This window comes from Lonepinella sp. BR2357 (assembly GCF_051851525.1).
Taxonomy (GTDB): domain Bacteria; phylum Pseudomonadota; class Gammaproteobacteria; order Enterobacterales; family Pasteurellaceae; genus Lonepinella.
The window spans coordinates 113629-169816 of sequence record NZ_JBPDVG010000005.1 but is presented as its reverse complement, the minus strand read 5'-3'; the positions used below and the strand labels follow the sequence as shown (position 1 = coordinate 169816).

Annotated in this window: 61 protein-coding genes and 2 tRNA genes (2 of these 63 running past the window's edge); 41 read left to right on the top strand and 22 right to left on the bottom strand. The window is 42.0% G+C overall.

Annotation, left to right across the window (positions count from 1 at the left end; all coding sequences use genetic code 11):
- A protein-coding gene (gene modA / locus ACTG7L_RS04905) for a molybdate ABC transporter substrate-binding protein (protein ID WP_439257595.1) crosses the window boundary here: on the top strand, positions 1-388 show its 3' portion. 377 nt of this gene lie to the left of the window's left edge; only the last 388 of its 765 coding nucleotides appear in the window; its start codon lies off the left edge, out of view; the stop codon is at positions 386-388.
- Between the two features lie 269 nt (positions 389-657).
- On the opposite strand, the gene ACTG7L_RS04900 is transcribed toward modA, so the two are convergent.
- The 3 genes from ACTG7L_RS04900 to purE all read right to left on the bottom strand — a co-directional run bounded on the left by ACTG7L_RS04900 (position 658) and on the right by purE (position 3631).
- On the bottom strand, positions 658-1848 hold the full coding sequence (locus tag ACTG7L_RS04900; protein ID WP_439327645.1) for an amino acid aminotransferase: 1191 nt from the start codon (positions 1846-1848) through the stop codon (positions 658-660).
- A 137-nt stretch (positions 1849-1985) separates the two neighbouring features.
- On the bottom strand, positions 1986-3077 hold the full coding sequence (purK, locus tag ACTG7L_RS04895) for a 5-(carboxyamino)imidazole ribonucleotide synthase (RefSeq protein ID WP_439327644.1): 1092 nt from the start codon (positions 3075-3077) through the stop codon (positions 1986-1988).
- Between the two features lie 56 nt (positions 3078-3133).
- A complete protein-coding gene (gene purE / locus ACTG7L_RS04890) occupies positions 3134-3631 on the bottom strand; it encodes a 5-(carboxyamino)imidazole ribonucleotide mutase (protein ID WP_439327643.1) in 498 nt (165 codons plus the stop codon).
- A gap of 499 nt (positions 3632-4130) precedes the next feature.
- On the opposite strand from purE, the gene uvrC reads away from it, so the two are divergent.
- The 3 genes from uvrC to ACTG7L_RS04875 are packed head-to-tail and all read left to right on the top strand — an operon-like array spanning position 4131 to position 6722.
- Positions 4131-5957: an excinuclease ABC subunit UvrC gene (gene uvrC, locus ACTG7L_RS04885; RefSeq protein ID WP_439327642.1), complete on the top strand. Its 1827-nt coding sequence runs from the start codon at positions 4131-4133 to the stop codon at positions 5955-5957.
- Positions 5958-5968: 11 nt separating this feature from the next.
- On the top strand, positions 5969-6556 hold the full coding sequence (locus ACTG7L_RS04880) for a DNA glycosylase (protein ID WP_439327641.1): 588 nt from the start codon (positions 5969-5971) through the stop codon (positions 6554-6556).
- Positions 6557-6566: 10 nt separating this feature from the next.
- A complete protein-coding gene (locus tag ACTG7L_RS04875; protein WP_439327640.1) occupies positions 6567-6722 on the top strand; it encodes a YoaH family protein in 156 nt (51 codons plus the stop codon).
- A 47-nt stretch (positions 6723-6769) separates the two neighbouring features.
- On the opposite strand, the gene ACTG7L_RS04870 is transcribed toward ACTG7L_RS04875, so the two are convergent.
- Positions 6770-8119: a GntP family permease gene (locus ACTG7L_RS04870; protein WP_439327639.1), complete on the bottom strand. Its 1350-nt coding sequence runs from the start codon at positions 8117-8119 to the stop codon at positions 6770-6772.
- Positions 8120-8353: 234 nt separating this feature from the next.
- Between ACTG7L_RS04870 and ACTG7L_RS04865 the strand changes: the two genes are divergently transcribed.
- Positions 8354-8890: a gluconokinase gene (locus ACTG7L_RS04865; RefSeq protein ID WP_439327638.1), complete on the top strand. Its 537-nt coding sequence runs from the start codon at positions 8354-8356 to the stop codon at positions 8888-8890.
- Positions 8891-9014: 124 nt separating this feature from the next.
- Here ACTG7L_RS04865 and ACTG7L_RS04860 read toward each other — a convergent pair whose 3' ends face one another.
- From ACTG7L_RS04860 to dksA, 4 genes are all read right to left on the bottom strand, one after another.
- Entirely contained in the window at positions 9015-10946 is a 1932-nt protein-coding gene (locus ACTG7L_RS04860) for an ABC transporter ATP-binding protein (protein WP_439327637.1), read from the bottom strand.
- A gap of 242 nt (positions 10947-11188) precedes the next feature.
- Positions 11189-11677, bottom strand: a complete 489-nt coding sequence (gene folK, locus ACTG7L_RS04855; RefSeq protein WP_439327636.1) for a 2-amino-4-hydroxy-6-hydroxymethyldihydropteridine diphosphokinase — start codon at positions 11675-11677, stop codon at positions 11189-11191.
- 3 nt (positions 11678-11680) lie between these two features.
- Complete coding sequence (gene pcnB, locus ACTG7L_RS04850; RefSeq protein ID WP_439327655.1) at positions 11681-12973, bottom strand: polynucleotide adenylyltransferase PcnB; 1293 nt, start codon at positions 12971-12973, stop codon at positions 11681-11683.
- A gap of 237 nt (positions 12974-13210) precedes the next feature.
- Complete coding sequence (gene dksA, locus ACTG7L_RS04845) at positions 13211-13657, bottom strand: RNA polymerase-binding protein DksA (protein ID WP_439327635.1); 447 nt, start codon at positions 13655-13657, stop codon at positions 13211-13213.
- 315 nt (positions 13658-13972) lie between these two features.
- Here dksA and ACTG7L_RS04840 point away from each other — a divergent pair, with 315 nt between their 5' ends.
- The 9 genes from ACTG7L_RS04840 to ACTG7L_RS04800 all read left to right on the top strand — a co-directional run bounded on the left by ACTG7L_RS04840 (position 13973) and on the right by ACTG7L_RS04800 (position 24849).
- Positions 13973-16402 (top strand): DNA internalization-related competence protein ComEC/Rec2, encoded by a 2430-nt coding sequence (locus ACTG7L_RS04840; RefSeq protein ID WP_439327634.1) that lies wholly within the window; start codon positions 13973-13975, stop codon positions 16400-16402.
- Positions 16403-16462: 60 nt separating this feature from the next.
- Positions 16463-18211 (top strand): lipid A ABC transporter ATP-binding protein/permease MsbA, encoded by a 1749-nt coding sequence (gene msbA / locus ACTG7L_RS04835; protein WP_439327633.1) that lies wholly within the window; start codon positions 16463-16465, stop codon positions 18209-18211.
- 15 nt (positions 18212-18226) lie between these two features.
- The gene (lpxK, locus tag ACTG7L_RS04830) at positions 18227-19219 is read left to right on the top strand and encodes a tetraacyldisaccharide 4'-kinase (protein WP_439327632.1); all 993 of its coding nucleotides are present in this window, start codon (positions 18227-18229) and stop codon (positions 19217-19219) included.
- Complete coding sequence (gene kdsB, locus ACTG7L_RS04825; protein ID WP_439327631.1) at positions 19216-19995, top strand: 3-deoxy-manno-octulosonate cytidylyltransferase; 780 nt, start codon at positions 19216-19218, stop codon at positions 19993-19995. The genes lpxK and kdsB overlap by 4 nt, the downstream gene beginning before the upstream one ends.
- Before the next feature lie 107 nt (positions 19996-20102).
- Positions 20103-20906, top strand: coding sequence for a DUF4198 domain-containing protein (locus ACTG7L_RS04820; protein WP_439327630.1), 804 nt, complete (start codon positions 20103-20105; stop codon positions 20904-20906).
- Positions 20907-21112: 206 nt separating this feature from the next.
- A complete protein-coding gene (gene udk / locus ACTG7L_RS04815) occupies positions 21113-21754 on the top strand; it encodes a uridine kinase (RefSeq protein WP_439327629.1) in 642 nt (213 codons plus the stop codon).
- Positions 21755-21765: 11 nt separating this feature from the next.
- The gene (gene dcd / locus ACTG7L_RS04810) at positions 21766-22347 is read left to right on the top strand and encodes a dCTP deaminase (protein ID WP_439327628.1); all 582 of its coding nucleotides are present in this window, start codon (positions 21766-21768) and stop codon (positions 22345-22347) included.
- Positions 22348-22351: 4 nt separating this feature from the next.
- On the top strand, positions 22352-23674 hold the full coding sequence (locus tag ACTG7L_RS04805) for a hypothetical protein (RefSeq protein ID WP_439327627.1): 1323 nt from the start codon (positions 22352-22354) through the stop codon (positions 23672-23674).
- On the top strand, positions 23674-24849 hold the full coding sequence (locus tag ACTG7L_RS04800; protein ID WP_439327626.1) for a sugar transporter: 1176 nt from the start codon (positions 23674-23676) through the stop codon (positions 24847-24849). The genes ACTG7L_RS04805 and ACTG7L_RS04800 overlap by 1 nt, the downstream gene beginning before the upstream one ends.
- A 60-nt stretch (positions 24850-24909) precedes the next feature.
- On the opposite strand, the gene ACTG7L_RS04795 is transcribed toward ACTG7L_RS04800, so the two are convergent.
- From ACTG7L_RS04795 to ACTG7L_RS04780, 4 genes are read right to left on the bottom strand one after another with little or no spacing between them, the layout of a single operon-like run.
- On the bottom strand, positions 24910-26127 hold the full coding sequence (locus ACTG7L_RS04795; RefSeq protein ID WP_439327625.1) for an MFS transporter: 1218 nt from the start codon (positions 26125-26127) through the stop codon (positions 24910-24912).
- 11 nt (positions 26128-26138) lie between these two features.
- Positions 26139-27911, bottom strand: a complete 1773-nt coding sequence (locus ACTG7L_RS04790; RefSeq protein WP_439327624.1) for an ABC transporter ATP-binding protein — start codon at positions 27909-27911, stop codon at positions 26139-26141.
- Positions 27908-29668 carry an ABC transporter ATP-binding protein gene (locus ACTG7L_RS04785; protein WP_439327623.1) on the bottom strand — a complete coding sequence of 587 codons (1761 nt, stop codon included), beginning with the start codon at positions 29666-29668 and terminating at the stop codon, positions 27908-27910. Before ACTG7L_RS04785 ends, ACTG7L_RS04790 begins: the two co-directional genes overlap by 4 nt.
- A 13-nt stretch (positions 29669-29681) precedes the next feature.
- Positions 29682-31691, bottom strand: a complete 2010-nt coding sequence (locus tag ACTG7L_RS04780) for a TonB-dependent receptor (protein WP_439327622.1) — start codon at positions 31689-31691, stop codon at positions 29682-29684.
- Between the two features lie 167 nt (positions 31692-31858).
- Here ACTG7L_RS04780 and ACTG7L_RS04775 point away from each other — a divergent pair, with 167 nt between their 5' ends.
- Positions 31859-32440, top strand: a complete 582-nt coding sequence (locus ACTG7L_RS04775; protein ID WP_439241870.1) for a TetR/AcrR family transcriptional regulator — start codon at positions 31859-31861, stop codon at positions 32438-32440.
- A gap of 69 nt (positions 32441-32509) precedes the next feature.
- Here the strand turns inward: ACTG7L_RS04775 and der are convergent, their stop codons facing one another.
- From der to dnaQ, 4 genes are all read right to left on the bottom strand, one after another.
- Positions 32510-34057, bottom strand: a complete 1548-nt coding sequence (der, locus tag ACTG7L_RS04770; protein ID WP_439327621.1) for a ribosome biogenesis GTPase Der — start codon at positions 34055-34057, stop codon at positions 32510-32512.
- 152 nt (positions 34058-34209) lie between these two features.
- Positions 34210-34286, bottom strand: a tRNA-Asp gene (locus ACTG7L_RS04765).
- A gap of 34 nt (positions 34287-34320) precedes the next feature.
- A tRNA-Asp gene (locus ACTG7L_RS04760) sits at positions 34321-34397 on the bottom strand.
- A gap of 77 nt (positions 34398-34474) precedes the next feature.
- Positions 34475-35257, bottom strand: coding sequence for a DNA polymerase III subunit epsilon (dnaQ, locus tag ACTG7L_RS04755; RefSeq protein WP_439327620.1), 783 nt, complete (start codon positions 35255-35257; stop codon positions 34475-34477).
- Between the two features lie 55 nt (positions 35258-35312).
- Here dnaQ and rnhA point away from each other — a divergent pair, with 55 nt between their 5' ends.
- Positions 35313-35774, top strand: a complete 462-nt coding sequence (rnhA, locus tag ACTG7L_RS04750; RefSeq protein WP_439327619.1) for a ribonuclease HI — start codon at positions 35313-35315, stop codon at positions 35772-35774.
- A gap of 141 nt (positions 35775-35915) precedes the next feature.
- On the top strand, positions 35916-36395 hold the full coding sequence (locus tag ACTG7L_RS04745) for a Dps family protein (protein ID WP_439258331.1): 480 nt from the start codon (positions 35916-35918) through the stop codon (positions 36393-36395).
- 54 nt (positions 36396-36449) lie between these two features.
- On the opposite strand, the gene mtgA is transcribed toward ACTG7L_RS04745, so the two are convergent.
- The 5 genes from mtgA to ACTG7L_RS04720 form a co-directional block, all read right to left on the bottom strand.
- On the bottom strand, positions 36450-37193 hold the full coding sequence (mtgA, locus tag ACTG7L_RS04740; protein WP_439327618.1) for a monofunctional biosynthetic peptidoglycan transglycosylase: 744 nt from the start codon (positions 37191-37193) through the stop codon (positions 36450-36452).
- Positions 37177-37479: a trp operon repressor gene (trpR, locus tag ACTG7L_RS04735; protein ID WP_439258333.1), complete on the bottom strand. Its 303-nt coding sequence runs from the start codon at positions 37477-37479 to the stop codon at positions 37177-37179. Before trpR ends, mtgA begins: the two co-directional genes overlap by 17 nt.
- Before the next feature lie 126 nt (positions 37480-37605).
- Positions 37606-39777 carry a YccS family putative transporter gene (gene yccS, locus ACTG7L_RS04730; protein WP_439327617.1) on the bottom strand — a complete coding sequence of 724 codons (2172 nt, stop codon included), beginning with the start codon at positions 39775-39777 and terminating at the stop codon, positions 37606-37608.
- Positions 39778-39803: 26 nt separating this feature from the next.
- Positions 39804-40259 (bottom strand): YccF domain-containing protein, encoded by a 456-nt coding sequence (locus ACTG7L_RS04725; protein ID WP_439327616.1) that lies wholly within the window; start codon positions 40257-40259, stop codon positions 39804-39806.
- A gap of 72 nt (positions 40260-40331) precedes the next feature.
- Positions 40332-40997, bottom strand: coding sequence for a curli polymerization inhibitor CsgI-related protein (locus ACTG7L_RS04720; RefSeq protein ID WP_439327615.1), 666 nt, complete (start codon positions 40995-40997; stop codon positions 40332-40334).
- Positions 40998-41120: 123 nt separating this feature from the next.
- On the opposite strand from ACTG7L_RS04720, the gene ACTG7L_RS04715 reads away from it, so the two are divergent.
- The 24 genes from ACTG7L_RS04715 to ACTG7L_RS04600 all read left to right on the top strand — a co-directional run bounded on the left by ACTG7L_RS04715 (position 41121) and on the right by ACTG7L_RS04600 (position 56151).
- A complete protein-coding gene (locus ACTG7L_RS04715; RefSeq protein ID WP_439327614.1) occupies positions 41121-41393 on the top strand; it encodes an acylphosphatase in 273 nt (90 codons plus the stop codon).
- Positions 41394-41582: 189 nt separating this feature from the next.
- Positions 41583-42011: a TOBE domain-containing protein gene (locus ACTG7L_RS04710; protein ID WP_439327613.1), complete on the top strand. Its 429-nt coding sequence runs from the start codon at positions 41583-41585 to the stop codon at positions 42009-42011.
- A 138-nt stretch (positions 42012-42149) separates the two neighbouring features.
- Positions 42150-42683 carry a hypothetical protein gene (locus ACTG7L_RS04705; RefSeq protein ID WP_439327612.1) on the top strand — a complete coding sequence of 178 codons (534 nt, stop codon included), beginning with the start codon at positions 42150-42152 and terminating at the stop codon, positions 42681-42683.
- A gap of 26 nt (positions 42684-42709) precedes the next feature.
- On the top strand, positions 42710-44662 hold the full coding sequence (locus ACTG7L_RS04700) for a hypothetical protein (RefSeq protein WP_439327611.1): 1953 nt from the start codon (positions 42710-42712) through the stop codon (positions 44660-44662).
- Complete coding sequence (locus ACTG7L_RS04695; protein ID WP_439327610.1) at positions 44659-44934, top strand: hypothetical protein; 276 nt, start codon at positions 44659-44661, stop codon at positions 44932-44934. The genes ACTG7L_RS04700 and ACTG7L_RS04695 overlap by 4 nt, the downstream gene beginning before the upstream one ends.
- Complete coding sequence (locus tag ACTG7L_RS04690) at positions 44934-45713, top strand: hypothetical protein (protein ID WP_439327609.1); 780 nt, start codon at positions 44934-44936, stop codon at positions 45711-45713. Before ACTG7L_RS04695 ends, ACTG7L_RS04690 begins: the two co-directional genes overlap by 1 nt.
- Positions 45714-45715: 2 nt before the next feature.
- Complete coding sequence (locus ACTG7L_RS04685; protein ID WP_439327608.1) at positions 45716-46144, top strand: hypothetical protein; 429 nt, start codon at positions 45716-45718, stop codon at positions 46142-46144.
- Positions 46145-46148: 4 nt separating this feature from the next.
- A complete protein-coding gene (locus ACTG7L_RS04680; protein ID WP_439327607.1) occupies positions 46149-46553 on the top strand; it encodes a hypothetical protein in 405 nt (134 codons plus the stop codon).
- Positions 46554-46566: 13 nt separating this feature from the next.
- On the top strand, positions 46567-46950 hold the full coding sequence (locus ACTG7L_RS04675) for a hypothetical protein (protein WP_439327606.1): 384 nt from the start codon (positions 46567-46569) through the stop codon (positions 46948-46950).
- A 6-nt stretch (positions 46951-46956) separates the two neighbouring features.
- Positions 46957-48453 carry a hypothetical protein gene (locus tag ACTG7L_RS04670; RefSeq protein WP_439327605.1) on the top strand — a complete coding sequence of 499 codons (1497 nt, stop codon included), beginning with the start codon at positions 46957-46959 and terminating at the stop codon, positions 48451-48453.
- A 45-nt stretch (positions 48454-48498) separates the two neighbouring features.
- Positions 48499-48981 (top strand): hypothetical protein, encoded by a 483-nt coding sequence (locus tag ACTG7L_RS04665; RefSeq protein ID WP_439327604.1) that lies wholly within the window; start codon positions 48499-48501, stop codon positions 48979-48981.
- Positions 48982-48990: 9 nt separating this feature from the next.
- On the top strand, positions 48991-49992 hold the full coding sequence (locus ACTG7L_RS04660; RefSeq protein ID WP_439327603.1) for a hypothetical protein: 1002 nt from the start codon (positions 48991-48993) through the stop codon (positions 49990-49992).
- Between the two features lie 5 nt (positions 49993-49997).
- Entirely contained in the window at positions 49998-50438 is a 441-nt protein-coding gene (locus ACTG7L_RS04655) for a hypothetical protein (protein WP_439327602.1), read from the top strand.
- A gap of 42 nt (positions 50439-50480) precedes the next feature.
- On the top strand, positions 50481-50651 hold the full coding sequence (locus ACTG7L_RS04650; RefSeq protein ID WP_439327601.1) for a hypothetical protein: 171 nt from the start codon (positions 50481-50483) through the stop codon (positions 50649-50651).
- Positions 50652-50942, top strand: a complete 291-nt coding sequence (locus tag ACTG7L_RS04645; protein ID WP_439242451.1) for a hypothetical protein — start codon at positions 50652-50654, stop codon at positions 50940-50942.
- Positions 50943-51025: 83 nt separating this feature from the next.
- A complete protein-coding gene (locus ACTG7L_RS04640; protein ID WP_439327600.1) occupies positions 51026-52012 on the top strand; it encodes a hypothetical protein in 987 nt (328 codons plus the stop codon).
- Positions 52013-52023: 11 nt separating this feature from the next.
- Positions 52024-52989: a hypothetical protein gene (locus ACTG7L_RS04635; protein WP_439242455.1), complete on the top strand. Its 966-nt coding sequence runs from the start codon at positions 52024-52026 to the stop codon at positions 52987-52989.
- A 2-nt stretch (positions 52990-52991) separates the two neighbouring features.
- Complete coding sequence (locus ACTG7L_RS04630) at positions 52992-53588, top strand: hypothetical protein (RefSeq protein WP_439327599.1); 597 nt, start codon at positions 52992-52994, stop codon at positions 53586-53588.
- 48 nt (positions 53589-53636) lie between these two features.
- A complete protein-coding gene (locus ACTG7L_RS04625) occupies positions 53637-53840 on the top strand; it encodes a hypothetical protein (protein ID WP_439242459.1) in 204 nt (67 codons plus the stop codon).
- A complete protein-coding gene (locus tag ACTG7L_RS04620; RefSeq protein ID WP_439327598.1) occupies positions 53840-54508 on the top strand; it encodes a phage adaptor protein in 669 nt (222 codons plus the stop codon). The genes ACTG7L_RS04625 and ACTG7L_RS04620 overlap by 1 nt, the downstream gene beginning before the upstream one ends.
- Entirely contained in the window at positions 54505-55248 is a 744-nt protein-coding gene (locus ACTG7L_RS04615) for a hypothetical protein (protein ID WP_439327597.1), read from the top strand. The genes ACTG7L_RS04620 and ACTG7L_RS04615 overlap by 4 nt, the downstream gene beginning before the upstream one ends.
- A 1-nt stretch (position 55249) precedes the next feature.
- Positions 55250-55459 carry a hypothetical protein gene (locus ACTG7L_RS04610; RefSeq protein WP_439327596.1) on the top strand — a complete coding sequence of 70 codons (210 nt, stop codon included), beginning with the start codon at positions 55250-55252 and terminating at the stop codon, positions 55457-55459.
- On the top strand, positions 55443-55784 hold the full coding sequence (locus tag ACTG7L_RS04605) for a phage holin, lambda family (protein WP_439327595.1): 342 nt from the start codon (positions 55443-55445) through the stop codon (positions 55782-55784). The genes ACTG7L_RS04610 and ACTG7L_RS04605 overlap by 17 nt, the downstream gene beginning before the upstream one ends.
- Positions 55771-56151 carry a M15 family metallopeptidase gene (locus ACTG7L_RS04600; protein ID WP_439327594.1) on the top strand — a complete coding sequence of 127 codons (381 nt, stop codon included), beginning with the start codon at positions 55771-55773 and terminating at the stop codon, positions 56149-56151. Before ACTG7L_RS04605 ends, ACTG7L_RS04600 begins: the two co-directional genes overlap by 14 nt.
- A gap of 21 nt (positions 56152-56172) precedes the next feature.
- Here ACTG7L_RS04600 and ACTG7L_RS04595 read toward each other — a convergent pair whose 3' ends face one another.
- A protein-coding gene (locus ACTG7L_RS04595; protein ID WP_439327593.1) for a DUF805 domain-containing protein crosses the window boundary here: on the bottom strand, positions 56173-56188 show its 3' portion. Its footprint extends 455 nt past the window's final position; 16 of the gene's 471 nt are visible here — the last part of the coding sequence; its start codon lies beyond the right edge, outside the window; it ends in the stop codon at positions 56173-56175.

Below are 56188 nucleotides of genomic sequence, written 5' to 3'. Positions count from 1 at the left end.
ATGGCAAAAAGCCTTAGACGGTCATTTCTTAGCGGTGGGCGATCCTGATCATGTGCCGGCGGGTAAATATGCTAAAACCGCATTAACCCATTTAGGTCAATGGAGCAGTGTAGAGAGCAAATTAGCTCGTGCTAATAATGTACGTGCGGCATTGGCATTAGTGGAACAAGCGGAAAGCCCATTAGGTGTGGTTTACGGTACTGATGCCGCCGCAAGTCAAAAAGTGAAAGTGGTTGCCACTTTCCCAGAAGATAGCCATCCACCAGTGGAATATCCGGTGGCATTAATCAAAGATCACGACAGTGCAGATGCTAAAGCCTTTTTGGATTATTTAAAATCTGATGAGGCGAAAAAAGTATTGATTAGCTTTGGTTTCACAGGAAAATAACTAAAAAATAAGCAATTATATGTTATTCATGTGACCTACGTCACAAAAATGAACATTGCTATTTGCAATCATAAAAATATTTCATTATTATGACCGCACTTAAAACAAGTGCTATGATAAATAGCCAGACATATTTTGCTTTCCGAGTAGTGCCTTGAAATATAGGCACTTTTTTTATGTCTTATTTTTACCAACCATGTTGTCCATTATGCTAGGTAAAAAATAACCCTGTACTTTATACAGGGTTAAAATCATAGCCTATTTTATCATTAAAGCACTTTCACAATGCTTTCACATAAGTGACGAATATTGTCTTCCGTGATGCCCGCAACATTAATTCGGCCAGAACGTACGGCGTAAATGGCAAATTCATCTTTTAAGCGATCCACTTGATCAGCGTTTAAGCCACTGAAAGAGAACATGCCATTTTGTTGTGTGATAAAGCCAAAGTCTTGGTTGGCACCAAATTCTTTTAGCAATTCAACAAATTTAGTTCGCATGGTTTTAATGCGGTTACGCATTTCTGTCAATTCTTGCTCCCACTGTTGGCGTAAGACAGGATCAGCTAATACCACGGCGACGGTTGCAGCGCCATGTGAGGCAGGGTTGGAGTAAAGCGTGCGTACAATGGCTTTGACTTGGGTTAACGCCGTGGCGGCCACTTGTTCGGTTTCTGCCACTAAGGTAAAGGCGCCAACACGTTCACTGTATAAGCCAAAGTTTTTAGAATAGGAGCTCGCAACTAATAGCTCTTTGTGGTTGGCGGCAAAGGTGCGTAAGCCAATGGCATCTTCCTCTAAGCCGTTGCCTAGGCCTTGATAGGCAAAGTCAAATAACGGTAACCAACCATTTTTGGCTGACATGTCGGCTAAGGTTTTCCATTGTTCAGGTGTTGGATCAATACCTGTTGGGTTATGACAGCAACCGTGTAATAACACCACATCGCCCTCACTTGCATTGCTTAAATCCGCAATTAAATTATCCCAATCTAAGGCTTTGCGTTCAGCATCATAATAACGATATTCACGAATGGTGATGCCAACGGCATTGAAAATCGCATTGTGGTTTGGCCACGTTGGTGAGCTGATCCACACGTTTTGTGCTTTGGTTTGGCGTTTAATAAATTCTGCTGCGATACGTAATGCACCAGTTCCACCAAGGCTTTGGACGGTTTTGGCGCGACGGTTTTTGATGATATCAGAATCTTCGCCGAACAATAACCCTTTGGTGCGTTCGTTAAAATCTGCCACGCCATCAATAGCGAGATAGTTTTTGGTGGTTTCAATATCAAAGATGCGTTTTTCAGCCTCTTTCACCGCTTTCATAATTGGCGTGTTGCCGTGGGCATCTTTATATACGCCGATGCCTAAATTGATTTTATTGGCACGATTTTCAGATTTAAATGCCTCGCCTAAACCCAAAATAGGATCCGCCGGTGCGGGCGTGATATGTTCAAACATAATGCTAGTCCTTTTAAAATGTAAATAGTTTGTTAACGATGTAAAATTTATACTCTTAATGACTTGAAATTGCAAGTAGTTCTTCTCGGTGGTTAAACCATTTAACGCCAGATTGCGTTAAGTGTAAAAAAGTGCGGTTAAAAATCGCTAAATTTTAATTTATCCATCGCCCATGCAAGTCCTGATTGATAATCTTCAGGCAATTCATGGCTTAATTTTTGTAATTGTTGGATCAGTTGCGTTTTGTCAACATGGGTCAAATTAATATGCCCCACTTTTCGCCCCGCACGGACTTCTTTACCATACCAATGTAACTGGCTGAATGGCGTATTGAGCCAGTTCGGGTTGTGTGAGGTGCCGATAAGATTAATCATGACACTTGGTGCAAACACTTGCAATGTTGGGGTCGGTAAATCTAATAATGCCCGTAAATGCAGTTCAAATTGACTAATGGAACAGCCCAGTTGCGTCCAGTGTCCGCTGTTATGCACCCGTGGCGCTAATTCGTTGATTAGCAACTGATTATTCACCACAAAGCATTCCATCGCCATCACGCCGACATAATCCAGTTTTGCCATCACTTTGCCAAGCATCTGTTCTGCTTGCGCTTGTAAATGGGCATTGGAACCGTCGGCTACGCTATAACGCAAGATGCCGTTTTGTTGTAAATTGTGGGTGACGGGGTAAAAACGGGTTTCACCGTTGCGGAATCTGGCACCCACAAGAGAAACTTCACCATCAAAGGGAATAAATTTTTCTGCAATCACTGCGCCGAATAAGTCATCTGTTATCACGTCTTGATTTTCTGCAGTAACAATCCATTGTCCTCGGCCATCATAACCACCTGTACGGCGTTTCACCACAACCTTTTCACCTATGTCTGAAAAAATTCGCTCAAAATCCACCGCACTTTTTAGCAATGCCCAAGGGGAAGTGGGAAGATTGAGTTCATCTAATAGGGATTTTTGGCTAAACCGATCGGCTGTCGTGGCAAAGACTTTTTGATTGACAAAATTGGCATGGTTGCCCAACATCTCTGTTAAGGGCGTGGATTCCCAACGTTCAATTTCTGCTGTAATAATGGCGTCTTCGGGTAAATCAAAAAGGGGAGCGTTAAAGGCCAACGGCTCAACCTTAATATCTAACGGGGCGCCCGCATAACGCAACATTCGCCCAAGTTGACCATTGCCTAATACGTAAACGGTTGGATATAAAGTACTTTGTTGCATAGTAAAAATCTCAAAAAACGTACCGCACTTTTATGGCAAAGTGCGGTTAAAATGGATTAACTTCTTGGATCGGGATTATCCAACACGACATTGGTTTGATTTTCACGGAATGCTTGTAAACGACCGAATAATGCGGTATCCCAAGCGGCTAAAATTTGTGCTGCTAACAACCCCGCATTGGCTGCACCCGCAGGCCCAATGGCCAAGGTGCCTACGGGAATCCCTTTAGGCATTTGCACAATCGAATAAAGACTATCTACACCGCTTAACATTGAGCTTTTTACAGGAACGCCTAATACAGGCACCAAGGTTTTTGCGGCGATCATTCCAGGCAAATGCGCCGCACCGCCTGCACCCGCAATAATCACTTTATACCCCTTTTGCGCCGCATTTTCTGCAAAGTGAAACAATTTATCAGGCGTGCGATGGGCAGACACGACTTCAACATGATAAGGCAGTTGCAATTCATCTAAAATTTGCGTCGCCTCGCACATGGTCGCCCAGTCGCTTTTGGAGCCCATGACAATGGCAATTTGTGGATTTTGAGTAGACATGTTTGATTTCCATGAGAAAAATAAATGATAAAAAACAGGCGTTAGAATAACACAATCTTGTAGTCCTAGGCAAACGATTGCGAGCGGTGGCGTAGTTTTTCATGGCTTTTAGTTAACATGGAAAAGGGGTTGTGAGATAGTTGCAATCCGTTGGGTGTTTTGGCATAATAAAAGGGAACAATTTCGTGGTGGAAATTGTTCCCTTTGAGTTAAGTTAAATGGATTCTACATTAGGCCAGCGGTATCACCCTTGAGTGATACGCATAGTAGAATAATAATCAACCACTTAACTATCATTAATATAGTTTTTAGTTTCATATTTTTATCCTCATTGGTAAAAATTAAAACAACAAGGATCTACTTGCAACCCATCAGGGGCTAACTGGCGGATTGCAATGCAGATCCACCTACTTTTGAGCTTTCTCAAAAGCAGATATATTATATAAAACCTTGTATATAAGTACAAGGTTTTTATTTTTTAATCACAAGATAATTGATAATGTTCGATCACAAAACTTTTCTTAAAAACCTCACGCACGATTCGGGTGTTTATCGCATGTTTGATAAAACCGATACGGTGATTTATGTGGGAAAAGCTAAGGATCTGAAAAAACGCCTGTCGAGCTATTTTCGTGCCAATTTATCCAGTAAAAAGACCGAGGCATTAGTCGCAGCCATTTATCGTATTGAAACCACGATTACAAGTAGCGAAACCGAGGCACTGTTGCTCGAACATAATTACATCAAAACCTATCAACCACGCTATAACGTATTACTGCGTGATGATAAATCCTATCCTTATATTTTGTTGACCAAAGAACGCCATCCGAGATTGACCGCCTATCGTGGTTCAAAGAAAATTGCAGGGGAATATTTTGGACCTTACCCTCACGCAGGAGCGGTGCGTGAAACCCTGTCACTTTTGCAAAAATTATTTCCCGTGCGGCAATGTGAAAATGCGGTGTACAATAACCGTTCTCGTCCTTGTTTGCAGTATCAAATCGGGCGTTGTGCTGCGCCTTGTGTGACCGGTTTTGTGACGGATGAAGACTACAATACACAAGTGAATTACGCTCGTTTATTTTTGCAAGGTAAAGATAGTCAGGTGTTGGAGCATTTAATCGGTAAAATGGAAAAGGCAAGTGCTACGTTGGATTTTGAAAATGCCGCTCGTTATCGGGATCAAATTCAAGCGGTGCGATCCATTATTGAAAAACAATTTGTCAGCCAAGACAGGCTAGATGATATGGATATTATTGCCATCGCTTACCAGTTGGGCGTAGCCTGCGTACAGGTGCTGTTTATTCGGCAAGGAAAGGTATTAGGCAATCGTAGTTATTTCCCCAAAGTACCAGCCAATACAGATTTGAGCGAGTTGACCGCAACTTTTGTAGGACAATTTTATTTGCAAGTTCACCAAGGGCGAACCGTGCCGAATAGCATTGTAGTAGATCATAAATTAGACGAAAAATCTGAATTGGAAACCTTGCTTAGTGAGCAAGCGGGTCGCAAAGTCGTTATTCAAGATGCGGTAAAAGGCAACAAAAGCAAATATTTACAGCTCGCCCAAATGAACGCCAAAGCAGCGTTGAGCCTGAAATTAAAAGAAACCAGTTTAATGAGCGAACGTTATCAAGCCTTACAACATCTGCTCGGTATTGAAAAAATTAAGCGGATGGAATGTTTTGACATCAGCCATACCCAAGGCAGTCAAACCGTGGCATCTTGCGTGGTGTTCAATGAAAACGGGGCGTTAAAATCCGATTATCGCCGTTTTAATATTGAGGGTATTACAGGCGGCGATGACTATGCAGCCATGGAACAAGCCCTGAAAAAACGCTATGATCGGGAACTAGAAACCGACAAAATCCCTGATGTGATTTTTATTGACGGCGGCAAAGGGCAATTAAATCGGGCTTTGCAAGTGTTTGAACAGTTAAATGTAAAATGGGATAAAAAAAGACCGCACTTAATCGGTGTGGCAAAAGGCGTGGATCGCCGAGCAGGGCAAGAAACCCTGATTTTAAGCAAGTTCGGTAAAGAAATTCATCTTGATCCCGATGATTTAGCGTTGCATTTAATTCAACAAATCCGCGATGAAAGCCACCACCACGCCATCACAGGACACCGCAAAAAACGTCAAAAAGCCTTTACCCAAAGTGGCTTAGAAACCATTGCAGGCGTAGGAGCAAAACGCCGCCAAGCCTTGTTAAAATATCTCGGCGGTATGCAAGGGGTGAAAAAAGCAACCTTAGATGAAATTGCCAGCGTCCCAGGGATTTCCAAAGCGTTGGCGGAAGTGATTTTTGAAACCTTAAAAAGCTAGAGTAACCATTTATGCAACCGATCATTGAAATCCACCCATTTTCCCCCGTGTTATCGCCACAAGCGAAGGTAATGATGATGGGGACATTCCCTCCAACCGCTGAAAAGCGTTGTATGGAATTTCATTACCCGAATTTTCAAAATGATATGTGGCGAATTTATGGTTTAGTGTTTTTTAACGATAAAAACTATTTTCAAGTAGAAAATGAAAAACGTTTTGATCCTGAACGCATTAAATCATTTTTAATTGAACGAAATATTGCCGCTTGTCCAACGGTACGAAAAGCAATTCGTGAACAGGGTAACGCCTCTGATAAATTTCTGAAAATTATTGAACCCGTCAATTTATCTGATGTACTTAAACAGTTACCAAACTGCCAATGGATTTTTACCACGGGTGGAAAAGCGACAGAAATATTATGTAATTTACTGCCAGATAAATTAAAAGAACCAAAAACCAATGAATTTATTGATTTCCTATTTGAGGGTAGAGAACTTAAATTATATCGCTTACCATCAACTTCAAGGGCTTATCCATTAAGCCTTGAGAAGAAAGCAGAATCATACCGAAATTTTTTCAAATTAGCGGGTGTTTTATAAGGAAAACAAAATGTTAGATAACGCATTATTAGGCTTAACCCATGAACAGCAACAACAAGCCGTAGAACAAATCCAACAATTAATGGCTCAAGGGATCCCAGCAGGGCAGGCGATTAAAATGGTGGCAGAGCAGTTGAGAAAGGAATTTACTCAGGATGAGAAGTAAAAAACTGCGGTACAAAATACCGCAGTTTTCCCTATTAAATCAAAGGATTAAAAAATAATACTACCAATCAAAGCAAATCCAAATCCAACTAAACCAATCAATGTTTCGAGTACTGTCCACGTTTTAAATGCCGTTTTGGTATCCAGTTCAAGGAAACGGCTAATTAGCCAGAATCCACTGTCATTGACGTGAGAAAGTACGGTTGCACCCGATGCAATGGAAATCACGATGAAACAGAGATCGAGTTCGCTGAGCCCAGTGGTTGCAGCAACGGTTGGGGCAATTAATGCTGATGTAGTGGTAATGGCGACGGTGGCAGAACCTTGAGCTACACGCAAAGCGGTGGAAATTAAAAATGCCGCAATAATGACAGGTACACCCATATCTGACAGCATATTGGCAACGACATCGCCAATGCCACTTGCACGTAAAACACCGCCAAACATACCGCCAGCTCCGGTCACTAACACGATTGCACAAATTGGTCCAAGAGCATTGTCACAAATTTTTTCAATTTGTTCTACGCTGCGTTGTTGTTTTAATAAAATGATGGTCACTAACAACGTGATTAATAATGCAACAGGTGTTTTACCCAATAAACGTAGGCTTTCAACCCAAAGTGCAGAACCGTCGATTAATTTCATTACGGAAAAGGTATTTAACACGGTATCCAACATAATCAAGCAAAGTGGCAGTAATAAAATAAACATCACTTTGCCGAATTTAGGCGGATTTTGCACCGCAGTTTCATTAATCGGTGCGGCATTTAAAAAGGATTTTGGAAGCGGTAAATGATATTTATGACCTAAAAACTTGCTGTATAAATAAGCACCAAAATACCAAGTCGGTAGGGCGATGACAATACCAACTAGGGTAAGTAAACCAATATTTGCCCCCAATAAATCCCCTGATGCCACAGGGCCTGGATGCGGTGGTAAGAAAGCGTGGGTAACGGCAAAGGCTCCCGCAGCAGGAAACGCATAACGGAATAATGATCCGCCAAATTGTTTGGCTACGCTAAAGATAATCGGCAACATCACCACAAGACCTGCATCAAAGAAAATCGGGAAACCGAATAATAATGATGCCACACCTAATGCAAATGGGGCTTTTTCTTCCCCGAATTTATTGATTAGGGTGTCCGCTAGCACTTTGGCACCGCCTGTAATTTCAAGCAGTCGACCGATCATAGCCCCCAATCCGACTAACAATGCTACACTAGCAAGCGTTCCGCCAAAGCCATTTAACATTGTCGAAATAATTTTATTGACGGGAATACCTGTCACCAAAGCCGTTAATAGACTGACTAAAACCAATGCCACAAAGGCGTGAACTCTGAACTTGATGATTAACACCAGTAACAGAATGATGGATGCAATAAGTGTTAAAATTAACATAGTATTTTCCTTCTGATTGAATTGTTACTGGTAACATTATCATTTTTTGGATTTAGGTAAAGTTTCTTTTGTTAGAATTGTGACATACATCACATTTTTTTTAGAAATAGTGAAAATTTACGCAATGGAAAATAAAAATAAGTGATCCAGATCACAAAAATAAATGTTACCAGTAACCATTATGGCGTTTTTTTGGTTAGAATAGAGAAAAGACAGAATTTAAGGGGAAAATGGATGACGGAGAAAACATATCAAGGCTCAAGTTTTATTTTAATGGGCGTTTCTAGCACAGGCAAAACTTCCGTTGGCACAGCGGTTGCCAATAAATTGGGGTTAAAACTGATTGACGGGGACGATTTGCACCCGAGAGCCAATATTATCAAAATGCGACAAGGGCATCCGCTTAATGATGAAGATCGTTTGCCTTGGCTAGAACGTATTCGAGATGCCGCTTTTAGTTTGGAGCAAAAAAGCGAAAAAGGCATTATTGTGTGTTCAGCCTTAAAGAAAAAATACCGTGATTTGATCCGAGATGGCAATGAAAATGTCAAATTTCTGTTTTTACACGGCAGTTTTGAGCTGATCCTAGAGCGAATGAAACAACGTAAAGGGCATTTTATGAAAGAAGAAATGCTAAAAAGCCAATTTGATACCTTGGAAATTCCACAAGCCGATGAGCCAGATGTGATTGCCATTGATATTGAGGGTAGTTTTGATGATGTGGTGGAGCGGTGTGTTAGGGCGTTACAACCTTTCTTGAATAAGGAATAGCGGATGTTCAGTTTTTGTGTTAATTGTATTTGAGTAATGGTTGTATACAAGGGGCGGATCGATGTATCCGCCCATTTAATACGGAGCATGATTTTCGGATGAAAACATCGGTTCGCCCCTACAATTATTGTAAATTCTTCTTCTCTTCCAACTCTTCCCAGCGCTCAAACGCTTGTTCAAACTCTGTTTCCAAATCCGCTAACAGTTGCAATTTTTCACTAGTATAACCGTGCTCCTGTTGGAAAAATTCAGGGCTACCCACTTCCCCTTGAAGTGCGGTGATTTTTTGTTCTAATTTTTCTAATTGTTGCGGTAATTGTTCTAGCTCACGTTGTTCTTTGTAAGACAGCTTGGTGGCTTGTTTTTTCGGTTTTTCAGAAACTTTTGGATTTTGCACCGCAGTTTTTTCCGCTTTTTCAGCGGTTTTCACCGAGCCATTTAACGCTTTTTGAGCCAACACATTCGCTTGTTGCTGTTTGGCGTCAAAATAGCCGCCCACATATTTATTCAACACGCCCTCGCCCTCAAACATATAACATTCGGTAGCAACGTTATCAATAAATTGACGGTCATGGCTGACGATAAGGAGTGTGCCTTGATAATCAGCGAGAATTTCTTCCAATAATTCAAGGGTTTCCACATCTAAATCGTTAGTGGGTTCGTCCAGAATTAATAAATTATTCGGCTTTAATAATAATTTTGCCAACAATAAGCGATTACGTTCACCGCCCGATAGGGCTTTGACAGGGGTCATGGCACGTTTGGGTGGAAATAAGAAATCTTGTAAATAGCCTAACACGTGGCGTTTAATACCGTTGACTTCAATATCCTGTTTGCCGTCTGCCACGTTGTCCATAACAGATTTTTCGGGATCAAGATCCACACGATATTGGTCGAAATAGGCAATGTCTAATTTGGTACCACAACGGATTTTTCCTGAAGTGGGTTTAAGTTGTTCGAGTAATAGTTTAATAAACGTCGTTTTGCCACAACCATTGGCTCCCACTAAAGCAATTTTATCGCCCCGCATAATATTGGTGCTGAAATTGGAGAGCAATTTTTTACCGTCAATCTCAAAATTGGCGTTTTCGAGTTCAAACACAATTTTGCCGGAACGGCTAGATTGGTCGAGTTGTAATTTTGCTGTACCAAGCTGATCTCGGCGTTGACGGCGTTCTTCTCGCAAGGCTTTTAAGGCACGCACACGCCCCTCGTTACGAGTTCGCCGAGCTTTAATGCCTTGCCGAATCCAGACTTCTTCTTGTGCCAACTTTTTGTCAAATAGGGCATTTTGCAATTCTTCCACTCGCAGATTTTCTTCTTTGGTGGCGAGATAATTGTCGTAGTTGCCCGAATAGGAAACAAGCTGTCCACGGTCAAGATCCACAATGCGTGTCGCCATTTTACGAATAAAAGAACGGTCGTGAGAAATAAACACAATACTGCCTTTAAATTCCAGTAAAAATTCTTCTAACCATTCAATCGCATCTACATCCAAATGGTTAGTAGGTTCGTCTAATAACAATACATCAGGATTGCATACTAAGGCCCGAGCCAAGGCCGCTTTACGCAACCAACCGCCCGATAAATCCGACAATTTGGTGTTAGGATTTAGGTTCAGTTTAAGCAGCACCTCCTTGATTTTATTATCAAATTGCCAACCGTTAGCGTGTTCTAATTTAGCTTGCACGTTGGCGAGTTGATTGAGTAGGCTTTCGCTATAATCCTGTTCTAATTGCGTGGATAAATGATGATATTCTTTCAATAAATCGGCTAAATGCCCAATCCCCTCTGCCACATAATCAAATACGTTACCGCTTGCTGTGCGTGGCGGATCTTGTTCTAAACGAGAAACTACTAGATCTTGGCTTAATAGCAATTTGCCATCATCCATGACAGTATCGCCAGCCAGAATTTTGAGTAGGGTAGATTTACCTGCGCCATTTCTCCCCACTAAACAAACACGCTCGTTGGGTTCAATATGTAGATCGCAGTGATCAAGCAAAGGGTGATCGCTAAAAGAAAGGTAGCCGTTGGTTAAACTGATTAATGCCATAATATATAAAAATCTAAGAAAATATATTTTATTCTAGCAGTTTTATGTGTTTTTTTATAGGAAAAATCTAAAGGCAACAGAGGATTTTTCAGGAATTTTAACGAAAAAAATGCAACTTCTCAGTTGCATTTTCATTAGGGATGTTTAGGATTTATGAACAAAATTTTCACTTGTTTTGGAATCACAACTAAGTGAAGTTACCTTAAGCACTAGGGATTACTTAAGATGGAAACCATTATAGCTTATTTATTTTGAATAACAAGTGACATTTGATGATTTTTGACATTTTCAATCAGGTCAGACAAGGAGAGTCCATTAGGTAAGTGTAAATCCTTGTCAATTTCATATAATGGTACGATCACAAATTCCCGATTGTGCATATCATAATGGGGAATAGTCAGTCTTTCTGACTGAATAACCAGTTGACCATAAAGTAATATATCTAAATCTAAAGTGCGTTCGCCCCAATGACGTAAACGCACTCGGCCTTGTTGATTTTCAATCTGTTGTAAGGCGTCTAATAATGCCAGAGGCGCAAGTTCTGTCTGAAGTTTTGCTACGGCATTAACATAATCGGGCTGATCCTGTGGACCAAGGGGTTTACTGCGATAAAATGAACTGACTGCTAGCACTTGGGTTTGAGGTAAAACCGCCATAGCCTCAATAGCCGCATTCAGTTGTTGCACTGGTTGATTTAAATTACTGCCTAAGGCAATGTATGCAATGGCCATGGGTTAGTCCTTTTTCAGTGAGCGTTTGCGGGCATAACGTTTTTTCGGTCGTGGCGCATTTTTATTTTGCTCTTTGATTAATGCAATACGTTGTTCGGTATTGCTAAACTGATATTCATGCCACCATTTGGCCAATTCAATGCTTTCACCGCCCTCAATTTCCGCACGCATGGCTAATAGGTCGTAAGCCGCACGGAATTTCGGGTGTTGCATGGTGCGTTCAGGGAATTTGCCCGAACGTTTGGCAAGCTGTAATTGCAACATCCAAATTTCACGAATGACGCCCGTATGTCGACGAGGTACAGCAAGGGCACGGCACAATACGTCCATGATTTCATTTCCGGCTAACGCATAGGCGTCGTGGTTATTTAATCCACCCTCATTTTTTAGCGTATCGACTTTTTCACGTAACGGATACCAAAAGAACGCCGCAAATAAGAATGCGGAGTTAATCCGTAAATTATCGGCGATACGTTCGTCGGTGGATTTCACCGAATGAATCATCATGCGCTCCGCTAAACTGTCGCCTTTTTCGGTAAAATAAGGGCGCAGAGTAGGGAACAGTTGCTCAAATAAGGCGTATTGACGCAATAAATGATAGGTTTTTTCACCGCAGCCAGTTTGTAATAACTTCAAACTTTCATCAAATAAACGAGCTGGCGGGATATTTTTCAACAGCGGTGCAAGTTCGACAATTGGCGTTTCGCTGGATTTGTCCAAAAACATATCTAATTTCGCCATAAAACGAATGGCTCGCAACATGCGTACGGGATCTTCTTGATAGCGAGTGACAGGATCGCCGATGAGACGTAATTTCCCCGCTTTCAGATCGTCAATGCCTTGATAGAAATCGTAGATGACATTATCTTTAGGGCTGTAATAAAGGGCATTTACGGTAAAATCACGGCGTTCTGCGTCTTGTTCTAATGTCCCGTAAACATTATCCCGTAAAATCATGCCATCATCATTTTGTTTCGCTTGTTGTTCGGAGTGTTTGACTTCGTGATTGGCTCGGAATGTGGCGACTTCAATAATATCTCGCCCAAACATAATATGGGCTAAACGGAAACGGCGTCCGACTAAACGGCAACGGCGTTGGAAAATGGCTTGCACTTGTTCGGGGCGAGCATTGGTGGCCACATCGAAATCTTTCGGTACTTTACCTAATAACAGATCTCGTATACAGCCACCGACAATATAGGCCTCGTAGCCTTGACGATTGAGTTTTTCGACCACGCTTAGGGCATTTTTACTAAACAATCGAGCATGAATAGCCACTTGACTTGCCTTGATCATTGCATTGGCATGGCGTTTAGTGCTTACCGATTTCTTGTTTGTGTGTACTGTTCGTTTCGGTTGTGGTCGTTCCGTGTTGTTTGGTTGAGCTTGCTTTGAATGTTTACCAAACAAGTTTTTTATGTACGTTAAAATAATAAACTCCGTAAATAAAAGATTTTGTGAATAAAATCAACGGACGTATTTCATTACGTCCGACGTTTATTCTGTATAGCCTAGCTTGTGAGGGAATGTTGATTAAAATCCCATTTGTTTTTCACGCACTTCGGCTAATGTTTTACAATCAATACAAAGATCGGCCGTTGGACGAGCCTCTAAGCGACGAATACCAATCTCGACACCGCATGAATTGCAGTAGCCAAAATCTTCCGTCTCTAATTTTTTTAAGGTATTTTCGATTTTTTTCATTAATTTGCGTTCACGATCTCTGGCACGCAATTCTAAGCTAAATTCTTCTTCTTGGGTCGCACGATCTGCGGGATCTGGGAAATTAGAGGCCTCATCTCGCATATGGTTTACGGTACGGCTCGCCTCACCGACAATCTGGTCGTGCCATGCTTGTAAAATTTTACGGAAATGAACGATTTGTTTTTCATTCATGTATTCTTCATTTTTTTCTTCTTGATATGGCGACACGCCTGCTAAGGCTAAAAGGCTTAAAGAGGCTTTATTCGTGTTTGTCATGTTGTTCTCCAATCAATAATATTCTGTCTGAGCGATCCATCTAGCGACGTCAAACACCTTAAGTGATTCCCCGAAAATTAATGGGGGGTAATTTTAAAGGCGTTATAAATACCAGAAGTTGCTAAAATAAGCAAATAAAATTACTGAAACAAGGCGATCTTTACACAGTCTTTACATAAAAATGTGATCTCCATTCCAAAAATGAAATAAATTATTTAGGCTTTTTGATTTTTTAGCGTAGGCTTGAAAGCGGTATCGTTTATTCTTGGTTCAATACAAGAAAAATAGTGAAAAAGCTCAAAAGTGCGGTGAAAAATGCAGAATTTTTTTAAATTACGCCCTCAGATAAGAATTGATAAAATCAGTGGTTATGCGATTTTATCGGTATTGTCTTTGTCTTTTTTACCTCGTGATTATTTGCTTTCTTGGCAAGCAAGTATGATCCTATTTGTCTTGTTGTTAGGTGGTCGATTGGCTCTAGCCATCATCAGCGGACGACGTTGTTTAGACTGGCTTAAAACGTGGCTAAACAGAGCCTTGATGATGACGATCTTTATTGGTTATGCCCATTTCACCGCCACACAAGCCTTGCAACAGGCGGAAGTTCCGTTACAAAAAATACAGGCTCAATTTCAAATCAAGGCTATTCAACATCAGGGAGAATACACCTCGTTAATTGTCCAGACGGCGCCCTCATCATCTCAGCCCGCAAGGCGGATTTATGTGAATTGGCATGTGGCAGAAACGCCTCAAATTGGGGAGGTATGGCAAGGCACATTGGCCGTAAAACCTATTTCTTCACGTTTAAATAATGGGGGATTTGATCGGCAAAAATGGTATATGGCGAACCATATTCAGGCCGTTGCGAATATCAAAAGTGCGGTGAAAATAGCCCAAGATTTTTCCTGGCGAGAACAACGCCTCGTCAACAGCATGGTGCAAACCCAATATTTATCTCAACAAGGTTTATTATTGGCTTTAGGCTTTGGTGAGCGAGCGTGGATAACACCCACGACGTGGAAAATTTACCAACAAACCAATACTGCGCATTTAATCGCCATTTCTGGGTTACATATTGGGCTCGCCATGGCGTTAGGCTTTTGGCTAGGGCGAGCGTTGCAATATGTATTGCCTACGCGATGGATTCGGCCGATATTTCCGTTACTTTGCGGCTTGCTGTTGGCATTATTTTATGCCAATTTAGCGGGATTGGCGATCCCGACCTTTCGTGCCAGTTTAGCTTTATCCGTGATCATTTTACTGCGTATTTTGCGAGGCTATTGTACGCCGTGGCAGTTGTATTGCATGGTGGTGGCATTGTTGCTTTTAAGTGATCCGTTAATGATTTTGTCCACCAGTTTTTGGCTGTCGGCCAGTGCGGTGGCTTGTTTGATTTTGTGGTATCGCTTATTTCCGTTGAATTTACTGCTTTGGCGAGGGCAACCCATTTCCTCAAAAGTGCGGTGGATTTTAGCCCTGTTTCATTTACAACTGGGGTTATTTTGTTTTTTTACCCCTGTTCAATTAGCGTTCTTTGGTGGATTTTCTTTACAAGGTTTAGTCGCCAATCTTATTGCGGTGCCTTTGTATAGCTTTTTGTTGGTGCCATTGGTATTGTTGGCGGTATTGACTGGCGATGGCCTTAATAGTTGGCTATGGGCGGATAGGTTAGCGGATAGCATTACTCAGTTATTAGCCTATTTTCAACATAGTTGGATTGGCTTATCTGATTCACAAATCCAGTATTGCTGTCTGATTTTTCTTGTCGGCATCATGGGAAGTGTTTATTGGCTTTATCACCCGAGAAAACTCGTCCCAATAAAGCTGTTCAGTTCATTATCTCGGCCCTTAGGATTATCGTTTGCCTCGTCTAGTCCGTTGCCCGCTCGTTTATATCGGCTTGTTCAACTGGGCGGTTGTGGTCTAATTGGGCTATTGAGCCTATCATTGATATGGCGTGGCGGACAGCAACCCAATTGGCAAGTGGACACCTTGGATGTGGGACAAGGGTTATCAACCTTAATCGTGAAAAATCAGCGGGGGATTTTGTACGACACCGGCGCTAGTTGGCAAGGCGGTTCCATGGCGGAATTAGAAATTCTCCCTTATTTGCAACGGCAAGGCATTGCATTAGATTATGTGATTCTTAGTCATGATGATAACGATCATGCGGGAGGTGCAACGGCCATATTAAAGGTATTTCCTGAGGCCATATTGGTGACGCCCTCCACCAAAAACTATGGGGAAAATCACCGCACTTTTTGTCAAACTGGCCACGATTGGCAATGGCAAGGGATTGAATTCAACGTATTGTCGCCTGAGCAGCCAGTAAAACGGGCAGAAAATGCCGATTCTTGTGTATTATTGGTCCAACAAGGCACACATCGAGTCTTGTTAACCGGAGACGCTGATTTGGCCACGGAGCGACGCCTTATGCCACAGTTACCTAAAATTGAGCTATTACAAGTGGGTCATCATGGTAGTAAAACTTCAACGGGAGCGGATTTTGTTCAACGAATTCAACCTGATATTGCCTTGATTTCAAGTGGGCGCTGGAATCAGTGGAAATTCCCCCATGCCAGTGTGATAGCCCATTTAGAACAAGTGCAAAGTGCGCTGTATAATACCGCAGTTTCGGGGCAAATTTCGGTACGGTTCTATGGGGATAACACAAAAATTGCCACCGCCAGAAATGCGTTTAGTCCTTGGTATCAGCAGATTATTACTGCTCAACAGGGGGATTAAGTTGGATAATCCTGAAAAAAATTGTACAATGCCAACAACTTTTTAAATGAAGATGTGATTATGAAAGAAAAAGATATTTCGGTATTCAAAACCTTTAAACGCCTATGGCCGACCATTAGCGTATTCAAGGCGGGGTTAATTGCTGCCGCCATCGCTTTGGTGTTAAATGCGTTGGTGGATTCAGGGTTAATTTATTTATTAAAACCTTTATTGGATCGTGGTTTTGGCGAAGCGGATCATGATTTTCTCAAATTAATGGCTGTCTTGGTGGTGGTGTTTGTGCTGTTTCGTGGTGTCACCAATTACATTGCAAGCTATTGTTTATCTTGGGTTTCAGGCAAAGTGGTAATGACCTTACGTCGCCGTTTGTTTAAACATCTTATGTTTATGCCTGTGAGTTATTTTGACCAAAATCCAACCGGTCGCTTACTTTCTCGTGTGACCTATGACAGTGAAATGGTCGCCAGTTCGTCGTCTAGTGCTTTAGTGACCATAGTGCGTGAGGGGACTTATTTAATTTCCCTCTTTGTGGTGATGATTTATACCAGTTGGCAGCTATCTATTGTGCTTTTCGTCTTAGCACCGATTATCGGCGTACTGATTGGTCTCGTCTCTAAAATTTTCCGTCAATTAAGCCGTAATATTCAAGACAGCATGGGGGCTTTAACGACGACCACGGAACAAATGTTAAAAGGGCATAAAGTGGTGTTGTCCTTTGGTGGTCAACCGGTGGAAGAACAACGCTTTAATGAAGTCAGCAACGATATGCGACGCAAAGGGATGAAAATTGTGTCTGCTGACGGTATTTCTGATGGTGTGGTACAGCTTATTGCCTCTTTTGCTTTATCTGCGGTGCTTTATGTGGCGACGTTTCCTGAAGTGATGAGTGAACATTTAACTGCAGGGTCGTTTACAGTCGTGTTTTCGTCCATGATGGCGATGATGCGCCCTTTGAAATCCTTAACCAATGTCAATTCGCAATTTCAACGTGGTATGGCGGCTTGTCAAACGTTGTTTGAATTTTTGGATTTAGACACCGAAAAAGACAGTGGCAGCTATGAAGTGGATCGGGCGAAAGGTGAAGTGGAATTTAAACAGGTAAGTTTCACTTATCAAGGCAAAGAAGACAAGGCATTGAATCATTTTTCTTTACGTATTCCAGCAGGTAAAACCGTTGCTTTAGTGGGTCGCTCTGGATCGGGTAAATCCACGGTTGCTAATTTATTAACCCGTTTTTACGATATTGATAAAGGCGAGATTTTACTGGATGGCGTGAATATTCAAGATTATAAACTCGCCAATTTACGTCAGCAATGCTCCGTGGTGTCGCAACAGGTGCATTTATTTAATGATACCGTGGCGAATAATATTGCTTATGCGGCCACAGAGAAATACAGTCGTCAACAAATTATTGACGCCGCACATGCTGCACATGCCATGGAATTTATTGATAAATTAGACAACGGATTAGACACCGTGATTGGTGAAAATGGGGCAAGTCTATCCGGCGGACAACGTCAACGTTTAGCCATTGCACGTGCTTTATTGCGTAATTCGCCAGTATTGATTTTAGATGAAGCGACCTCAGCATTGGATACAGAATCGGAACGTGCCATTCAATCAGCCTTAGAAGAATTACAAAAAGATCGTACGGTTTTAGTGATCGCCCACCGCTTGTCGACCATTGAAAAGGCCGATGAAATCGTGGTGATTGAGCATGGTGAGGTGAAAGAACGGGGCAGTCATGCCGAGCTTTTAGAGCGGGGCGGGGCGTATAAACAATTACACGCCATGCAGTTTTCGCATTAAAACATAGGATAAATAATGAATTTTTGGTATACCCATTCCAAAATTGCTTATCTTTTATTACCACTGGCTTGGCTTTTTGGCTTAATCAGTGGTTTGCGTCGTTTTTTATTTAGAGCGAAGATTTTAAAATCCTACCGTTCTCCCGTTCCCGTCATTATCGTCGGCAATTTAAGCGTCGGCGGGAATGGCAAAACCCCCGTGACGATTTGGCTTGTGGAACAGTTGCAAGAAAGGGGAATAAAGTGCGGTGTGATTTCTCGTGGTTATGGTAGTCAATCTGATCATTATCCACGCTTAGTCAGTGCTGATGATGATCCCATTCAATCGGGTGATGAACCTTTATTAATTGCCAAACGAACGGGTGTGCCAGTTTGTATCTCGCCTAATCGTCAACAGGCGATTGAATTATTATTAGAAAAACACCCTTGTGAGGTGATTATCAGTGATGATGGTCTGCAACATTATAAATTACAACGGGATATCGAAATCGTGGTGATGGAGGCCGAACGAGGACTAGGAAATGGATTATTATTACCCGCTGGCCCATTACGTGAAACAGCGAGCAGATTAAAAAATGTCGATATTGTCATTACAAATGGGGCAGAGAATGGTTATTCTAATGCGGTGATGACACTTGTTCCGCATTATGCCGTTAATTTAGTGACGGGTGAAAAACGTTTATTAAGTGAAATAAAACAGGCACAAGCCATGGCGGGTATTGGTAATCCAAAACGTTTCTTTACTATGTTACAGGGTTTAAATATTCAGCTCACCCATACTCAACCTTTTGTCGATCATCAAGCCTATCAAGCCACATTATTTACTGGCTTTGATCCAGAACAACCCCTATTAATGACCGAAAAAGATGCCGTGAAGTGCGGTGCATTTGCACAAAAAAATTGGTGGTATGTGCCCGTTGAGGCAGAAATATCCGCTACCACAAAAACACCGCAAAAAATCACCGCACTTTTTGATCACATTATGCGTTTAATTAAGGATAAAACATGACAAATTTTAGCGTAATTATTCCCGCCCGTTTTGCCTCCAGCCGCTTACCTGGTAAACCGTTGGCAGACATTGCGGGCAAACCCATGATTCAACATGTGTGGGAAAAAGCCCAACAATCGGGGGCGAGCCGTGTGATTGTGGCAACGGACAACGATCAAGTGGCACAAGCGGTGCAAGCCTTTGGTGGCGAAGTGTGCATGACTTCGGAAAAACACAATTCAGGCACGGAGCGTTTGGCAGAAGTAGTACAAAAATTAGGCTTGCCTGCTGATGAAATTATCGTCAATATTCAAGGGGATGAACCCTTAATTCCGCCTGTCATTGTGCAACAGGTGGCAGAAAATTTGCAGAAATATCAAGTGAATATGGCAAGCCTTGCGGTAAAAATTGATGACCCTGAAGAGTTGTTTAATCCGAATGCGGTGAAAGTGATCACCGACAAAAACGGCTATGTGTTGTATTTTTCTCGTGCGGTGATTCCTTGGGATCGGGATCAGTTTGCTTTGTTACAAAAAGGTAAACTTCAAGAAAAACAACTTCAATTACAACCGCACTATTTACGCCACATTGGTATTTATGCCTATCGTGCAGGGTTTATCCAGCAATATGTGCAATGGCAACCGACAGCGTTAGAGCAAATTGAAAGCCTTGAGCAATTACGGGTACTCTGGCATGGTGAACGTATTCATGTGGAACTGGCAAAAGAAGTACCTGAGGTGGGCGTGGACACGCCTGAAGATTTGGAAAAAGTGCGGTGTATTTTGGGTAAGTTGTAGTGACTTAAACAAGTAACAAATTTTTCTTTACAAAATAAGTGGCTTTCTATATCATGCCTCTCTTCTTTTACATTAAAAAATAAGTTGAACGATTATTGAGGTATTTTATGAAGAAAGCACTTTTAGTCACATTATTAGGTTCTTTAGCCCTTTCGGCACAAGCACATCGAGTTTGGATGCAAACAGATCACACTCACGGTGGGGAAATTTTAAAAGCCGATTTAGGTTATGGCGAATTTCCCACTTTAGAACAAATTCCCGAAAAACGGTTACATTTCTTTGAACGTGGCGTGACCTTATTTACCGCTCAAGGCAAACAAAAATTGGTACAAAAAGGTGAACATAACTACCATTTTGAAACAGAAAAAGCCGTACAAGATGGCAGTTATATCGTGGCGGCAGAATATAAACCAACATTCTGGTCTAAAAATGCCGAGGGCTGGAAACAAGCGGATATGAAAGACACACCAAATGCCACCTATTGCGAGTTGACTTCTATGTACGGTAAAAACATTGTTAACGTTGGACATGAAAGTGCGGCGGTGGATGTGATTACTAAGCAAGTCGGTCATGAATTAGAAATCGTGCCAATGGATAATCCAGCCAATATCAATGTAAGCGATTTGTTTAAAGTGAAAGTGCTTTATCGTGGCGAACCTTTGCCAAACGTGACGTTAACCGCTACCTTTGATGGCTTTGATACGGCAGATAACACCAAAACCCACAAAGTGGAGGCGCAAGCCTTTTCTGACGTGACTTTAGACGATGGCACAGTGAATATTATTCCATTGCGTCAAGGTTTTTGGAAAGCACAAGTGACCTATGAAGTACCATTTAAAGATCCAGCGCAATGTCAAGTGGCGAAACATTATGCAACCTTGACCTTTAATATTGGTAAACAATATCACTAATCAACTCATCAATATTACATAAAAGAAAGGAACAATTTTTCGATAAAATTGTTCCTTTTTTGCATTTAATACATACCACCTTGTATTATACTTGCCCTTTTCCTTGTGGATAATCTATAAATTTGCCATAAAACTGCGGTTAAAAACTGTTAAATACCGTCATTTTTCTTTATAATCAACGCAATCATTTCATTGTCGAGATTACTATGTCTGAAAATTCAAATTGCATTATTATTGCTATTACGGGTGCCTCTGCCTCGGGGAAAAGTCTGATTGCCTCTACGGTTCATAAAGAGCTGTGTGAAGAATTGGGTTGTGAGGAGATTGGGATTATTGCGGAGGACAGTTATTACAAGGATCAAAGTCATTTAGATTTTGAAACACGCATTAAAACCAACTATGACCATCCTAATTCCATGGATAGAGCATTACTCATTGAACATTTGCAAGCCTTGAAAGCGGGGCAAGCGGTGGATATTCCCGTGTATAGCTATGTGGAGCATACCAGAACGCAAAAGGTGACACATTTTACCCCGAAAAAGATCGTGATTTTAGAGGGCATTTTATTATTGACAGATGAAAATGTGCGTAGGGAAGTGTCCATGTCGGTGTTTGTGGACACGCCGTTGGATATTTGTTTTATCCGCCGTTTACAGCGAGATATGGTGGAGCGTGGACGCTCGATGGAATCAGTGATTGAGCAATATCGTAAAACCGTGCGACCAATGTTTTTGCAATTTATTGAACCGTCTAAGCAATATGCGGATGTGGTCATTCCTCGTGGCGGCAAAAATCGGGTCGCCATCAACATGCTAAAAGCACAAATTCTGAATTTATTAGGGAAATAGGAGCAAACCAGATGCGATTATGTGATACCGATATTGAAAGATACCTTGATGAGGGCGTGATTTCCTTAACGCCACGTCCAGATAACAGCAAAATTAACGGCGCCACCATTGATGTGCGGTTGGGCAATTCATTCCGTGTGTTTCGTGAACACAGCGCCCCCTTTATTGATGTGAGTGGCCCAAAAGAAGAAGTGGCGGCTCAACTGGATTTGGTCATGAGTGATGAAATTATTATCGGCGAGGGTGAGGCTTTTTATTTGCACCCTGGTGTGTTAGCCTTGGCGACTACCTTGGAAAGTGTGAAATTACCGGCTAATGTCATTGGTTGGTTAGATGGGCGCTCTTCTTTGGCTCGTTTAGGGTTAATGGTGCATGTCACGGCGCACCGTATCGACCCAGGTTGGGAGGGCAAAATCGTGTTGGAATTTTACAATTCAGGCAAACTTCCTCTTGCGTTACGTCCAAATATGGTGATTGGCGCCTTGAGCTTTGAGATTCTTAGTGGCCCTGCGGCTCGTCCTTACACGAGTCGTGAAGATGCCAAATATAAACATCAACAAAGTGCGGTGGCGAGCCGTATTAATCAGGATTAACGCCATGCTAAAAAAAATAAGTGCGGTACTTTTTTTGACAATTTTTGCGTTTTTTACTTTGCTTTATGTGCAAAAGGGAAAAATAGAGCAAAAATTCACCGCACTTTTAGCGGAAAATGCGGTGCAAAGCCGTCAAGTTGAATTCCATTTTTTTCCGCCTGTTGCCGTAGAATTAAAGGATGTTCGCTATGTTTTTGGCGAAAATCAGCAAATTTTGGCACGATCTTTACGTGCTGAATTGAGTCTATGGCATTTGCTGCAAGGGGAAATGAATTTACAGGCTTTTCAGCTAGAGCAAGGGCAGTTATTTTATCATCAGTTGGCGTCCCCTGATTTAACGGCGCTAGATGTACAACTTCACCCTGAGGCACCGCTTTCTTTGCAAGATTTATCTGTTTGGCTAAAATCTGTTCAATACAATCAACTCAGGTTGCCGAATGTTAAGATCCATTTATCGGCAAAAACCGCACAGCAAGATCATATTACGCTCAATTCGAAATTCTCCGTAGCGTCCAATCAAATCCATTTTTCCGATTTAGATAGCCAATTAAATTTGCAGAATAAACGCTTGTTTAATCAAGATAAATTAGTATTCCACGCCGAGCAAGGTGAGTTGATTTTTCAGCCTCAACAGGATGAGCTTATCTTGATTCAGCCAACCTTTAATCAGATTAAATGGGATAAAATTGAAACCGATATCGATCGTCAGGTGGATTTAACCATAAGGTTCAACGCCGAACGACAGGCAGATCAAGCCAGTCTATTATTGGTATTGGATAAGCAGCAAGATCAATATGTGTGGTCAGCCAATGGCAAAAATTTAGGCTTGGAAAATTGGCTAACCGCTTTTAATATTCCCGAATTGACTATTGGGCGAGCCAATGTCGATATGCGCTTAATCTCTGATGAATGGCTACCTAAGCAAGGGGATTTTTATATTGAAGTCGTAGATGGCAAAGTGAAAGGCGTCAATATTTTGACCTTGATTAGTCAATATGTGCCAATCAATTTTGATGAAAACAGTCAAAATATGGATACGTCATTTGATTTTGCACTGGCTAAATTTCACTGGCAACCGAGTTTTCTTCAAGTGGAAAAAGCTAAAATTCAACATCGTTATTTTGTGTTGAATACGCAAGGTCGGGTGGAATTCAGCCAAAATCGTTGTGATTTTAATGCGGCTATTCATAGCCCTGATCCTCGCTATCAATCCTTATCCTTGCCCGTGCATTTTTTTGGCAACTGCCAGTCGCCAGAATACAAAGTAGACATTCAGCGCAATTTCCGTGATCAGCTCAAAAATTTCATTAAAGAGAAATTAAAATAATGTTATCCCCTAAACAAGCCGAACGTATCGGCTATTTTCGTGTGGTGGCCATGGCCTTTGCTGCTTTTGTGTTTAACACCACCGAATTTGTCCCCGTCGCCTTGTTATCAGACATTGCCAACAGTTTTGCCATGGAGGTGGCAGAAACGGGGTTGATGATCACGGTTTATGCGTGGATCGTCTCTTTGGCCTCTTTGCCGTTAATGTTAGCCACCGCAAAATTAGAACGGCGAAGTTTATTGCTCAAAGTCTTTGTGTTATTTGTAGCAAGCCACGTGTTATCCGTGTTAGCTTGGAACTATTGGATCCTATTGTTGGGACGTATGGGCATTGCTTTTGCCCATGCCATCTTCTGGTCAATTTCCGTGGCCATGGCCATGCGAGTGGCTCCAAAAGGCAAACAAACCCAAGCGCTTGGTATGATTGCCATGGGATCGGCTATGGCCATGGTATTAGGTTTGCCGATAGGGCGAATTATTGGTCAATGGTTAGGTTGGCGAGCAACCTTTACGGTGCTTGGTGTGGTGGCGTTTGCGATCATGTTGGTATTAGCAAATTTATTACCACGTTTACCGAGCCGTAATGCGGGTTCCTTGTCAAGTTTACCGTTATTGGCAAAACGCCCGTTGTTAATCGCGACCTATATTGTGGTGATGTTGATTGTCACCGCCCATTTCACCGCTTACAGTTATATTGAACCTTTTGTGATGAATATCAGTCAGTTAAGTGAGAATACAGCCACCCTGATTTTGTTAGTTTTTGGCGTGGCAGGCTTTATCGCCAGTTTTTTATTCAGCCGTCTTTATCGTTTTTTCCCAACGGGTTTCGTAATCGTGGCACTCACCATTATCACCAGCGCATTGCTTACTTTTTACCTTGTGAGCGATTATGTCACCTTGCTATTCGTGCAAATCTTCATCTGGGGTATTGGCATATCCGCCATGACTTTGGGCTTACAAATGCGAGTATTGCAGTTAGCCCCCGATGCCACTGATGTTGCTACCTCCATTTTCTCTGGGATTTATAATATTGGGATCGGTGCTGGTGCTTTGGTGGGTAATCAAGTCATGCAACATTGGGGATTAGCAAATATTGGCTTTGTGGGAGCGACTGTGGGTGGCGTAGCGGTGTTAGTGTTTGTATTGAGTTATTTGAAATATCGTACAAAAAATTAATGAAAAAAAACCGCACTTTTTCACTAGCTCATTAAAAGTGCGGTTAAAACTTTTGCGTTTTTATTGATCATATTTCTTATACGCCAACCACCAAACCGCCACCGCAAACAGCGTAGCAATCAAATAAACCCCATGATAATCAATCACATCAATTAATCGGAGAGAGAAAAATCCGCTGATATAAGTGCCTAATAAAATCATGGTAAATTGCAAGGCCGTGTCCACCGTTGGGAACACGGCTTTGTCCATTAACATGGTTAATAGCAAGGCGAATAAAATGCTGTATCCGGCACTTAATAAAATAATCGGCAAGGAAAAAAGGTAATCCTGATAGATTAAAGAGTCCTCAAAATAGAAACTGAGTACCACGGGAATTTGTAGAAATAAGCCCCATGTTAACAGGGTTCGGCGGGACAGTTTTTTCAGTAACGGCACACTTAACGGCGTGAAAATAATAGACACCACAGGAATCACAATGCTCAACATAAAGCCGATTTGTTGCGGTTGCCAATTTAAGCTAGAGAGTTTGGGGACAAAACTCGTGGCGAGCAGACTGTAAGGCACGCAAGACAAGAATAAAATCACCAGCCACGCATAGCCCGTATTCGGTGCTTTCCAAAATTGGATCAAGCGTTTAAAGAAAAAGCCGAGGCTGTATTGGTTGGCGGCAATGGTTTCCGTGTTGGTTTCCCGATAAAATAGCACTTGCAGAAATACGATTAAGGAAAACAGGCAAATAAATAAAATCGCCATATTCCAGCCATAATGTTGATAAATAAACAAAAATAAGCCACCGCCCAGCATTCTGCCTAATCTTGTGCCGATAATTTGGAAAACCCCGCCGTAGCCACGTTGATTTTCGGGGAGTAAAATCACGGTTAAGCCCAAGGTGGCACAGCCGAAGATGACACTCATTAGGCTTAAACAGGCACAAATTAACATCAATAAGCCAAAATTCTGTTGCGGATCAATAAAATACAGCCACAAAAAGGACGCAAATAACAAACCGCTGGACAACAATAACCATGTTTTAAATTTGCCGACCGATTTGAGATAAAATTTTTCTAATAACGGCGTGATGACCACTTTAATCACTTCAAAAATGGATAACAAATAAATCCAGCTAATCAATTTTAGATCCATATTTTGGTCTTTTAACACCGTAATCAGCCCGATCATATAAAAGCTGATAATAATAAATTTGAAATTAGAGGCGTTAAATAATAACGACCATTCTTGCCAACTACATTGTCTATTTTTGTTCAGAGTATTCTCCATCTTTTGTATCCTTATTCCTTAACCTGTTTTCGCCAAAAATCCGCATAAATGCCTTGTTGGGCTAATAATTCCTGATGTGTGCCATGTTCGGCAATGCCGCCGTTATCCAACACATAAATCTGGTTGGCTGCCACAATGGTGGATAAGCGGTGGGCGATAATCAAAATGGTTTTGTCTTTGACCAACGCATTCAAGGCTTGTTGCACAGCGAGTTCGTTGTAAGTGTCCAGTGCGGCGGTGGGTTCGTCTAAAATCAAAATCGGGGCATCTTTTAAAATCGCTCGGGCAATGGCTAGGCGTTGTTTTTCGCCACCTGAAAAATTCGTGCCAATATCAGCGACTTGGGTGTGGTAGCCTTGTGGCAGTCGCATAATAAAGTCGTGGCATTGGGCAAGTTTGGCGACCTGAATCACGGTTTCATCATCGGCATCGGGTTTTGCCATGCGGATATTGTTCAAAATGCTGTCTTGGAACAAATACACATCTTGAAATACCACGGAAATTAGACTCATTAACTGGCTTTGGTTCATGTGGCGAATATCCATACCGCCGATTTTAATACTTCCTTTTTCAGGATCACCATGTCTGAGCAATAATTTTAGCAAAGTGCTTTTGCCACAACCACTACTGCCCACAAAAGCCGTCAGCGTTTTTTCGGGCAAGGTGAAATCTATCTGATTTAACACCGCACTTTTTTGCGTTGGATAAGTAAAACTGACCTGTTCGTATTGAATATCATAATTTGTTGGCAAAGTTTCTGCCGTTTGTTCAGGTAGTTCGGGCAGGCTCATTAAGGCTTGTAATTTTTCACTGCTGATCATAAAAATTTCCAGCAAAGATGCCATTTGCACAAAGAAATTCAACACATCCGCAATGCGAGCAATCATCACCATCACGGTGGCTAACATTAACCAATGCACCGATCCTGTGGTCACCCAAATCGCCCCGAGCAATAAAATCACCAGCAAGCCGAATTGCACGGTGGAGGTGATAATCAAATTGGGGATTTCGCCTTTTTTTGTGCCAATACGTTGAATCACTGCCACATCTTGTGCCACTTGATTAAACAGATTTTGTTTATCCGCCAGTTGCAAGGTGGATTTCAGTACGGTCAAACCCTGGGTAAATTCCACCGCCTCGCCTTTGAGCTTGCTATTGGCCTCGGCTAAAATGCTGAACCCTCGCCGAAAGGCTTTTCTACGCCATAAATAAAGGGGAATAATTAACGGGAAAATCAGCACAATCAACAGGGCAAATCGCCAGCCGCCCTCAAAAAAGCACAGGCTTATCGCCGTTCCCAAGGGAATCAACATGGCGTACAGAATAATCGTCATCAACATAAAGGCGAAATTCGCCGCTTCGTTGATACTTTGCACCAACACCGCATTAATTTCACCTGAACGCAAGGCATTCAAAATAATCAACGGCACACGACGGAGTTTTTCGCCCAGTTCGGTGCGTAATTGATACACGGCTAAATGAGAATAGCCTTTTGTGTCGTAGGTTTCCGCTTGCATGCGTAACAACATGGCGAGCAATAATAACAGCATGATAACGCCCAGATAACCATAGGTTTGCGTTTTATCCGCTTGTTCTAGGCTAAGAAAAAACGGATAGAGTAGGGCAATGGCTACCCCAAACAGTAAGGCGGAAATGGCGGTTAAGCCCAAGCCGATAAGTAATTTTCCTTTTTGATCCGCAGCACTATTCAATAAATGCAACAAAGAGGTTCGCAGATCTTTGCTGTGAAAGGTGTCTTGGTTAATGTAATGGTCTAATTTCATGGGTTCGCCTCCAAACTCGCCCCTAAAACCCAATGGCTGGCTTGTTGGTAAGATTGCCATAATTGCTGATAAACGGCAGATTTCTCAAGCAAATTCTGATGTGTTCCCTGTGCCACAATTTGCCCTTTTTGCAGATAAATAATTTGATCGGCGTTGACCACATTATTTAACCGATGTGCCACCATGAGCACGGTTTTGTTGTGCATTAAGTTTTTAAACGCTTGCATTAATTTGAGTTCATTTTCCACATCGGAATACGCTGTGGGTTCGTCTAACAGCAAAATCGGGCGATTTTGCAAAAAGGCTCGGGCAATGGTCAAACGCTGTTTTTGTCCGCCTGACAGCAGTTGCCCACGTTCGCCTACGGAGGTTTGATAACCTTGTGGCAGGCTCATAATAAAATCGTGAATATGGGCTTGTTGGGCAGCGTTGATCATGTCCTGTTCCGACACCTTGTCTAAGCCATAACAAATATTTTCCGCAATCGTGCCTGAAAATAAAAAATTATCCTGAAACACTACGGAACACAGCGACATTAATTGTTCAGGGGCAATTTGTTTAATATTCACGCCACCAATACAGATTTCACCACTGCTGACATCCCAAAATCGTAACAATAAACTGAGCAAGGTGGTTTTGCCTGAACCTGATTCGCCGATAATCGCCGTAAAGCTATTTTGTGGCACGGAAAAGCTCATATTATTTAAAAGTGCGGTGTTTTTTTCGAGAGTTTTTTCTGTTTCATAAGCAAAATTAACCCCTTTAAACGCAATATCAAAGTGGCTCGGTAATTGTGGATTATCACTCACGGGTAAACTGGTCATAGTTTCAATGTCGTTAATCCGTTCAATGGAGGCACGGGATTTTTCCATTAAATGAAACAAGCCCATATAAGGGTGCATGGTTTCAATTAAGCCCGTGGCTAGCACAAAAAAGGCAAACAAAGTGAAAATGGAAATCACGCCTTGCCAATATAACATTGTGCCGAAAGCGAGCAGGAAAATCATAATCGGCATGGGTGTAAACAAAATACGGTTGAGGCGAGCCGCCCATTTCATGGACTGCAACCAAGTTTGAATCACCTGATTAAAGTGAATAAGCGACTGTTGAAAACGCCCGTAGGAACTTTCGCCCGCATCAAAGGTGCGAACCGTTGCCATGCCTTGCACATATTCAATAATGGCACGATTCACTTGGGTTAACGCCAATCCATATTGACGGCGAAAAGGTTGGCTACGGGACATCATGAGTTTCAAAATGAACAACATGGCTAAACAGAACAATAATACCGACAAGGCAAATTGCCAATTCAACCAACTGAGGGCGAGAAAGACAAAAATCGGCGTGCTGTAGGCTTCCGCTTTTAAGGGCGGTGCATCGGCGACAAAAGCATGTAGTGCTTGCACATCATCAATTAAGACTTTGGATAATGCCCCCGATCCCATGGTTTGCACTTCGCCCAATGGCAGGCTACCGATTTTTTGGGATAAACGTTCACGCAAGATTTTTTCCAGTTGGAACGCCGAATAATGAGATTGATCGTGAGCTTTGATTTTACAACTGTAATGTAACACCGTCAGCACAAACAAACCGAGCAAATAAAACAGCGGAAATTGTTGCTGTCCCACGTCGTACACAATGCCAATCATTAACAACCAAATTAATAATTTCATTAGTTGGGCGAGGCTCGCCAACAGCATGGAAATACGCAGTTGTTTTTCCACAGGACGGCAAATTTCCGCATGTTTTATGCTCATGTTTTCCCCTTAGTTAAAAGCGTAATTCGGTGGAAATGCCGTATAAACGGGGTTGTAATTGTTTTGCTCCCGTGTATTGATCTACAAAAACAGTGGAGTGATCGTTAAAGATATTATTAGCAAATAACATCACTCGTCCTAGCTTGAAGTTATAGGCTAGATAAGCATCAGTATGGGCGTAAGATGACACTTTACCTGTTGCCGTGTTGCTAGTGTTGGAGTAATAACCGTCGGTAAAACGTGCATCTACGCCCATTTCCCAACCTTTCGGCAAGGTATATTTTGTGCCTAGGCTCAAGGTGTAACTTGGCGAACGGCTTAATTTGTTGCCCTCATAGGCTTGATGTTGGCTATATTGTTTAATTTTGGTTCTTAACAAACCGAGTGAGGCGTAAAGATCCCAATTTTCAGTGGCGTGCCAATTTAAACTCATTTCTGCCCCGTAAGTGATCGCTTTTTCAGCATTATCAATTTGGCTACCATAGAGTAATTGCATATCTTTATAGCGGTTGTAGAACACATTAGTGTTGAGTTCAAAGCGTTTATCTTCACTTAACCAACGGTGATAAAGCTCGTAGTTCCACACATATTCAGGATCGTATTGATAGCTGACAATCGGTGGGAAAAAGGTAACTGCCGCACCGCCTGGGTTATAGCCACGTCCCACTTTTACGCCTAAACGATGTTGTGAGTTTGGTTTCCATGCCACATCAATTTTCGGTAAAAAGACTTTATCAGTTTTATCACGATTAATCACAAAAGGATTGTTACCGCCGTGGCGAGTATGGTGTTCTTGCTCATAACGAGCGGATAGGGTGGCATCAAACCAATCTTGCGAATAGGTGATTTCACCGAAAACCGCTTTGGTGGTGCTTTTGTCGTCAAAGTTATGTCTGCCGCCATAAAGTGGGTGCATATCTACCCATTCATCATGTTTGGATTGGAAATAATAGGCCCCAATCAAACCAGAATAAGGGTTGTCTGGAGATTTAAATTTGAATACAGGTTCAATTTGAATATCATGTCCTTCAAGGTAAGCAGGGTTGCCTCGTCGTGTTGGCGGAGCGGATAGGCGGTCATTGCTGTATTTGGTGTACAGCACTTTGTTTTCCCATTTCCAACTGTCGGATAGTTGTAAGCCTGTATCCAAACTAAAATGATGCGATGAATTTTCCCATACTGGCATTTCGCCAGTACCGCTTTTCCCCTCGGCTTGCGGTGAGCGAGAATCAATGTAGTTATAAGTGAATTTGGCATAAAAATCAGGGAAAGCGGACGGCAACCACAATAATTTAGCACGAATGGTATCGGTTTTAAATTTGCGTGGGTCGCCTGCCTCGGCATAGCTCGGCATATCCGCAAAACTTGTCCGCCCTTGACGCTCAGCGGATAAACGGAACAGCAATTCATCTTTGACTAATGGACCTGATAGCATTACCGCATATTGACGATAATTTTGATTACCGAAACTCAGTTTGGCAGCCCCTTCAAATTCATTGGTTGGATCGTTGGAGGTCATAATCACTGCCCCTGCAATGGCATTCCGCCCTTGTGCATAGCTTTGCGGACCACGATAAATCTCCACCTGTTTCATATCCCACAAGGATTTTGTACTGAACGCCAATTCGTTGTAATTGGTAGAACGCCCGTCAATAGACACATTTAAACGTGGACGAGAACCGCCGAAAAACGCCACCCCGCCCGTGGCTTCGCCAGCACTGTTAATCCCCCGAATGGTCGGTAGTTCATTGCCTACGCCCGTATCTAAAATATTAGCCGTTTTTTGCAATAATGAGGCAATGGAAATTTGATTGGCTTTTTCTTTGAAATCTTTATCGGTATGCACCGCAAGGCTTGAGCTTGTTTCGTGGGTAGAGCGTTCAAATTTTTCGCCCGACACCACAATTTGCTCTAATTGATTTTCATTGCTGACTGTCTTTTCTGCCCCAAGTGCGGTATGATTAAACGCCATAGAACAGACACCAACAAGCAATATTGGATGTGTTTTAGATGATCTACTCATAATTAAAGTTCCTTCTGAAAAGTTGATCTGAGATTTAACGTTTACAAATTTCGTTGATAATTACGAATATTGTAAACTTAATACAAATTTTGTAATTTTGCAAATGATAATTCATATCATTTATATATTTTTTATTGGAACAGTGATATTTCAAATAGGGTGGGGAAATGGATAAACAAGATTTGATTAAAAATTGTACTATAAGACTTTTTTCTCAATATGGCTGGGAGCGTGTTTCCGTAGGGGATATTTGCCAACAAGCAGGCATTAGCCGAGTGACATTTTATAAATATTTCAAAAATAAAAGAGAGTTAATCAAGCAACTTTTCTTAGATCAAATTGTTGAAATGAATCAACAATTTGAACAGTTAATTGTGGATAAATTGCCCCTCGATCAAGTGATTCATGCCATGCTCGACATGCAAAAACAAGCCATGACAAAACTCTATTCGCAACCCATGGTGTATGATTTGCAACATCATAAGGACAAAGAACTCACCGAATTTTTTGCTCAACTAGAACAGCAAAAATACCAATTTATGCACTATTTCTTCGCCCAATTACAGAAAAATCGCATTATTCGTGATGATTTTCCCGTGTTACTGATAGAAGTCTTTATCCGCAAAGTGGACGAACTAAAACGTGATTCCGAACTCGCCGAATGTTATCAAGGCAAAGAACAGCAATTTTTAAAAGATGTGTTGAGTTTGTTGATGTATGGGATTGCCGCACGGCAAAGGGAGGAGTGAAGTGAAGTGGATTGGATAAAAGTGCGGTGCAAAAAACGTCAATTTTTTGCACCGCACTTTTTTGTTTCCCTACCGTTTCGATTTCTTAATAAACTTCATCAACCGTTTCCGTTTGCGTAATTGGGTCGGCGTGAGTGTATTGCGTTTGCCTGCAAACGGGTTATTGCCCTCTTGGAATTGAATCCGAATTGGGCTGCCGATAATTTTTAGGCTACGGCGGTAGTAGTTGGATAAATAACGTTTGTAACTGTCAGCCAGTTTATCCATTTGGTTGCCGTGTACCACAATAATCGGCGGATTGTAGCCACCGGGGTGAGCGTATTTGAGTTTAATACGGCGACCATTTGCCAGTGGCGGTTGGTGTTCGTCCGTTGCCATTTGTAAAATGCGGGTGAGTAGGGAAGTGGTCATTTTTTGGGTGGCACAAGCATAAGCCTCTTGCACCGATTCAAATAAATTGCCTACGCCGCTGCCGTGTAAGGCAGAAATAAAATGCACACGGGCGAAGTCGATAAAATCTAAACGGCGATCTAGTTCGGATTTGACCCGATCTTTGACTTCTTGATCTAAGCCGTCCCATTTATTCACCACGATCACTAGCGACCGTCCAGCATTTAAAATAAAGCCGAGTAACGATAAATCCTGATCGGAAATGCCTTCACGGGCGTCAATGGTAAGCAACACCACATTGGCGTCTTGAATGGCTTGTAAGGTTTTAATCACTGAGAATTTTTCCACCGTTAAATGCACTTTGCCCCGCTTGCGTACGCCGGCGGTGTCGATAATGGTGTAATGTTGCCCGTCACGCTCCATTGGGATATAAATACTGTCCCTTGTGGTACCCGGTAAATCATACACCACCACCCGATCTTCGCCTAAAATGCGGTTAGTTAGCGTGGATTTGCCGACATTTGGACGACCCACAATGGCGATTTTGATGTTTTTATTTTCAGGCTGTTCTCTTTCTTCTTCAAGGGCTTCATCTAAAAGTGCGGTGTCATTTTCATCAGAAAAATCAAATTCGTTATCCCATTCGTCTTTTTCTGTTTCAGTATCTTCGTCATTTTCCACCGCAGTTTCGGTGGCGTTAAATTGAGCAGCGAATGGTGCAAGTACATCTTCAATTAATTGCGTCACGCCACGACCTTGTGATGCCGCGATTTGAGCGATTTCGCCCAGTCCTAATTGATAAAATTCAGCACAATGGGAATCGGCATCAATGCCATCGGTTTTGTTGGCAACCACCACGGTGGTTTTGTTTTGGCGTTGGCGTAAATATTGAGCAATGCCAATATCCGCAGGGGTTAAACCCGCTCGAGCATCTACTAAAAATAGCACGATGTCAGCTTCTTCAATCGCGAGTAATGATTGCTCTGCCATTTTTTCTTCCACGCCTTCTTCGGTGCCGTCAATACCGCCCGTGTCAATCACAATAAAATCAAAGCCCGCCACATTGGCTTGCCCGTATTTGCGATCTCGAGTTAAACCGGGGAAATCCGCCACTAAAGCATCACGGGTGCGAGTAAGGCGGTTAAATAGGGTGGATTTGCCCACATTTGGGCGACCAACAAGGGCGATCACGGGAGTGGGTTGGGTAATTTCTGTTGTTATAGTCATAAAAACCTTAAATAATATATGAATTTGTAAGGGCGGACACATATGCCCGCCTTTACGAGAGTCTTTATATTTATTGACATTATAGCGGATTTTATTACAGATGAGAAATAAGCAATAAAAAAGCACCTAAAAAAACTAGGTGCTTAAAAGGTTGGCGGAATGGACGGGACTCGAACCCGCGACCCCCTGCGTGACAGGCAGGTATTCTAACCAGCTGAACTACCACTCCGCATCATAGGAGTTAAAATGAAAATAAAATTTGTTGGCGGAATGGACGGGACTCGAACCCGCGACCCCCTGCGTGACAGGCAGGTATTCTAACCAGCTGAACTACCACTCCGCACTGGTGAAACGCATAATAATAGCGAATGAATGTTCCGTCAACCCTTTTTTGCAATCTTTGATTTGCTTGCTTAATTAATGCACGGTTTCCGGACTTTCTAGGCTAGGGTTTAACCGTTTAACCCAAAGGCAGTTGTCTTTGCTCTTTTTATTAATCAACTTAATGTAATCTTGATGGGCTTGAATTTCATCTTCTGTCAGCATTAAAACGGGCAAATCTTGCCGAATATTCACCGCACTTTTTGTTTGTTGTGCGGTATTGAGAACATTGTTCTGGTTGTCGTTCTCCACATCATCAAATAGATTTTTTTGCCCCCCTGTCATGGCCAGATAAACATCACCTAGAATTTCCGCATCCAGTAAGGCGCCGTGCAAGGTACGTTTGCTGTTGTCGATATTTAAACGATCACAGAGAGCGTCTAAGCCGTTGCGTTTGCCGGGGTATTGTTTGCGTGCTAATTGCAGGGTGTCGGTGACCAAACAAATGTCGTCGGTTTTGATATTTAAATGATGTTTGCGAAATTCATAATCCATAAAGCCCACATCAAAGGGGGCATTGTGAATTAACAATTCGGCACCGCTAATAAAATCAATAAATTCTTGCGCAACGGCGTTGAAATCTGGTTTATCTTTCAGGTCATCATCAGTAATGCCATGAACTTTGATGGCCTCAGGATCCACGGGTCGATCGGGTTTAATGTATAAATGTAGTTTGCGCCCAGTAAAACGGCGGTTAATCATTTCCACGGCACCGATTTCAATAATGCAATGTCCCTCGTAATGCGCACCAAATTCGTTCATCCCTGTGGTTTCGGTATCCAGTACAATTTGGCGATTGGTATCAATGTTTATTGTCATAATTTCTGTATCTTTGTTAGAATATTGGCTCTTATTGATTTATTTTAACAGATTTATGCAAAAACAAATTGAAATTTTTACGGATGGTTCTTGCTTAGGCAATCCGGGGGCAGGTGGAATTGGCGTTTTATTGCGTTATAAACAGCATGAGAAAACCCTGTCGAAAGGCTATTTTAATACCACCAATAACCGCATGGAGCTGCGTGCGGTGATTGAGGCGTTGAATAGCTTGAAAGAACCTTGCACGGTGATTATTGCGAGCGACAGTCAATATATGAAAAAGGGGATTACCGAATGGATTTTTAATTGGAAAAAAAACAATTGGAAAGCCAGTACGGGCAAGCCGGTGAAGAATAAAGATTTATGGGTATTATTGGATCAGGCTATTCAACGACATCAAATTCAATGGCGTTGGGTAAAAGGCCACGCCGGTCATAGAGAGAATGAGACCTGTGATGAATTGGCCCGCCAAGGGGCGGAAAATCCGAGCTTGGAGGATGTGGGTTATCAAGATTAATTAATTTAAACGATTGAATGTTTATTTTTGATAGTTAAAAATAATTACACTAATTTGTTATATTGATTTGTGCTATCTATTAATCCTGACTATAATGCGCACATCAACCAATCAATATTCACTTAACAAAAGGAAAATAATATGACAAACAGTATCGGTTTAGATAAAGCAACTTCAGCGAAAATTGCACAAGAATTAAATAACTTATTAGCCACTTATCAAGTATTTTACATGAATGTACGTGGTTATCACTGGAATATCAAAGGGGTACAATTCTTCTCATTACACGAAAAATTTGAAGAATACTATGATGATTTAGTGGAAAAAGTAGATGAAATCGCAGAACGTATTTTAACTTTAGGCTATACGCCAGTGCATGCGTTCAGCGAATATTTGAGCCAATCACGTATTCAAGAACACAAAAATGCCACCTCTGCACAAGACACGTTGCAAGGTACCTTAAAAGGGTTTCAAACTTTGTTACAACAACAACGTGAAATTTTAGCCTTAGCGGGCGACGCTGAAGATGAAGGTACCGCCGCATTAATGGGCGACTATATCAGCGCACAAGAAAAAACCATTTGGATGTTAAAAGCCGCTTGCGAAAGCTGCAACGCTTAGTTTTTTTCATGTTATTAGAAATCTGGTCCGCCCCTCAGAACGGCCAGATTTTTTTTAATCCAATTTCTTCAAATAGCCTGTTCCGAGAGCATTCATTTGCTTTAAAATCCAGACTTGTTTGCGTTTGGTTATGCGACCCGGTTTTAACACTTTAAAGCTAATCGGATTCGGTAGCACAGCGGCTAACAAAGCGGCCTCTTCTTTGCTCAATTTTTTGGCGGATTTTTTAAAATAATATTGACTAGCGGCCTCCACCCCAAAAATCCCCTCGCCCAATTCGGCAATATTTAAATACACTTCGAGAATCCGTTTTTTTGACCATAGCGTTTCTAAGGTCAGCGTTACAGGCACTTCTAAGCCTTTGCGGATCCAACTTTGGCCATGCCATAAATACAGATTTTTGGCGGTTTGTTGCGAAATCGTGGAGGCACCACGAATTTTATTGGAGCTTTGATTGTGGTCAATGGCTTTTTCAATGGCGTTTAAATCGAAACCATAATGATCAGGAAAACGCTGATCTTCCGCTGCAATCACGGCCAGTTGCATATAAGGTGAAATTTCCTCAAGACTGACCCAATCGTACTGAATATGATAATCGCTATCCAGATGGAAAAGATGTCCCAATTTTTGTTGGATCATATAAGCGGAGGTGGGAAGGGGTAATACACGTAATAACAGGGTAAGGACAATAAACCCCAATAAAAAACGCCACAAAAAGCCACCGCACTTTTGGCATAAGGTGGGGCGGGAAGTGCGGTATTTTTTGCGGGAAAATAATCGATTAAGGATTGTTCTCATCAATTTGTTGTTTCACCCAGTCTAAGAAATCTTGATCCATTAATTTTAGCATATTGGAGCCACGGGTGATAGTGGCGGCACTGGTATTGAGATTTTGCTGAATTTCCCGTTGTGGAATGTTTTTATCCAGTAATTGAGCGACAATTTGTAAACGTAATCCCACCGCATCCCGTTCGTCCGCCGTGAGCAACAGGGTGAGTAATTCTTCGTCCTTGCCTTGTGCCACCGCATGACGCAAGGTGTGAATAAAGGTACGCCACTGATCCATATTTCGGCTAATATACATGTTATACTCCCACACTATTAAACTAGTGCATATTAGTATAAACGATCTTGCTCAGTTTGGGAAAACAAAATTTGGGGTTGTTGTAAAATCTGAGGTAAGCTGACGCATAATCCGAATAAGGCCAGTTTAAACGGCCCTAATTTCATTGGGGCGATCCTGATTTGTCGGTGTTTGTACAAGGTGATAAAGCGGTGGTAACAGTTGTGCCATTAAATTAAGCTGTTGCATTGGCATATTAAATACCGCACGGCTTGGCGTGTCGTTGGTTTGTGCCAGACTGTTTTTAATGCCTTGATCGATTTGCTGAAAAAGTGCCTCAAATTGCACCGCACTTAGGCTTGGCAGGCTATCTAATAGCTGAATAATTTTCTTAGCAATAGGGTAAAATTCACTGAGAAACAGGACATCTTGCGTGAGCTTTTGCATTTGCTCACGATAGGCACCCAAGGCAGAAATATAGCCTAAAAGTGCGGTGTTTAATTTTAATAATTCAAAGCCTTGTTGCAAATGGCGAGCGTATTTTTTCGGCTCATTGTTCATATTGCTGATGGTGGTGCTTAATCTTGTGGCGTTGTCATGGGCCTCACGTCGTACAATGCGGTATTTCAAATCGTCGCCACGGCCAAATTGTAAATGGCTAATAATATGCAATAGATAATTAGCTTGGCTTTTGATCACCTGTTGGCTGACCTGATCAAGTTGCAAATATTTCCAATCCGACCACAAATAACTCACCGCAAACCATGCCAACGCAGTACCAATCAGGGTATCAATTAAGCGAGGCAACAAGGCAGCATACAGATCGAATCCCATAATATCAAAGCTGGCCAACACTTGAATGGTAATAAAAAAGGTTGAGAAACTGTAATTATTGCTACGGAAGAAATAAAACAGCGTACTGGCGATCACTACCACCGCCAATTTAGCCTCCAAAGTTGAGGTCATATAAGGCAACAGCGATCCCACAATCACCCCTAAAATGGTGCCGATAATCCGTTGTTTCAGGCGTAGTTTGGTGGCGGAATAATTGGGCTGACAAACAAAAATAATGGTCAGCAAAATCCAATAGCCCCGATCCGCTTGTAAGTGAAAATATTCCACCAACGCACAGCAGAAAAACACCACCAAGGACAAGCGCATAGCATGGCGGAACAGTTGGGATTGAAAGGTAAAATGACGGCCAATATGGCGTACAATTTGACGTAGCCCCGTGATATTTTCGGTGTAAATCGTGCGGGTTTCGGGCGTTTGTATAGGTTGCGAAAGGGATTGCAGTTGGCAATGAATATTATGCAAGTTATCGAGCAATGTTTTAATATGATGTAATGCTGAATTATCTTGGTGCTGTTGCGCATATAATTCAAAGGATTGACTGATCCCCTGTATGGCGCGTTCCAAACGGGCTTGTGGTTGATAATCTTGGGCTTTTTGCAAGGCATGGGCAATGTCTCGACAGGCTTGCGCTTGTAATTCTAACAGACGTTGAATGCGAAAAATCAAATCGGCATTTTTAAGCTGTTCGGCCAAGGTTTTATAGTCAAAATGGCTTGAATTGGCGCGTTCGTGGATTTCTTGCGCCGCCATATAATAACGGCACATTTTACTGGTGTAAGAATAGCGGTGATTGTCTCGCATACGATAAAATAGTGCGGTGCGACATTCATTAAATACCTGAATTATCTGGCTATTTTTCATGGCTAGAGTTAATTGTTTGCTTGCCAACTGCTCAATATCATCAGGATCAAAAAATGCCGCTTTGGCATCCAAATAGGCCCCCAAGGCCACAAATGCCCGACTGACTTTTTCTTGCAAGGGACGGTTTGGAAAGCATAAATGCACCGTGACGGTAATCACACTGTATAACAGGGTACCGGCTAAAATCATCAGTGGATTAATATACCAAGGCGTGTCCGGTATATAGGCTAGGGTGGTGTAAAGCGATACCACCAAAGTGCCAAACGCAATGGTGCTATAACGTTGACCTACCGCACCAATCATGGTGAATACAAAGGTCATGGCGGTCATGGAGAGGACAAACCAAATGCCCTGATTGAGAAAATATTGGGTGACTAAGGAAGAAATGGAAAAGGCAATTAGGGTATAAAAAATATTCTTTAAGCGACCAGATAAACGGTGATCTAAATCCACCAAACTGGCCGCAATTACGCCTAAAATTAACGGCATGCTTTGGTCGGTAATCTGCAATAACCAGATCAACACACAAGCCAGATTGACCGCAATGGCAATCGGCAAGATGGCAATGATTTTACTGTTGAGTTGAAGTCCCTTTTTTTGCATAGGATCGCCTTGTTCGCTTATTGTCCTTAGGCATTACGGCGTAAGGTAAATTCCCGCTCTGCGGCTTGCTGGCGAGCAAACGCCGCCAATTCTTTGCTGACCACCCGTTGCCCGACGGGGAACAAGGAAATCGGCGCTAATTTAAAATGCGCCAAACCCGTTGGAATGCTGACTAAACTGGCACATTGGCAAATGCCCACAAAAATGTGCATTAAACACAGCCACCAACCGCAGAACACAAACCATACAATATTTAAGACTTTACCTAATACCTCTGATCCAGAATGATCAGGCTCTAAATATTTCACATGTACAATATCATTGCCAAAGGGCACCAAAGACATTTTGGTAATTTCCCAACAGCTACGGGTATAAGGCAAGGTGATAATCAATATCGCACTGATCACCGTAGCCACCAACCAACCGAGTGTCACCGCAAAGCCACCGAGGACGAAATTGAGAATATTTAAGATAAACGCCATAATGCTTTCCTGTAAACAAAGACAAATGCCCCGTACGAAAGTACAGGGCGAGAGAAGATGCGCAAGGCAAGATTATTTTTGGTTTTTCACCCAATTTAAGAAACGTTGTTGGGTTTCTTTATCGGCTTGTTGATACCAATATTGCAACATTTGCTCTGCCGCATTTTCACCTTGTACGGTTACTTTACCTTTTTGCACTTTACCATTTGTACCCACAGTAGCAACGGTGGCTGGCAAGGTGGCGGTGGCTAAGGCAGGCACCGCAGCAACAGCACCAGAGGAATTGTATTCAGACAAATTCTCCACTAAGTTTACGCCTGGTAAAAAGCCTTCTTGTTTTAAATAGTCTTGTTTCACCGTTAAGGCTTTGCCTGAGGCGGTTTTTACCGTAATGCTTGGATTTTGTTTAAATTGTTCCGCATCACGATCTGTGCCTAAGTGCGGTGCAGAAATTTGAATATCTTCGTTACTACCTTGGAACGTCACCACAATCGGATCGCTTTCAAATAAACTACGATCAGATCCCTCACGCACAATTTCCGACACTCGTACTACCACTTGATGGGTATTGTTATCGTTAATTGTAAACGAACGCACATCTTTCAATAATGATTTACTGGCTTTTTGCCCATCAATGGCGAGAAAATCCAGATTAGATGAGGTTGTTACGACACCAGCGAAACTGGTAGAACTGGCGAATAATGCGACAGCTGTAAGGGTCGCAAGACGAAATTTCATATTTACTCCTTTTAATAAAGCGGACAAGTTAAAGTAACAGTTAATATGCTATGCTAATTTTGCTAAAATGGAAATAGCAGAATGCAAAAAAATTGATATTTTGTAAAAATAACAGAGGGATATATGGAAAAAACACAATTTACTGTCTATGGACGAGTGCAAGGTGTGGGATTTCGTTTTTATACATTGTTACAAGCGCAGAAATTAGGCATTAGGGGCTATGTGAAAAATTTATCTGATGGCGCCGTTTTAGTGGTTGCAGAGGGTAATTCAGAGCAGATTGAAGATATGGCGCAATGGCTCCATCAAGGTTCACCCTCTTCTGAGGTTAGTCGTGTGCTAACTCAGGTTTATGAGGGCGAGCGAGCATTTTCAGGTTTTGCGATTGAGCGTTAAAGCGAATATGGTTCACGAATGCTAAACCGCAGAAAAAAAAGCGAGCAACGTGGGACGAAACTCGCAAAATATTACTACCTAAGTTGTTATCTTTCACTTCATTATATATTTTTTTATATAATGTTCAAGTGAAATTTTTCCGTTATAATGAAATTTGTGATTTATTATTTTAATTTAACAAGGAAAATTATGGCAATTAGTGCAAGAAACCAACTTCAAGCAACCGTTCAAGCAATTAAAACAGGCGTCACCACGGATGTGATCGAATTGGCTTTAGCCAGTGGCGAAAAATTAGTGGCGTCAATTACCTCGGAAAGTACTCAGCATCTTGGTTTACAAGTTGGCTCTGATGTGGTGGCGATTTTCAAAGCCCCTTCAGTGATGTTATCCACTGACAACGATTTGATCTTATCTTCACGCAACCAATTTGATGCAGTGGTGCAACAAGTTACCGATGGCGCAGTGAATGCGGAAGTGACGGTAAAAACCACTGGTGGAGTAGAGCTGACGGCTATTATCACCGAAACCAGTGTGAAAAACCTTGGTCTAGTCTCAGGTTCTCCGGTAAGAGCACTAATTAAAGCATCACATATTGTATTAGGTGTGAAACGTTCTTAATTATTCTGTTATACAAAGAGTGCGGTGAAAAAAAGCATAAAATTTTTTCACCGCACTTTTTTATCCCTTATCCCTAAACAGTCAAATTTCTTGTTTGATAAGGCATTATTTGTATTTTTGATGTGATGAATGAGCTAAATGGTGCGACGTCAAGGACGCAAGGTGTTAAAAGCGTGCCGGTTCAAACAACCCGATTTAATGGCGATTGTAGGACGTTGTGTTGATGTGATCCACGAGTACAAAGTCGATATGATGTTTGTAGATGCCGTGGGATTAGGTTTGGGCGTACATTCTCGCTTGGTTGAACTCGGTTATACTGACCGTGTAATGGATGTTAAGGCAAGCCGTAAAGCGGATGAACCTGATGCGTATTTTAATAAGCGTGCGGAAATGTGGGACAGAATGAATCAGTGGCTCGAAAATGGTGCTGACATTCCTGATAACGATATTTTCGAAAGTGATTTGCTGATGTTGTCAGCAGAATACGACAGTTCCAGACGGCTGAAAATGCAGAGTAAAAAAGAAATGGCTCATTCGCCTGATTTGGCGGATGCCTTGTCATTTACTTTTGCATTAAATTATGTGATGCCGAAGTCGGAGCAATCCGAAGAATACGAGGGATTACGTAAAGCTCCGACTTATGGGGGCAGTATGATTGGGGCTAAGGTTTAATTGCATTTTTTATTTAAGGATTTCCAATGGCAACAAACAAAGAACAAATTGACCTGCCAGATAACGAAGAAGAATTAGAAGACGTTCATGATTCACTGGCTGAAAAGGTGATGGAATGTTTCCGACAGGCAAAAAGCTACCGTTCTTCTTTGTTGGTACAAGGTAAGACTGTGGAAGATTGGATAAGACGACTAGAGGATGCGTACCATAAAATCCACGACCCTGAGGAATTAGCAAGTCGTCCGAATATGCGTTCTTACTTTGGCTTGGTTCAGATTAAGACTAATGCAGTAGGCAGTTATATGCGGTCGAAATACGCTAACCCTGCCAATCCACCGTTTAATATTTCGCCTACACCGATTGTGGAATTGCCCGAAAACAAACGAGAGCAAGGCTTGGAAAAAGTGAAAGGGCAATTATTAAGAAAGCTGATTGAATCAGGCATACCGTCGGAGGCCATTATGGGTGAAGACGGTTTTTTATTACCTGAGGTGGCAAGGTTTATTGAAGAACAAAGTAAACAAGCGAAAGAATTATTACGTCAGGAAGAATTGCAAATTGCGACTGATGCTACGGCAAAAATGGTGAAACTGATTAAAGACCAGTTGGTGGAAAGCCATTTTGCTCAAACGCTTAGCGAAACCTTGTTTGATATTGCCTTATATCCTGTGATGGTGGTGGGCTATGAAAATGAGGCGGTGGTAGATTACCAGTGGAACAAAAACAAATTTGAGAAAGTAACAGTGATTCGTCCGACATTTCGGCGAATTAATCCAGTTAACGCATTCTTCGCACCTGACAGCACCAATGCTCAGGACGGATCCTTTTTTATTGAGCTAACTAAACGCACCAAGGCTCAGTTGTCATCTTTCATCGGCAAAGAAGAATTAGGTTACGATGATGATGTGTTAAAAGAGGTGATTGATAATGGCGATACGCACTGGCTAGGCTTAGATGCGGATGACAAAGGCGTGTTGGATTATCTGTTAGTCGATGATGAAATCCATACATTACGCTGTCAGATGATGATTCAAGGCGAAGAGCTGATCGATTATGGGGTGAAACTCAAGGACAGCGAATGTCGTGACTTTTTTAATGTAGATATTGAAGTATGCGATAACCGTGTTATTCGTTGCCAAATTGTCGCGCACCCGAAAGGCGAACGCACTTATTTCAGCGCGAGTTACAAACGCATTGCAGGCGAAGCGTACGGTATTTCAGTCGGAATGATGATTTACGACCGCCAACAATCCATTAACCGCACGCAATATTCAATGTTGCTTAACGCAATGTATGCCGCAGGCCCGATGCTTGAAATCAATGTCGATAATTTCGCCGACCCAAGTCAAATTACCTTTGAACCGTTTTCGCGCGTCAATTCTAATCCAACGCGTGAAAGCAACGGACGCGGTATTACGCAACATAGCGTACCGATGACCTTTCCGCAGTTGTTTAACTTTATGACAAATGAAATCCGCTTAGCTGATGATGAATGTGGTTTACCGTCATTCTTAAACGGCAATGCAGGATTGCAAGGCGCAGGGCAAACACTGGGTGGATTAGCGATGATGACCGATAACGCGGTGTTAGGGCTTGAAGATTGCGCCTTTAATATTGATGAATATTTTGTGCGTCCAGCGATTACCTTGATATACGCCCATAATTTATTAGGCAATGATGAGAGTGTGAAAGCGGACGCAGAAATTATTCCAACAGGGCTTTTGGGCTTAAAAGCTGAATTGGAAAAAGCGAAAGCGCTTGCAGGGCTTGTGCCACAAGCAAGTCAGCTTGCGCAACAAGGGCTTGTACCGCAGCAAATGATGGCTGATATGGTACGAGATTATTTTAAATCCGCAGGGATTGATACTGACCGCTATATGCCAAGTAACGGCGTGCAAGCCAATCCAAATGCAGCTCAGATGAGTATGGGCGCTCAATCTGGTGAGTTAGATGGACGGAGTTTAAGGGCAATGCAATGAAAATTGATTTAGACCAAGTACATCAAGGCGATCAGGTTTGGCACGACCGCTACGGCTACGGCATAGTGCAACGTGTTCAAGCAAATACCTGTGATGTGAAATTTAACGAATCCACTAAAGTACTGACGTTTACAGACGGCGGTTACGCAAGTGGATTTAAAGTATTGTGGTGGCAACAACCAATTGCCTTTACACCACGCAAAGGGCAGGACTACCGCAAGTTTCACGATTTAGTGGCAGTCCTATTTGATAATTTATATGGGGGCAAATGATGAGTTGTAATCCAAATGTGCTAACCGTAATTTCCCCTGATATTGTCGATATTCAAGGCTTTTCAGTTCGCGATGCGGTACGCGTTACCGCTTATGGCTTAACCAATGAAGAGACTATCACCTTTCAACGCGTGCATTATTGCAGTTCGCAACCACGCTTTGAACGTAATGGCTGTGCGTTGATTAGTCCAAGCAAAAGCGAATTATCATCAGCGATTGAATACCAAATCGGTACTTGCGCACCAAGTCTTACCCCTGAACGCAACACCATTATTATTCCTTATGCTGGCAATTACATCCCTGTAGTGAATGGAAACCCAACGGATTTAGTGGTGGAAGTGGAAGCGGTAAAAGACGGTGAATTTAGCAATGTAGAAGTCGGCATTGAGCCGTGCGGTTTTTGCTTAGATAAGACGTGGGAAACTACAGGGGCAGAACGTTGCAATCAGCATTTTGTTGAACAGGAAGAAATCAGCAACTGCGGCAATGTACGCTGGACTCGCACAGAAAAACGTTGCGGTTATTACGCGAGTGTGCCAATTGTATTTGATGTGGACGATGGGCATTGTGGCGATAAACAAATTGGTTATCTCTTCCACCCGAACGAAACCCGAGACCCTGACGCAACGGTAGCGATTAGCGATTGTAACGGCATTGTCGGTTATGCGTATCCACAAGCAGGTGATGGGCATACTGTGCCGATTGCAGAATGTGAAAATGGCATTATCGGCTATGCAGTAAACAATTCGGCAACCGCCCCACAAATTACGGAGTGCTAATTATGGCAATTAAACCTTTATATGTTGAAAAGCTAAAAGAACTGAGCTGTCAGCAAACGTCAGACTGTTCAGCGTGCGAACAAGCACTTGCAAAAGCAAATGAAGATTTGACCGCACAACAGGCTGAGCTTACTGATACCCAAGCGAAATTAGCAGAAGTTTCCACCGCACTTGAAACTGCGGTTGCAATGTTGGCTACAGCTAAATCAGATTTGGAACAAGCGAATGCGAAAATTGCGGAGCTTGAAAAGCAGTTAAGCGAACAACCAACAGAATGCGATGTGTTGGCAAAATACCTTGATCCAGTCCCACGCTTAAACGGCGAAACGGTGTATTACGGTTTGAAAAAAGGCATTGATTGCCCTGATTTTTCCGTCATCGCGAATAGCAGTTTAGGCGATAAGGAAATTACTCTTGTTACATCGGAGTAATGCAATGGCGAAAACGGTATTAACGCAAAGCGATCTCAATACAGACGATTTCTATGTGGAGAATAAGCAGGTGCGGATTTATCCGAAATTGCCAACGCCCACAGAATATCTTTGTTTATTTGTTTCGGGTAAGGCAAATGCCAACAGCTCGAATGAGATTTATCGCAAATTGTATGTACAAGGTAACTACGGTTATATCCATTTGGATTTTAGACCTGTTACCGTCAGTGGCAATGTTAATATTGCTACGTTACCCACAAACGCTCCAACCCCAAGTGCTACGCTAGAAGTGCAAACCTTTGACGGTGGGAATGTTTGGATTGATAAAGATTCACGCAAAATCTATGCCAGTGGATTGACCACTGGGCAGCGATATACGGTGAATATCCCTGGTTATTTTAATGTTTAAATAGGAGATTATTATGGCTACAACAAAAGTGGTTACAGAGTTAGATATTGGTAAAGGTCTTGAAATTGCAGATGCTAAAGTTCAAGCCAAAGTGGACGGTAAAACCGTCATAATTGGTGAAGATGGTGCATTAAAAGCGGTGTTTGATGTCCCTGTGGATATTCATTTAAAAAATGCAACACTTGCTGGTACAACCGTGACCTTTGAAATGGAAAATGGCGAATCGAAAACCTTAGATTTAGCTAACCTTATCCAAGTCGCTCAAGGTGAAAACTTACTCAAACAAGGCGATACTGGCTTATCGGTGTCGGCTGATGATGTGATTACGGCGATTAAAGGTGAAGAATTACAATCATTAGGCGGAAAAACCATTGGCTACTTACTTAAAACGGAGTAGTGCAATATGGCAAAGATTAAAACCGTAACGGAACTGGACATTGGCAAAGCGTTAAAAATTGATAACGATAAGGTCAATGTGGTCGTTTCAAAACAAGATGGCAACATCATCGAAATTAAAGACGATGGTTTATTTGCTAAATCAGCAGGTGGTTCAACTGATTTTGATTTATCGACTATTCCTGAAAAAGCCTTTGAAACAGGTTCAAAAGTGATTGCATTCGATCCGAAAGGTAAGGTTTACCAATTCCCACAAAATGAAAACATTTTAACGGATGTTGGCGTGTCTTTATCTGCCAGCTCGGCGACTGTAACCACAAGCGGTACGAAGTATGATGTAACCTTGAAGATCACTAATGCAAGTAATACGTCATTAAGCAATGCAGTAGCGGTACTTTATACTAACGGTGAATTATCAAATTTACGTTTGCCAGATGGTGTAACGCAAAGCGATTTGACTTTTACGGTCGCAACGCTTGATGCGTATGCAACTAAAACTATCACCTTTACGATTACCATCACCGATAATCAATATGTTTCTGCTACCGTTTCTGTTGCTGGCGATATGGTGAAATCCAACAACACAGCAAGCATTAACCTTGCTGCAGTTGCAGAAAGTGCGGCTAAAAATAATGTGTTTACGGAAAGTTGTCCATTGATTCCTGCGTATGTAGTAGGTTATGAAACTCAACCATTAAAACAGTCTGCACAGGCATCTGGAAGTTCGCCTAGAACTCGTAAAGTCAGCGGCAATGTATTAGCGAAAGAAAGCCTTAAAGGTGTTCAAATTAAATTTGATGGGGCAAGTACAGTTCTCGTACGTAGTGGTAGTGGAAATATCCCTACTTTCTTTATTAAGGAAACTTCAGAATTTAATTACCATATTTTGGAAAAAGAAGAACCTAATGAGTATCAAGAACTTGGTGCGAAATTCTACAGTTTTGATGTGAACACGGGCATTTTAACGTTTGCAGATGATTATCCTTATACCTATGCGGTTATTTATGCTCGTCCAAATAGTGCAGATTGTATGTGGCAAGCGTTTCATATTAGTGCAAGTCAATATGATGTTGCTCTGAATGTTACGCAAAATCGCATTGAAGTATCAGGATTAGACAGCTCATTGTATTCGTATAAATACGGTGCATTTGCGAATAATGTTCCAGCTTATTCTAGTATGGAAAGTGCAGCACTGCTTGATGAACAAATTATTGGCGATCAGATAAGTGATTATCGCTATGTTGAAGATAATCCAAATATTCCATTTCCTTATCGTAAGGATGAAGATCACGATATTAGCTACACATCGTTGCTTGAAGTGAAATTAGTACAAGGTCAAGCATATTCGTTTGATTTGATTACACCAAATCGTAGTGCGTTACCTGAATTACAAGGTAATGTTGCTATTAGCAAAACGAGCAAAGGTTATCACGTTGAAGTACAAGCAACGGCATCAAAAACCGATGAAGTGTATCGTGATAATGTACGAATCATCATTCAATAATTAACGAACGGACGAGCAATCGTCCGTTTTTTATAGGAGAAAATTATGGCATTTGTAACTTGTAGTCAGTTTGAAAACGCTCAAGAAGAACAAGCCAATGCAGCAATGAAAGCTGAAAAGGCATTGCTGGATTGTGCGGAAAATGCAGTGGGTGTAACCACATCACCTGATTGTCCAGATAAGGGCAAAGGCGGTGTGATTACAATTGCAAAAATCAAGCAAGCCATTGCTGGTGATGTGGCGGTGGCAGTAAAACCGAATAGCGGTTTAACTGGCAATGGCACAAAAGCAAGTCCGCTAGAAATCAAGACTGGTAACGGCTTGACGATAGATACTAACGGCTATGTAGCATTAGACAGCAATGCGACAACTAAAGCCGTGGCTAATAAAAGCTTTTTAGAGGCATTGAAAGCTAACGGTTTATTGGGCGATGGTTTAGATGTGGTTAATGGCAAGTTAATCGTGAAAACCGACGAAATTATGGACGCAAGCGGAACAGTTCATCAGTTCTTTGCGGTGAAAAAATAAGGAGACATTATGACAGATACAGTCGCACCGAGTAATATGGGAAAAACGATTCCGTTTAATAAAGACACTAAAACTTATGATGTAAATATTGCTAAAGATAGTGGTATTACCGTAAATGATTTAGGTGAATTAGAACTACGGATTTCAGCACTTGAAAGCAATCAGTTAAAACTAAAAAATGGGGCTTTGTATTTAGGCTCTGAACCAAGTAAATATAAAACGCAATATGTGGATTATATCAATGGTTCAGATAGTAATGATGGTACTGTAAATACACCGTTAAAGCATTTAAACGTGGCGATTAGTCGTGTTGAATTAGGTACAGTAGGTTCTGTTATTTATATTAAAGAAAATCAAGATCATTACTTTGATGTAAATAATATGAATTATGATATTACTTTAAATGGTTCTTGTAGTATTAATCCTTATGGCGATTATTGGACTTCAATGAATAAGGTGTGGAAAGATACTTCAACAACTGGAAACCAGACCGTTGAACCATTGTCTGCAAGTAAAGAGTATCAACCCTATAAACCACGTTTAATACTAAGAACGATTAACTGTTATTTACCTAATGACAAAACAAAGAAATTCAACCAAGGAATTTCTCTCGCACAAGGTGTTACATTAAATGCTATTGGTATAGTGTTTAAACAAGCCTATGACAATGATGGTTATGATGGATCTTGGTTCTCTTCCGTGTTTAAGGGTTACGGTAAGGTTATTACACAAGGTTGTGAGATTGAGAATACAGCGGATCGCCATTTCTTTTTAACAACAGGTGTAAGCGGTTCTATTGAGGCATCTTTGCGTTATTTTATTGCTCGTGGTACGAAGCCAATTTTCGCTGGTTCGCAATTCATTAGCACAATTAACGTGAGTTATGTTGTTGCGTCAGAGTCGGCAAATAAGAACTCACCAACGATGACTTGGGCGAAAACAAGTACATTAACCGAGTTAAAAGGAATGACCCATAACCAAACTAGCTCAAATATTGTATTTAACTGGTAAAAACCATGCCAATCCAAACCCACACAACTCTCATTCGCCAACAAACCCAACCCAATCAACCGCACTTCAACCTAAACGAACTGTTCCCCACATCAACCAACGTGGAAGTGAAACGCTATCCGCTACGGGTGATTGCATGGGGATTAACAGGAGCGGAAACGGTGACGGTGCATATTGCAAGAGTACAATCTTTAGGGAATCGTCACTGGACGTTATCCGATGATTGTTGCCCTTGCGTGATTGAACCAAGTGCGTTGGCGAATGTAGAAAATATGCCGTATAAAAAGTGTAAGCAAGCGGTGGTGTTAACTGCTGATGAACCAGCCATTCATATTGATGACGCAGGCACTTACTACTTTGAATATCACGGCACAAACTCGGTGATTATAGATCATTACGACGATCCAATCATCCCGAAAAACCGACTCTGCGACTGCGACCTTTAAAAAGTGCGGTCGTTTTTTTCATTAAAACATAGGAGAAATCAAATGAGTTTTACCCCAATGAAAGGACGTGAAAACGTTGTGAAACCCAACGAGGGAAACGGTGGTGTACGCTTTACTGATTCCACGGCCAAAGTCGCCAAAGAAATCAATGGTGGCGTAATGCCGTCTGCGAGCCGTGGTGGTAAAGGTGGCTGCAAAAGTTGTGGTCGCTAAATGAAAGCCACGGATTCCCCATTGTGGGTGCGAATGTGTTCGCCTAATCAGCCCAGTGACGAGTTGACCGAACTGCGTTTTAGCTTGTCCCACAATGAACAAATTAAGCAGGAACTGGAAAATTTTCTGTATGCCCAATGGCTTTATCTCAACACGAAAGCCCGAATGGAGCTGGATGACGCTATGCGAAAAGAATATCAACATTCTGCTCACACCGTCGCCGAGCTGACAGGCTTAATTTTCCGTCCTGATAAACCTGAAACGACAACGAAAATCTTACCGCTTGTGTAAGGTTTAACGCTCAACAAGAGTGCGGTTAAAAAACATTTTATTTTTTGACCGCACTTTTTTATCCACTCTTTTAAGGAAAGACCATGGAACAACAAGATACTCAAACTTTCGGTGCTTACATTCCCCATTATTTACGTGACGAACTTATCAAAGCTCGTGAAAAACAAGCAGAAAAGGAAGAACCGAAAGTACAACAGGAAACAGTAGCAGAAACCGAACAACCTGAACCCCCCCCTGAAAAGCCAGAGACACCTGATGAAAAACCGTCTGAAAAAGAACCGCAGTCTGAATCACCAGAACAGACTACGCCCCATTCTAAGGACGATAATGATGTCAACGCATGGAAAGGGAGATTAAAAAAGGAACAAGCAGAACGCCAACAGCTCAATGCCCGATTAATTGAAGAATCTGAGGCCAGAGAACGAGCGGAAAAACGCTTGCGTGAGTTAGAAGAAAAACAACATCAGCCAACCACTTCAACGCCAACTCAACCAGACCCAGTCGGCTTATCTGATGTCGATTTGGCAGAATTGAAAATTGTGAATCCTGATCTGTATTTCAAGCTCAAAGCACAACAATCTCAACAACAAGCTCAACGGCAATCGTCACCTGTTCCCCAAAAAACGGAAACCGTAGCTCAGCCGAACACAATCGCACCGTCAGAAACAGCCCAACCGACGATGTCAGAACGTGATCGGATTTGGTATGCGGAAATTCAGCGTGAAATTCCTGAAGTGCAAGGATTACTTGGCGATTCAAACTTTATGGAATTTGCACGCAGTAAAACCGATTGGACTGGGGCGACAGGTTTGGATTTGATTACTCAAGCAGGCAAACAAAAAGATGTTCGCTTAATTCCTGTTATTCGTAACCTGTTAGATGAGTATCAACAATCACAAACAAAAGAGCCAATGCCTGTGACCGTGGCACCACAGAAAAGTGCGACGGTTAAGGTAAAGGCAAATTCTCCCAAAGAAATGACCGAGAAAGACGAAGCACAAGCGGAAATGTTGGCCCGACAAGGGAAAACCGCCGAGCTGAAAAAATTCTTGGCTCAATTTAAGAAATAGAAGGACTTTTTATGGCTAAAAATATGCGAGCCGCCGACCTTGGCGGTGCAACCGAAGGGCTATATATTCCCGATTATGCGACGCAGATTGTCATTTCTGAAATGCACAACTGTTCTGCATTATCCCGAATTGTTAACCCAAAACACAACATTGTAGAACTCGGTTTAAACTGTGCACCAGTGGCCCATTACACCATTATGGATAACATTGAAGTTGGTGATTTCACTAATGGTGCATGGAACGGCGAAACTTGGGAGCCTGACAACCCATTCCGCAGTGGTGAAATTCGTTTATGTCACTCTGTGCCAATGAAGAAAAAATTCTCTCGTGAAGAGGCGACATTAATGTGTCACCGTTGGGAAATGTTCCAAGACGGCTATGAAACCGCTGTCGGTCGTGCCTTACGTGATTTGACTGAGCGTTACGGTTTTACCGTGTTAGCCGCTTCTGCTCACCCATTATTACGTGGCATCAAAGCAGGTGCGTTAAGCGGTAACATCAATTTAGGCGATACTGAAAATCCTATTGTGGTAGGCAAATCCAGTGGCGTACGTGCCATGGACGTGTTGCAAAACATGGAGCAAGCCTTACAAGAGGGCGGTGTCACTTGTGGCGGTAATGCGTTAAAAATCGTGGCAAGCCCAGCGTTTTATTCTCGTATTCGTGCGGAACAGTCCAATCTTGGTGCAGGTTGTTGCTTACCAGATAACCCAATTGTGACTGGCATGGTACACCCAATGTTAGGCATGGAAATTTACTCATCCTTACATATGCCACGTTATCGCCGTGCGGACGGTAAAACGGTGGAATATGTGTTAATGGTGGATCCAGAAAACATTGCGGCACCAAGTCGTTTAGACTACCTCGAATGGCAAACCGTATTAAACGATATTTACCTTGTGGGTAACTACCGTTTTGATGTGGCAGCCTTAAGTAATAAATCAATTGCGGTTGCGGCCGTCGTAGTGGAGGCTTAATTATGGCAATTTACAATTTATTTCGTGGTGGTTATGCTGTTGAATTTGGCAAGCCTTGCCGTGAGTGCGGTGCATTAGATGAAAATATGTTACCTGTTGTTGTACAGCCAGATAACCGTGTGGACGGTGCTTATGGCTACCGTGACAAGGTAGAATGGAAACAGCTTTTACGCTTGTTGTTCCAACGTTACGGTAAAGCGGTAGAAGATTTAGAAGTGGGCGATAAATTGCGTGTGTTCTTAAATCCGAACCACGCCAACATCAAAGCCATTTTCTTTGACTTCCGTGAGCCAGTGGCAGGTTTTCAATTTGATTTAACCACGGTGAACGATACCGATTTAAGCGGTAAAATCACCAAAGCCACCTATGCGGAAATGGGCGGTATTGAAACTGTTACTCAAGGTGATGCCTTTGATACGGCAGAAACCGCACAAGTGGAAGAACGTACTCAGTGGACGATTCATCCTGACAATGGCTACAACCCGAAAGTGGACGTCATTGAACTTGAAATCAAAGCCTTACCAAAAGACGTGAGTAAATTAAATGAAATGGTCATGTTAATTGCTCGTCGTTTTGAACAAGACGGCTATATGATGTAACCCAACGCCCCAGTTTAACTGGGGCTTTTCTTTTTTAAGGACAGCACAATGACACAAACAATGCAAACGGCACCGCAAAAACAAACCTTTGTTTCTGCGATTAACGGCATGAAATTTGACGTACAAAATGAACTTACTGCAGATTTACTTTCCAAAAATGAAAAGAAAGAAATTATCCACAGAGAACGAGTTTCTGCTAAAACAAGCAAAGCCAAAGGCAAACCTAACGATAACGAACAGGAAATCAGCTAATGAACATGGCAGATTTTATTCTGCGTGTCCGGTTTGATTATAACGACATTGACGCTGATCGCATTGAAGATCCACTGATTGTGGATTATCTCAATGAGGGATTAAGCGAAATGTTTAAGCTCAATCCCAATAAGTTTATCAAAACGGTGGTAGCCAAGCTAGACGACAGCGATTTGCAACAGCCTTGTTGTTGCGATTTGCTGTATTCAGTAGATGCCATTACCGACGCACACGGTAATTTTATTGCAGAGCTTAAAGAAGTCGATGACACCGCTCAAACCGCTTTTGGTAAACGTAATTGTGCGAGCCGTGAAACTGACACACGCAGTTACAGTAAAGTCAACGGCACCGATAATCAATTCACGGTCAAACCGCCAGTCAGTCCCAATGACAATGTCTATGCCCGAATGACCTGTGCGGTGAAACCGGACAAAGTTAAACTCGGTGAAGAGCTAGATGAAAGCGTGACTGAAAACTATGCGAACTTGGTGGATTATGTGTTGTATCGCTTATTCGGTGCAGAAACCGAGAGTGCGACCTCACAGCAAAAATCCGCTCAATACTACAAGCAGTTCTTAGACCGTACGTTGTTACATGAGCAAATTCGAGCCGCCTTTACACATCAAGCCACGGCACAAACGAGCAATAAAACAGGGGGTAAAAAATGAGTTGTCAATGCGAAAGCCCAGCCAAACCCATTAGCTTTAGCTGTAACCCTTGTTTAAAGCCAAAATGTGGCAATCAACCGGCTAATGTGTGGGTATGCGATAACGACGGACGAGATGTGGAATTTATTTCACTCACCGAGTTTTTGCCCCGAGTGACCCTGATTGCCAAAGGCATTCCCGATGATGTGGCGTTGGAATATCTGCGTCAATCTGCTCAAACTTTGGCTCAGGACAGCCGATTGTTAAAACGTGAATTGCATTTAGATGTTCAAGCTGGCGTGCGAGATTATTACTTTGAACAAGGCGATAACGAACAAGTGCATTATGTTCAATCGGTCACATTCGGAAAGTGCGCTGAAAAACAACATTGTTTGGATAAATGCCATTTACCTGCTATGCGTTGTGATGACCGCTTTGTGTTTGAACCCAATGACAAAATTATATTGAAAAACACCCCGAAAACGGACGGTGAAAATCAATTATGGGTGCGATATTTTGCAACACCTAGCCAAACCGCATGCGAAGTGGATAAATTGTTATTCGACCGCTACCATGATGTTGTCGTGAATGGGGCGTTAAGCAATTTATTGTATATGCGACAATATGACTTTGCTGATGCACAATTGGCCGTGTTATATGAACAACGGTTTAAACAAGGCATAGCCAAGGCCAAGATTGATGTTATGGAGCGTTTTGAAACGGAAACACCGTCAAGCCTTGCTTACAGGGGGAGAATTTAGCATGTCAGATTATTGTAAAGTGATTGAAAAATACAAAAAGTGCCAATGTTGTCAGTCAGATAATCAAGACGGACTCGCTAGTCAAATCCATGTGCCACGCCCAACCGAACGAGTGATTGAGCGTGAAATCGTCGAACTTGCAACAACATGTGAAGATTGTGGCTGTTCCAATATCAAACCCAATGGGGTGGAGTATGAAAATGCCAACTAAAGATGCAACCTTATGGGCAATGATAATTGCCTACCTACAAAATAACTTAAACGCCATTTACAGTTTTACCATGGCGTTTTTTATTGCCATTTTTCGCATTTGTTATATTGGCAAAGAACGTAAAAAAATTCGTGTTGTGATTGAAAGTATTCTGTGCGGATTAATAGCGATTGCCAGTGAAAGTGTGTTTATTTACTTAGACATGCCGTCTAAATTATCCGTTGCTTTCGGCTCAATCGTGGCGTTGCTAGGGATTGATAAAGTGCGAGAAATGGCCATGCGTTATTCCCTAAAAGCCAAAGGTGGTGACAATGAGCAAGTTTAGATTTAGCAAACGCAGTGAAAATAATCTAAAAGGCGTTCACGAAGATTTAGTACGAGTAGTACGCCGAGCCTTAACCCTGACAGAACAGGATTTTATGGTAATTTGTGGCTTACGCACCTTTGAAGAACAAAAGGAAATGGTTGCCAAAGGCACCAGCAAAACACTAAACGGCCGACATTTGACTGGTCATGCGGTGGATTTGGTGCCATATCCTGTGGATTGGAACGACTGGAGCAAGTTTGCTCAAATTGCTAAAGCCATGAAACAAGCAGCCAAAGATTTAAAGGTTCAAATTGTATGGGGTGGTGATTGGAAATCCTTTAAAGATGGACCGCACTTTGAGTTGGATAGGTCCGTGTATAAATAAGATTTCTATACAGCCCCATAGTTATGGGGCTTTAGGA

What these genes read in the sequence shown, in the direction of transcription:
- ACTG7L_RS04600 (WP_439327594.1), top strand. Translation starts at nt 55,771, where the DNA reads ATGAGCAAGTTTAGATTTAGCAAACGCAGTGAAAATAATCTAAAAGGC.
- ACTG7L_RS04655 (WP_439327602.1), top strand. Translation starts at nt 49,998, where the DNA reads ATGCCAATCCAAACCCACACAACTCTCATTCGCCAACAAACCCAACCC.
- ACTG7L_RS04615 (WP_439327597.1), top strand. Translation starts at nt 54,505, where the DNA reads ATGAGTTGTCAATGCGAAAGCCCAGCCAAACCCATTAGCTTTAGCTGT.
- ACTG7L_RS04840 (WP_439327634.1), top strand. Translation starts at nt 13,973, where the DNA reads ATGCAGAATTTTTTTAAATTACGCCCTCAGATAAGAATTGATAAAATC.
- ACTG7L_RS04715 (WP_439327614.1), top strand. Translation starts at nt 41,121, where the DNA reads ATGGAAAAAACACAATTTACTGTCTATGGACGAGTGCAAGGTGTGGGA.
- ACTG7L_RS04865 (WP_439327638.1), top strand. Translation starts at nt 8,354, where the DNA reads ATGACGGAGAAAACATATCAAGGCTCAAGTTTTATTTTAATGGGCGTT.
- pcnB (WP_439327655.1), bottom strand. Translation starts at nt 12,973, where the DNA reads ATGATCAAGGCAAGTCAAGTGGCTATTCATGCTCGATTGTTTAGTAAA.
- mtgA (WP_439327618.1), bottom strand. Translation starts at nt 37,193, where the DNA reads ATGAGAACAATCCTTAATCGATTATTTTCCCGCAAAAAATACCGCACT.
- ACTG7L_RS04665 (WP_439327604.1), top strand. Translation starts at nt 48,499, where the DNA reads ATGGCATTTGTAACTTGTAGTCAGTTTGAAAACGCTCAAGAAGAACAA.
- ACTG7L_RS04675 (WP_439327606.1), top strand. Translation starts at nt 46,567, where the DNA reads ATGGCTACAACAAAAGTGGTTACAGAGTTAGATATTGGTAAAGGTCTT.
- ACTG7L_RS04645 (WP_439242451.1), top strand. Translation starts at nt 50,652, where the DNA reads ATGAAAGCCACGGATTCCCCATTGTGGGTGCGAATGTGTTCGCCTAAT.
- rnhA (WP_439327619.1), top strand. Translation starts at nt 35,313, where the DNA reads ATGCAAAAACAAATTGAAATTTTTACGGATGGTTCTTGCTTAGGCAAT.
- ACTG7L_RS04660 (WP_439327603.1), top strand. Translation starts at nt 48,991, where the DNA reads ATGACAGATACAGTCGCACCGAGTAATATGGGAAAAACGATTCCGTTT.
- yccS (WP_439327617.1), bottom strand. Translation starts at nt 39,777, where the DNA reads ATGCAAAAAAAGGGACTTCAACTCAACAGTAAAATCATTGCCATCTTG.
- ACTG7L_RS04860 (WP_439327637.1), bottom strand. Translation starts at nt 10,946, where the DNA reads ATGGCATTAATCAGTTTAACCAACGGCTACCTTTCTTTTAGCGATCAC.
- der (WP_439327621.1), bottom strand. Translation starts at nt 34,057, where the DNA reads ATGACTATAACAACAGAAATTACCCAACCCACTCCCGTGATCGCCCTT.
- ACTG7L_RS04725 (WP_439327616.1), bottom strand. Translation starts at nt 40,259, where the DNA reads ATGGCGTTTATCTTAAATATTCTCAATTTCGTCCTCGGTGGCTTTGCG.
- udk (WP_439327629.1), top strand. Translation starts at nt 21,113, where the DNA reads ATGTCTGAAAATTCAAATTGCATTATTATTGCTATTACGGGTGCCTCT.
- ACTG7L_RS04820 (WP_439327630.1), top strand. Translation starts at nt 20,103, where the DNA reads ATGAAGAAAGCACTTTTAGTCACATTATTAGGTTCTTTAGCCCTTTCG.
- ACTG7L_RS04635 (WP_439242455.1), top strand. Translation starts at nt 52,024, where the DNA reads ATGGCTAAAAATATGCGAGCCGCCGACCTTGGCGGTGCAACCGAAGGG.
- ACTG7L_RS04780 (WP_439327622.1), bottom strand. Translation starts at nt 31,691, where the DNA reads ATGAGTAGATCATCTAAAACACATCCAATATTGCTTGTTGGTGTCTGT.
- dcd (WP_439327628.1), top strand. Translation starts at nt 21,766, where the DNA reads ATGCGATTATGTGATACCGATATTGAAAGATACCTTGATGAGGGCGTG.
- dnaQ (WP_439327620.1), bottom strand. Translation starts at nt 35,257, where the DNA reads ATGACAATAAACATTGATACCAATCGCCAAATTGTACTGGATACCGAA.
- trpR (WP_439258333.1), bottom strand. Translation starts at nt 37,479, where the DNA reads ATGTATATTAGCCGAAATATGGATCAGTGGCGTACCTTTATTCACACC.
- ACTG7L_RS04870 (WP_439327639.1), bottom strand. Translation starts at nt 8,119, where the DNA reads ATGTTAATTTTAACACTTATTGCATCCATCATTCTGTTACTGGTGTTA.
- ACTG7L_RS04630 (WP_439327599.1), top strand. Translation starts at nt 52,992, where the DNA reads ATGGCAATTTACAATTTATTTCGTGGTGGTTATGCTGTTGAATTTGGC.
- ACTG7L_RS04900 (WP_439327645.1), bottom strand. Translation starts at nt 1,848, where the DNA reads ATGTTTGAACATATCACGCCCGCACCGGCGGATCCTATTTTGGGTTTA.
- ACTG7L_RS04795 (WP_439327625.1), bottom strand. Translation starts at nt 26,127, where the DNA reads ATGGAGAATACTCTGAACAAAAATAGACAATGTAGTTGGCAAGAATGG.
- purK (WP_439327644.1), bottom strand. Translation starts at nt 3,077, where the DNA reads ATGCAACAAAGTACTTTATATCCAACCGTTTACGTATTAGGCAATGGT.
- ACTG7L_RS04625 (WP_439242459.1), top strand. Translation starts at nt 53,637, where the DNA reads ATGACACAAACAATGCAAACGGCACCGCAAAAACAAACCTTTGTTTCT.
- ACTG7L_RS04680 (WP_439327607.1), top strand. Translation starts at nt 46,149, where the DNA reads ATGGCGAAAACGGTATTAACGCAAAGCGATCTCAATACAGACGATTTC.
- ACTG7L_RS04605 (WP_439327595.1), top strand. Translation starts at nt 55,443, where the DNA reads ATGAAAATGCCAACTAAAGATGCAACCTTATGGGCAATGATAATTGCC.
- ACTG7L_RS04785 (WP_439327623.1), bottom strand. Translation starts at nt 29,668, where the DNA reads ATGAGCATAAAACATGCGGAAATTTGCCGTCCTGTGGAAAAACAACTG.
- lpxK (WP_439327632.1), top strand. Translation starts at nt 18,227, where the DNA reads ATGAATTTTTGGTATACCCATTCCAAAATTGCTTATCTTTTATTACCA.
- ACTG7L_RS04700 (WP_439327611.1), top strand. Translation starts at nt 42,710, where the DNA reads ATGGCAACAAACAAAGAACAAATTGACCTGCCAGATAACGAAGAAGAA.
- ACTG7L_RS04710 (WP_439327613.1), top strand. Translation starts at nt 41,583, where the DNA reads ATGGCAATTAGTGCAAGAAACCAACTTCAAGCAACCGTTCAAGCAATT.
- ACTG7L_RS04670 (WP_439327605.1), top strand. Translation starts at nt 46,957, where the DNA reads ATGGCAAAGATTAAAACCGTAACGGAACTGGACATTGGCAAAGCGTTA.
- ACTG7L_RS04695 (WP_439327610.1), top strand. Translation starts at nt 44,659, where the DNA reads ATGAAAATTGATTTAGACCAAGTACATCAAGGCGATCAGGTTTGGCAC.
- ACTG7L_RS04880 (WP_439327641.1), top strand. Translation starts at nt 5,969, where the DNA reads ATGCAACCGATCATTGAAATCCACCCATTTTCCCCCGTGTTATCGCCA.
- ACTG7L_RS04875 (WP_439327640.1), top strand. Translation starts at nt 6,567, where the DNA reads ATGTTAGATAACGCATTATTAGGCTTAACCCATGAACAGCAACAACAA.
- ACTG7L_RS04620 (WP_439327598.1), top strand. Translation starts at nt 53,840, where the DNA reads ATGAACATGGCAGATTTTATTCTGCGTGTCCGGTTTGATTATAACGAC.
- ACTG7L_RS04690 (WP_439327609.1), top strand. Translation starts at nt 44,934, where the DNA reads ATGAGTTGTAATCCAAATGTGCTAACCGTAATTTCCCCTGATATTGTC.
- ACTG7L_RS04800 (WP_439327626.1), top strand. Translation starts at nt 23,674, where the DNA reads ATGTTATCCCCTAAACAAGCCGAACGTATCGGCTATTTTCGTGTGGTG.
- uvrC (WP_439327642.1), top strand. Translation starts at nt 4,131, where the DNA reads ATGTTCGATCACAAAACTTTTCTTAAAAACCTCACGCACGATTCGGGT.
- ACTG7L_RS04610 (WP_439327596.1), top strand. Translation starts at nt 55,250, where the DNA reads ATGTCAGATTATTGTAAAGTGATTGAAAAATACAAAAAGTGCCAATGT.
- ACTG7L_RS04775 (WP_439241870.1), top strand. Translation starts at nt 31,859, where the DNA reads ATGGATAAACAAGATTTGATTAAAAATTGTACTATAAGACTTTTTTCT.
- ACTG7L_RS04790 (WP_439327624.1), bottom strand. Translation starts at nt 27,911, where the DNA reads ATGAAATTAGACCATTACATTAACCAAGACACCTTTCACAGCAAAGAT.
- purE (WP_439327643.1), bottom strand. Translation starts at nt 3,631, where the DNA reads ATGTCTACTCAAAATCCACAAATTGCCATTGTCATGGGCTCCAAAAGC.
- ACTG7L_RS04640 (WP_439327600.1), top strand. Translation starts at nt 51,026, where the DNA reads ATGGAACAACAAGATACTCAAACTTTCGGTGCTTACATTCCCCATTAT.
- kdsB (WP_439327631.1), top strand. Translation starts at nt 19,216, where the DNA reads ATGACAAATTTTAGCGTAATTATTCCCGCCCGTTTTGCCTCCAGCCGC.
- ACTG7L_RS04805 (WP_439327627.1), top strand. Translation starts at nt 22,352, where the DNA reads ATGCTAAAAAAAATAAGTGCGGTACTTTTTTTGACAATTTTTGCGTTT.
- ACTG7L_RS04705 (WP_439327612.1), top strand. Translation starts at nt 42,150, where the DNA reads ATGGTGCGACGTCAAGGACGCAAGGTGTTAAAAGCGTGCCGGTTCAAA.
- ACTG7L_RS04650 (WP_439327601.1), top strand. Translation starts at nt 50,481, where the DNA reads ATGAGTTTTACCCCAATGAAAGGACGTGAAAACGTTGTGAAACCCAAC.
- ACTG7L_RS04720 (WP_439327615.1), bottom strand. Translation starts at nt 40,997, where the DNA reads ATGAAATTTCGTCTTGCGACCCTTACAGCTGTCGCATTATTCGCCAGT.
- ACTG7L_RS04745 (WP_439258331.1), top strand. Translation starts at nt 35,916, where the DNA reads ATGACAAACAGTATCGGTTTAGATAAAGCAACTTCAGCGAAAATTGCA.
- msbA (WP_439327633.1), top strand. Translation starts at nt 16,463, where the DNA reads ATGAAAGAAAAAGATATTTCGGTATTCAAAACCTTTAAACGCCTATGG.
- dksA (WP_439327635.1), bottom strand. Translation starts at nt 13,657, where the DNA reads ATGACAAACACGAATAAAGCCTCTTTAAGCCTTTTAGCCTTAGCAGGC.
- folK (WP_439327636.1), bottom strand. Translation starts at nt 11,677, where the DNA reads ATGGCCATTGCATACATTGCCTTAGGCAGTAATTTAAATCAACCAGTG.
- ACTG7L_RS04685 (WP_439327608.1), top strand. Translation starts at nt 45,716, where the DNA reads ATGGCAATTAAACCTTTATATGTTGAAAAGCTAAAAGAACTGAGCTGT.